At 40.2% G+C, this 57,671-nt stretch carries 36 protein-coding genes (1 of these 36 running past the window's edge); 15 read left to right on the plus strand and 21 right to left on the minus strand.

Features of this window, described 5'->3' with window-relative positions; all coding sequences use genetic code 11:
- From FNH22_RS21475 to FNH22_RS21500, 6 genes are all read right to left on the minus strand, one after another.
- The coding region (locus FNH22_RS21475) for a Calx-beta domain-containing protein (protein ID WP_221420323.1) at window positions 1–1,043 on the minus strand (1,043 nt) is incomplete at its 3' end.
- A 25-nt stretch (window positions 1,044–1,068) separates the two neighbouring features.
- Window positions 1,069–2,298, minus strand: a complete 1,230-nt coding sequence (locus FNH22_RS21480; protein ID WP_143400507.1) for a hypothetical protein — start codon at window positions 2,296–2,298, stop codon at window positions 1,069–1,071.
- 11 nt (window positions 2,299–2,309) lie between these two features.
- Window positions 2,310–3,371 (minus strand): porin family protein, encoded by a 1,062-nt coding sequence (locus tag FNH22_RS21485; protein ID WP_185154339.1) that lies wholly within the window; start codon window positions 3,369–3,371, stop codon window positions 2,310–2,312.
- Window positions 3,346–6,495 carry a High-affnity carbon uptake protein Hat/HatR gene (locus tag FNH22_RS21490; RefSeq protein WP_143400509.1) on the minus strand — a complete coding sequence of 1,050 codons (3,150 nt, stop codon included), beginning with the start codon at window positions 6,493–6,495 and terminating at the stop codon, window positions 3,346–3,348. The genes FNH22_RS21485 and FNH22_RS21490 overlap by 26 nt, the downstream gene beginning before the upstream one ends.
- Window positions 6,492–7,958 (minus strand): DUF4062 domain-containing protein, encoded by a 1,467-nt coding sequence (locus FNH22_RS21495; RefSeq protein ID WP_143400510.1) that lies wholly within the window; start codon window positions 7,956–7,958, stop codon window positions 6,492–6,494. Before FNH22_RS21495 ends, FNH22_RS21490 begins: the two co-directional genes overlap by 4 nt.
- A 15-nt stretch (window positions 7,959–7,973) precedes the next feature.
- The gene (locus FNH22_RS21500) at window positions 7,974–11,138 is read right to left on the minus strand and encodes a cyclic nucleotide-binding domain-containing protein (RefSeq protein ID WP_143400511.1); all 3,165 of its coding nucleotides are present in this window, start codon (window positions 11,136–11,138) and stop codon (window positions 7,974–7,976) included.
- Between the two features lie 524 nt (window positions 11,139–11,662).
- On the opposite strand from FNH22_RS21500, the gene FNH22_RS21505 reads away from it, so the two are divergent.
- Window positions 11,663–14,002 carry an OmpA family protein gene (locus tag FNH22_RS21505; protein WP_143400512.1) on the plus strand — a complete coding sequence of 780 codons (2,340 nt, stop codon included), beginning with the start codon at window positions 11,663–11,665 and terminating at the stop codon, window positions 14,000–14,002.
- Here FNH22_RS21505 and FNH22_RS21510 read toward each other — a convergent pair.
- Window positions 13,994–15,238 carry an S-adenosylmethionine:tRNA ribosyltransferase-isomerase gene (locus tag FNH22_RS21510; protein ID WP_143400513.1) on the minus strand — a complete coding sequence of 415 codons (1,245 nt, stop codon included), beginning with the start codon at window positions 15,236–15,238 and terminating at the stop codon, window positions 13,994–13,996. The two genes, FNH22_RS21505 and FNH22_RS21510, sit on opposite strands and share 9 nt — an antisense overlap.
- A 97-nt stretch (window positions 15,239–15,335) precedes the next feature.
- On the opposite strand from FNH22_RS21510, the gene FNH22_RS21515 reads away from it, so the two are divergent.
- The 3 genes from FNH22_RS21515 (at window position 15,336) to FNH22_RS21525 (ending at window position 19,682) form a co-directional block, all read left to right on the plus strand.
- Window positions 15,336–16,418, plus strand: a complete 1,083-nt coding sequence (locus FNH22_RS21515; protein WP_143400514.1) for an o-succinylbenzoate synthase — start codon at window positions 15,336–15,338, stop codon at window positions 16,416–16,418.
- Window positions 16,415–17,149, plus strand: coding sequence for a VIT1/CCC1 transporter family protein (locus FNH22_RS21520; RefSeq protein WP_143400515.1), 735 nt, complete (start codon window positions 16,415–16,417; stop codon window positions 17,147–17,149). Before FNH22_RS21515 ends, FNH22_RS21520 begins: the two co-directional genes overlap by 4 nt.
- Before the next feature lie 67 nt (window positions 17,150–17,216).
- Window positions 17,217–19,682 (plus strand): ABC transporter permease, encoded by a 2,466-nt coding sequence (locus FNH22_RS21525; protein WP_143400516.1) that lies wholly within the window; start codon window positions 17,217–17,219, stop codon window positions 19,680–19,682.
- 219 nt (window positions 19,683–19,901) lie between these two features.
- Here FNH22_RS21525 and FNH22_RS21530 read toward each other — a convergent pair whose 3' ends face one another.
- The 3 genes from FNH22_RS21530 to FNH22_RS21540 all read right to left on the minus strand — a co-directional run bounded on the left by FNH22_RS21530 (window position 19,902) and on the right by FNH22_RS21540 (window position 25,252).
- Window positions 19,902–22,418, minus strand: a complete 2,517-nt coding sequence (locus tag FNH22_RS21530; protein ID WP_143400517.1) for a CHAT domain-containing protein — start codon at window positions 22,416–22,418, stop codon at window positions 19,902–19,904.
- Window positions 22,415–23,377, minus strand: a complete 963-nt coding sequence (locus FNH22_RS21535) for a hypothetical protein (protein ID WP_143400518.1) — start codon at window positions 23,375–23,377, stop codon at window positions 22,415–22,417. Before FNH22_RS21535 ends, FNH22_RS21530 begins: the two co-directional genes overlap by 4 nt.
- Window positions 23,378–23,563: 186 nt before the next feature.
- Window positions 23,564–25,252, minus strand: a complete 1,689-nt coding sequence (locus tag FNH22_RS21540) for a sodium:alanine symporter family protein (RefSeq protein WP_143400519.1) — start codon at window positions 25,250–25,252, stop codon at window positions 23,564–23,566.
- 57 nt (window positions 25,253–25,309) lie between these two features.
- On the opposite strand from FNH22_RS21540, the gene FNH22_RS21545 reads away from it, so the two are divergent.
- On the plus strand, window positions 25,310–27,280 hold the full coding sequence (locus FNH22_RS21545; protein ID WP_143400520.1) for an adenylate/guanylate cyclase domain-containing protein: 1,971 nt from the start codon (window positions 25,310–25,312) through the stop codon (window positions 27,278–27,280).
- Between the two features lie 19 nt (window positions 27,281–27,299).
- Here FNH22_RS21545 and FNH22_RS21550 read toward each other — a convergent pair whose 3' ends face one another.
- On the minus strand, window positions 27,300–27,800 hold the full coding sequence (locus FNH22_RS21550) for a histidine phosphatase family protein (protein WP_143400521.1): 501 nt from the start codon (window positions 27,798–27,800) through the stop codon (window positions 27,300–27,302).
- 137 nt (window positions 27,801–27,937) lie between these two features.
- On the opposite strand from FNH22_RS21550, the gene topA reads away from it, so the two are divergent.
- From topA to FNH22_RS21565, 3 genes are all read left to right on the plus strand, one after another.
- Window positions 27,938–30,250: a type I DNA topoisomerase gene (gene topA, locus FNH22_RS21555; protein ID WP_143400522.1), complete on the plus strand. Its 2,313-nt coding sequence runs from the start codon at window positions 27,938–27,940 to the stop codon at window positions 30,248–30,250.
- A 120-nt stretch (window positions 30,251–30,370) separates the two neighbouring features.
- Window positions 30,371–31,849, plus strand: a complete 1,479-nt coding sequence (locus FNH22_RS21560) for a hypothetical protein (protein WP_143400523.1) — start codon at window positions 30,371–30,373, stop codon at window positions 31,847–31,849.
- Between the two features lie 61 nt (window positions 31,850–31,910).
- Window positions 31,911–32,600: an NAD-dependent deacylase gene (locus FNH22_RS21565; protein WP_143400524.1), complete on the plus strand. Its 690-nt coding sequence runs from the start codon at window positions 31,911–31,913 to the stop codon at window positions 32,598–32,600.
- 24 nt (window positions 32,601–32,624) lie between these two features.
- Here the strand turns inward: FNH22_RS21565 and FNH22_RS21570 are convergent, their stop codons facing one another.
- Window positions 32,625–33,215, minus strand: coding sequence for a TlpA disulfide reductase family protein (locus tag FNH22_RS21570; RefSeq protein ID WP_185154340.1), 591 nt, complete (start codon window positions 33,213–33,215; stop codon window positions 32,625–32,627).
- A gap of 202 nt (window positions 33,216–33,417) precedes the next feature.
- Between FNH22_RS21570 and FNH22_RS21575 the strand changes: the two genes are divergently transcribed.
- Together FNH22_RS21575 and FNH22_RS21580 are read left to right on the plus strand one after the other, a co-directional pair.
- A complete protein-coding gene (locus FNH22_RS21575; protein WP_143400525.1) occupies window positions 33,418–35,658 on the plus strand; it encodes a Tex family protein in 2,241 nt (746 codons plus the stop codon).
- Window positions 35,659–35,697: 39 nt separating this feature from the next.
- On the plus strand, window positions 35,698–37,515 hold the full coding sequence (locus FNH22_RS21580; RefSeq protein ID WP_143400526.1) for a hypothetical protein: 1,818 nt from the start codon (window positions 35,698–35,700) through the stop codon (window positions 37,513–37,515).
- 97 nt (window positions 37,516–37,612) lie between these two features.
- Here FNH22_RS21580 and FNH22_RS21585 read toward each other — a convergent pair whose 3' ends face one another.
- Both FNH22_RS21585 and FNH22_RS21590 read right to left on the minus strand, forming a co-directional pair.
- On the minus strand, window positions 37,613–38,065 hold the full coding sequence (locus FNH22_RS21585) for a hypothetical protein (RefSeq protein WP_143400527.1): 453 nt from the start codon (window positions 38,063–38,065) through the stop codon (window positions 37,613–37,615).
- A gap of 39 nt (window positions 38,066–38,104) precedes the next feature.
- Window positions 38,105–39,337, minus strand: a complete 1,233-nt coding sequence (locus FNH22_RS21590; RefSeq protein ID WP_143400528.1) for a nucleoside recognition domain-containing protein — start codon at window positions 39,335–39,337, stop codon at window positions 38,105–38,107.
- 314 nt (window positions 39,338–39,651) lie between these two features.
- On the opposite strand from FNH22_RS21590, the gene FNH22_RS21595 reads away from it, so the two are divergent.
- Window positions 39,652–48,738 (plus strand): T9SS type A sorting domain-containing protein, encoded by a 9,087-nt coding sequence (locus FNH22_RS21595; RefSeq protein WP_185154341.1) that lies wholly within the window; start codon window positions 39,652–39,654, stop codon window positions 48,736–48,738.
- Between the two features lie 5 nt (window positions 48,739–48,743).
- Here the strand turns inward: FNH22_RS21595 and FNH22_RS21600 are convergent, their stop codons facing one another.
- From FNH22_RS21600 to FNH22_RS21620, 5 genes are all read right to left on the minus strand, one after another.
- Window positions 48,744–49,445: a 16S rRNA (uracil(1498)-N(3))-methyltransferase gene (locus FNH22_RS21600; protein WP_143400530.1), complete on the minus strand. Its 702-nt coding sequence runs from the start codon at window positions 49,443–49,445 to the stop codon at window positions 48,744–48,746.
- The gene (locus FNH22_RS21605) at window positions 49,446–49,703 is read right to left on the minus strand and encodes an acyl-CoA-binding protein (RefSeq protein WP_143400531.1); all 258 of its coding nucleotides are present in this window, start codon (window positions 49,701–49,703) and stop codon (window positions 49,446–49,448) included.
- A gap of 72 nt (window positions 49,704–49,775) precedes the next feature.
- Window positions 49,776–51,062, minus strand: a complete 1,287-nt coding sequence (locus FNH22_RS21610) for a citrate synthase (RefSeq protein WP_143400532.1) — start codon at window positions 51,060–51,062, stop codon at window positions 49,776–49,778.
- A gap of 84 nt (window positions 51,063–51,146) precedes the next feature.
- Window positions 51,147–51,965, minus strand: coding sequence for a prohibitin family protein (locus FNH22_RS21615; protein WP_143400533.1), 819 nt, complete (start codon window positions 51,963–51,965; stop codon window positions 51,147–51,149).
- Window positions 51,966–52,006: 41 nt separating this feature from the next.
- Window positions 52,007–52,981: a tetratricopeptide repeat protein gene (locus tag FNH22_RS21620; RefSeq protein WP_143400534.1), complete on the minus strand. Its 975-nt coding sequence runs from the start codon at window positions 52,979–52,981 to the stop codon at window positions 52,007–52,009.
- A 235-nt stretch (window positions 52,982–53,216) separates the two neighbouring features.
- Here FNH22_RS21620 and FNH22_RS21625 point away from each other — a divergent pair, with 235 nt between their 5' ends.
- Window positions 53,217–54,086, plus strand: a complete 870-nt coding sequence (locus FNH22_RS21625; protein ID WP_143400535.1) for an RNA polymerase sigma factor RpoD/SigA — start codon at window positions 53,217–53,219, stop codon at window positions 54,084–54,086.
- A gap of 14 nt (window positions 54,087–54,100) precedes the next feature.
- On the opposite strand, the gene FNH22_RS21630 is transcribed toward FNH22_RS21625, so the two are convergent.
- Window positions 54,101–54,670, minus strand: a complete 570-nt coding sequence (locus tag FNH22_RS21630) for a hypothetical protein (RefSeq protein ID WP_143400536.1) — start codon at window positions 54,668–54,670, stop codon at window positions 54,101–54,103.
- Between the two features lie 166 nt (window positions 54,671–54,836).
- Between FNH22_RS21630 and FNH22_RS21635 the strand changes: the two genes are divergently transcribed.
- A complete protein-coding gene (locus FNH22_RS21635; RefSeq protein ID WP_143400537.1) occupies window positions 54,837–55,466 on the plus strand; it encodes an inorganic pyrophosphatase in 630 nt (209 codons plus the stop codon).
- A gap of 84 nt (window positions 55,467–55,550) precedes the next feature.
- Here the strand turns inward: FNH22_RS21635 and FNH22_RS32100 are convergent, their stop codons facing one another.
- On the minus strand, window positions 55,551–55,697 hold the full coding sequence (locus tag FNH22_RS32100) for a hypothetical protein (protein ID WP_185154342.1): 147 nt from the start codon (window positions 55,695–55,697) through the stop codon (window positions 55,551–55,553).
- Window positions 55,698–55,906: 209 nt separating this feature from the next.
- Between FNH22_RS32100 and FNH22_RS21640 the strand changes: the two genes are divergently transcribed.
- Together FNH22_RS21640 and FNH22_RS21645 are read left to right on the plus strand one after the other, a co-directional pair.
- The gene (locus tag FNH22_RS21640; protein WP_143400538.1) at window positions 55,907–56,743 is read left to right on the plus strand and encodes a universal stress protein; all 837 of its coding nucleotides are present in this window, start codon (window positions 55,907–55,909) and stop codon (window positions 56,741–56,743) included.
- Window positions 56,744–56,752: 9 nt separating this feature from the next.
- Window positions 56,753–57,671, plus strand: the 5' end (the start) of a protein-coding gene (locus tag FNH22_RS21645; RefSeq protein WP_143400539.1) for a heavy metal translocating P-type ATPase metal-binding domain-containing protein. The gene runs 1,463 nt beyond the window's last position; 919 of the gene's 2,382 nt are visible here — the first part of the coding sequence; the start codon lies at window positions 56,753–56,755; the stop codon falls past the right edge of the window.

Below are 57,671 nucleotides of genomic sequence, written 5' to 3' on the forward strand. Positions count from 1 at the left end.
GACATTACGGTGCCTGGCGTAATGTCGGGACCAGGATTTGATATCTGAATAGAAGCCGTTTCATCAAATTCATCTATAGCATCATCTTCTATGGTAAATGTCACCGTACCCATGTTTGTCCCATTAGCAATGGTGATTGTGGTGTTGCTTAGTATATAATCGTCTGTGGTAATACCTGTCCCTGAAACAGTAACGTCCACAGTCTGTGGTCCGATTACATTTGAAGATGTGGTGGCTATAACATCAATGACGGGTCCTGTTCCCTCTGTACCGGCATTTGCCGAAAGTGAGAGTTCCACTGTGGTGGGGGCAGGGATGTCGTCATCTGTGATGGTAATTGTTTCCTCTTGTGGCGTACTGTCTTCCACACCGTTGGTGACAGAAGCTATTTCTACCGTGAAGCTTTCATCTCCTTCTACGTCGCTATCATCCTGGCCTGTAATAGCTGTAGTAGCGTTCATATCACCGGCTGGAATAACAATGCTGGTTGCTCCCGAGTAGTCGGCCGCTGTGGTGCTGATATTTATGTAGGATAAATTAACGGTAACGTCTTTTCCGGAAATAGCAGATAATTCGGCCGTTAACGTTGTGCTACCGCCATTTTCGGCTATGGTATTTGATGAAGCACTAAGGGTTACTGTGGGTTCCGGATCGTTGTCTGTGATGGTCACATCTAAGGACATTACGGTGCCTGGCGTAATGTCGGGACCAGGATTTGATATCTGAATAGAAGCCGTTTCATCAAATTCATCTATAACATCATCTTCTATGGTAAATGTCACCGTACCCATGTTTGTCCCATCAGCAATGGTGATTGTGGTGTTGCTTAGTATATAATCGTCTGTGGTAATACCTGTTCCTGAAACAGTAACGTCCACAGTCTGTGATCCGATTACATTTGAAGATGTGGTGGCTATAACATCAATGACGGGTCCTGTTCCCTCTGTACCGGCATTTGCCGAAAGTGAGAGTTCCACTGTCTGCCCCAACGACAGCGCACAGATCAATGAAAATAGGGGGATATAAAATAAAGCCTTCATCATGACAAGGGTAGTTGTAGTGTTTTAATCAGAGGTTTCCATCCTGATCTGTTTTAATCAGGATCATGGTTCCTACATCATTGAAATCTTCAGTGCCTAAGAGCAGATAACCGTTATCAGCAGTTTCCAGCACACGTGAGCCTGCTTCATCGTTGACCCCTCCGAATGTTCGTCCTTCACCAGGTGTATCTGTCCAGATGGCGTTACCGGACAGGTCTGTTTTCACCAGATACATGTCCCGTTCACCATTTCCAAAACTTTCCGTAGTACCCAGGGCTACTATTTCATTACGTGAAGTTACCATTACGGACTCTCCTGTGTCATTACCGCTGCCTCCAAATGTTTCAGACCATAATACGTTTCCGGCTGTGCTGATAGAAATAAGAAACATATCATTGTCTCCATTCTCTGTATCGTTTGTAGTACCTACAATGACATAACCGGTAGGACATCGCTTAATATCTGCACCTATATCGTTCCTGCCGTTATTTAATCCTACGGATTCGTCAAAAAAGGTGTTTTTTGAATCAAATGGGGTGGATATAAAACGGATGTCTTGTTCGCCAGGGTTTCTTATAGTGGTACCTGCCCAGGTGATCTCCTGCTCACCCACATGGAAGGACCTCGATACATTGGCTTCGTCTCCAATACCGTATTGCTGTTCCCAGATGACATCAAGATTGGCATTTAGCATGGCCAAATACATATTTTCAGGGGCAGCGCTATTTTCGATCTGTCCAAGTACTATAAATCCACCCTCTTGAGTTAGCTCTATTACACGACCTTTCAAGTTGCCTCCCGGAATAGAGAGTGAGGCTTCATTCAAAAGATTACCGTCCAAAGCTGTTCTCATGATGTATAAATTGGATGATTCTTCGTCATAGATACTATCACCTACCACTATGTAACCGTCTTCCAATGCCAACAGGGACCTGCCCGTGAGGTTGATGCTTTCTTCCTCTGATGCGGGAATGCCTTCCTCCTCAGGGTACAGCCTTTCCCATTCTATATTTCCAAATGCGTCTGTTTTTACCAGATGTATTTTGTCAATTTCTATTTCGGTCAGTTCTGTACGATTACTGGATAGAAATATAAAACCTCCGTCTGTGGTTGTCTTCATATCTTCGGCAACGTCAGAGTTGATATTCCCAAAGAACTTGACAAATGTCCCTGACTCGCCCGGGGCTACATCTGCCTCCGTATTACAGCCAGCCAGGTATACGTTGAAAAAAATCAAAATATAGATAAACTTCTTCATAGGAGCGTATGTCACAGTTTTTTTGGCTTATACAAGGGCAGCAGGTAGCCTACGGAAAGGGCGATACTGTGCAATTTAATATCGTCATGTATATAGCCATAATTAAAGAGCAGTTCCTGATTAGCGTATCGCTTGTCTTCATCCAATTGATTTAAAATGCCGTAGTTAAACCGGGCCTCTATTAAAAGTTGATTTTTTCCCACCTTTAGTTTGATACCACCTCCCAGGATAGCGTTAAAATTCAGTGCGAATCGTTGTTCCATCAAGTCTTCTGTAGGCCCTTCAAAACTTTCATTGCTGGAATTAGTCTGTCCGTTGAGTGTAGAGGATAATGCGTAATTAGCAGAAGCGCCTGCAAATACGTATGGGTTTAATTTGCTGTTATCGATAAGTCTGTACTGAAGTGTAACCGGTAAAGAGGCCGTGAGATGGCTGAAGGTAAATTCTTGCTTTCTAATAAAACGATTCAGCGAATCTATGTTTCCGAAATTATTAACGTAAGTATTAAAATTACCCATCAAATACAACTCAGGGTTTAATGTGAGTTTTTTGGTTAATGGTATTTCAACGCTAAAACCCACCTGGAACCCCGGATCTTTCTGGTATTCTCCATCCGTGCCCTCCAGGTTATGTACACCAAAACTATTTAAGACCTCTACTAACGTGATATTTCCACCTCCCTTAATCCCATAACTGAGGATAGGTGTTGTTCGGAATGTTCCGTACAAGTTGATAAGTTCAGCCGGATCAGCTCCTTCATTGATTTCAAACTGAGGATTGAATTTTAACAATGCCAACATGGCTTCATCCGCTTTTTGAGGCTCGTCCATAAAAATATGCGCCAATGTAAGCAAACGATACGCCAGCGTTTTTTCCTCATCGGTAAAACCGTCCCTCGAATTCAGGCAGCTTTCCAGCAGTACGGGTATTCGCTGCAACTGGCCCTCATCATAGGCAGTTTGTGCACTTCGTAACGATTGTGTACACGTGTTTTGAGCGTAACCGGAGAGTACCATACCAAGTACTAAAAGAGATGCCGATAGTAACTTATTCACCATTGGGGTTGTTTTCACAGGTTTTTTCATAGTCGATGTCCTCGCTAACGAAAAGGGACCATTCGTCTTTGGATAAATTTCTTTCAATTCGGGGACATATTTTGTCAGACATGGCCTCAATGGTAGTAGGCCAGGCCCGGACAAGCGCCTCCCGTGTACCCGCCAGTATCTGATTATTGTCCGGGCTAAAAGCGATAGTCCAAACCCAGGTGGGGTGGTCTTTCAGATTGATAGGTTGTGTGTTTACCTCTTTGCGGTTCCAAAGTTTAACGGTCCGGTCTTTGGATGCCGTGGCAATGAACCTGCCATCTGTACTAAATTCAATTTGATCAATTTCAGAAGTATGACCGATCAACTCGGCAGGACTATCATTACCAAATGGTTCTATCACTTTAATCAATCCATTTACATCTCCTACAGCAATAAAATTATCCTGACTTATGGCGATTGCCTGCAGGTTTTTTCCATGTTGATGAATAACGGATGCTTTGAAGTTGTTCTCAGCATCGAACATCAGCACTTCACCTTTTTTTGATACAGCCAATAGCCATTTGCCATCAGGACTTACCGTTATGTCATTGATCCTGGTTTCATAACTGACTATTTCTTTTACACTCGAAAGATCAGATCGTTTGATACTATGCCCTTCATTGTCCAATGCATAGAATATTTGCTGTTTAGGAACGAATGCTAATTTCCATACCTGTTTTTCAAACCCGTATAATTTCCTGCGATTTGCCTTGTTTTGCAGATCATAGATTTCTGCAAAGGTTTTACCCTGGTCATTTATTGGCAGGTTGCCGGCAGCTACCAGTGTTTTATCATCAGAACTAACCGCCAGTGCCCGGAATAAATAGGATTCGCCCCTTTCCTGTACCAGGGTATCCGCTTCACGGTGTGTGCCATTGACGGACCATCTCAGAATTTTGCCATACGTTCCTGCTGAGTAAACATGGTTTCCACTGGCGCTGGAAGCCAGCGCTCTGATGGCTTTACTATGTCCTTCCAGGCTCTTTGCCATTGGGTCTTCCAGATCGCGCAGCGCTTCATACAGGCCGTAATACACGTCATTATCGTATTTGTTGCCTTCATATTGGGTATTATAATTGTAAGCCTGCTGAGCGAGTAAGCCTTTCAGTATCACCTGTTCTTCCCCTTGTGCTTTCCTAAACTGCGTGGCCTTCACAGCCAGCGCTTTGGCGATAGCCTGGTACCTGAGTTTATCGGCACGTTCTTTTTCTATAATGGCAAGCCGTTCGTTCTCACGGGCCCTTTCTGCATTATTTTCTGCCCTTACTGTAGCCTCCTGAGCACGCTGTTCTTGTTTTTTTGCTTCAGCCTCCTCAAATTCAGCCCGCTCACGCTGTACTTCTGCCAGTTTGAAGTTGGCCTCGGCTTTTTCTTTGGCGCGGTTGGCATCTTCACGGGCAGCTATTGCAGCTAATTTCTCTCTTTCTGCTTCCTCTGCATTTCTTTTAGCTTCATCCGCATTTTTTTTGGCTTGAATGGCATTGGCATCAGCTTCTTCTTTTGCTTCGATAGCTCTGGCCTCATTTCTATCGGCCTGTGTTTTTTGGATAAAAGCATACACAAGGAATAGTAAAGCTATGATGGTAATTCCACCCATTACCAATGCAGTGATCCTTGCAATACGTAGCCTTCGTTTAGCCTGGAGTTCTTTGATGCGTTGCTCCGTCTCAAACTCTTTCCTTGAATATTCAAGGAAGATCATGGTCCGTTCAAAAGCAGGATGGTAACGTTGCCCCCAGACGAGTGTGGGTTTGTGTTTTGCCTGCCAATTGAGTGCCAGCTGTAGATCAGGGGGCCTCCATAGTCCTGCTTTACCAACCTGGTACATGGCAGAGGCCTCTGACAATCGCATGTACATCTGTACAGCGTCAGCCTCATCATCCACCCAGTTTTTCAACCTTACCCATATCCGCATCAGGCTTTCATGAGATATATCTATGATAGACTTGGCATCCAGAGGTACATTGTATGCTGGTGTGAGTAGTGATCTGGAAGGATCTCTGAAACGGTCGATAACTTCAATTACCTCCTGTTCGGAGACATCAGCTATGGCTGCAATCTCGCTTAACCTTGTAGGGCGCCTTATCCCGAAGTTTTCGCCCCGTTTTTCGGTAATCGCCTTGAAAAGTAACTCACAAATGTGCTTTTGGTCTTCATTTAGCTCGTCGTAAGCTTCATTGGCGTGCATGGACAGGGCTTCGGCCATTGTGCCAATAGCCTCATAGTGCTTTATATCAACTTCTTCCTGCAGGTCTCTCGTTCGTGCCCAGTAACTCCATGTACGCATAAGGGCATGCTGTAATATCGGTAGCTGGTCCGGATTATCGCCCAGGTCATTGAGCAACTGTTGTGTCAGACGTTGGGTGATGGCAGCTCCTCCTACAGCCACGGGCCCTTCTATGGCCCTGCGTTTTTGTTCGCGGGTCATTTGCGGGATCAGGTAATGACTATCGTTAAGCTTTTTGGTGAGTTCGGGAAACTGAGCACAGTCTCCGATAAAGTCGGAGCGCATGGTGATTGCCACATAAATGGGGACGTCCATGTGGTTTATGGCCTCCATCAGAAGGTTTACAAACGCCAGTGTTTCATTTACAGTGCCGGTATCTGTATTGTTTTTAAAACGAAAAAGTTCTTCAAATTGATCAACAAGTATCAGGTAGTTCTTATCTTCTGATTTCCTAGATTGCATGACAGCTTCTACCAGTCCCATAGAGCTACTTCGTAGCAGCGTAGTGATGATCGTTTTCTTTATTTTCTGCTCATCTGCGTCTGCTATAAGATACTCTTCATCTTTTTGAAGGAGCGCATCTGCCATGTTCTCGATAGGGCCGCCGCCGGGCCTTGTCACCACAACGTCCCAGTTAGGGCTGGCATCTGTAAGGAAACCACCATAAACAATGGGCAGAACACCACAATATACAAAGGATGACTTACCACTTCCTGACGGACCAATAACACCAACAAATCGGTTTTTAGATAATTTGAGGAGTACTTCATCACTTTGACCTTCCCGGCCGAAGAAGAGATGGCTTTCCTCTATTCTAAAAGGCCGTAATCCAGGGAAAGGATTATCGGCAGTCTTGGTATCCTGACTGACCAACTGAGAACTCATTTGGAAGTTTCGTTAAGTTCTTCTAAAAAAACTTTTAATTCCTTTTCCAGGGCTTTTGTTTCTTGCCTGTCGATAAGGGTAATTTCCTGATTTCCGAAAGTTTTCAAGTCAATCTGTTGTTTTTTCTCACTTATAATGGCCTTTCCTTTTATGGGTTTGTTACGTCCAAAACCAGGGGCTTTCAACAAATCTAATAATTTCATTCTAACCCATTGATCGTTAACACCTCCTTGATAGATTATGGCAGCATCCAGTTCCCGCAGGTTATTAATATGATGCTGCCTTAAATCAAGTAGCTGACCTTCAAATGTAGGGGTTAAGACGTTGTATCCTGCTTTTTCGAGATAGGTTTTTAACTTATTTACGGGTTTACTGTCCATTTTGTCATGGACGATGTAAACGTTTTGTCCCGCCTGGTCATCCATTACTTCTCTCTTCACTAATTGAATATCCAACCGTTTTTCAATGAGTTGCTCTCTGATAATATTTTTAAAATCTTCGAGCGGGGTCTGTAGAATTTCTGCGCCTTCTGTTGAAGAAATATCCCTTTTAATGCCTTCAATAAAAGCCAATTGTCTTTCATTGGCATAGTCTAATCTTGGCGCTATCCATATAAGTCGTGCAAATTTGGTCTTGTCTTTAACTCGTGCACTTTTTTCTGCGGAGAATTGATTTTGTAAGTCTACAATAGATTTATCAGAGCCTTCCGGAATGCCTCCATAAGAGTTGCCTATCAAGTGTATGGAGTAATTGCATTCTTCCAATTGATCTATCACCACCTTTTTGAGTCGCTGAACTTCAGAAGGAAGAATATGGTCAGGCAATACACGATATCCATGACGCTGCAACTCACGCTTAATGATGTTTCGTTGTATCACCAGATCATGACCGGTTTCAGCCAGGTAAACTGATTTATTTGAATAAATGGACTTAATTTCTGATTTGACACTCTTCGTGTTTAGATCTAACAATCCTTTTTGAATGTCATAGGCAAGATCTACCATTTTCATCCAAAAACCTCTTTCGGCCTCGAAAGTGAAGAAGTTGGTGTAATCTTCTGTTTCACCGGTGCCTACATTAATATTAAATAGTTCATAACCGATCTGGTTACTAAGCACAGGTGGTTGTTCATCCACAAGTAAAGGCCTTTTTAATACTTTAAAAATACGACTGTTTGCTTCCTTACCAGCACTTTGAACGAAATCTTCCAGGTATCCCATGCATTTAGGCGAAGCCAGGTAGGAGTGAGACAGTACGGGCATGAAAGTTGCTACCTTGCTCATATCAGCACCGGCTAACTCATCATGTTCAGATTTTAACAGAATATTAGGTTTGTTACCAACGACCTGGATCAATACCAGTTCAAGGAATTTTTTAAAATCTTCTACCCATCCCTGTTGAAACTCCGTGGGGTGATTATCTGCTTCTGCATAGGCAATTAATACATCAATTTCGTAAGCCATCTATACTATATTAAATTATTTAGCCACTTTCACAAGTTTTTTTTCCATGTTCTTGAGAAACACCTGTGCCAATTCATAATGATTTGACATGGCATTGTAAAAGTCATGGACGGATAACTCAAATATCACGGCGTCACTTAAGCATTGTAATTCATCAGCCAGTACTTGTTCTCCGGTTTTCATTAAATTACCAAACACGTCCCCTTTCATTAAATGTATGATCTCTTTTCCGTCATGTCTTACAGATACTTCCCCTTCTGAAATAATAAAGAGCTGTTCTTCCTGGGCTTGTTGTTTAATTTTTATCGAATGACCTTCAGACAGGTTCCTGTTGGACATCTTATCGGCCATTTCTGATAAAATAACCCCTTTTATATTCTTAAATTCAGGTACGTTTTTCACAAACATTACCATTTCTACATAAAGATAGAAGCCGTCCATGAGCCCTTCATGTAATTGGTTTCTTTCTATTGAGAGTTGGAGGTTTTTTCTTACTTCAGGCTTTAATCGTTGAGAAATACTAAGGTAAGCCTCAGCATCTTTATGATAGATGACCCAGGCAGCTACTTCCTGAAGCATTTCATCTCTGTTAAACAATTGGGCCACAAGTCCGCGGCTAATGCGGAAATCCGGCATAAAAGCGGTAGCATGAATAGCACAAGCTTTGGTCCATCTGTTCGTTTGGTTGTAATTCCTGTTCAGCAGGTAGTTGAGGGTTTGAATAGGGGTATAGTTTTCTCTTGGAAAATGGATTTGTAGCTGACGGATCTTATTCTCTACAGGAATGTCATCAATGAGCGGGAACAACTTGGGTTTAAGATCCGGGGCCAGGAACAGGTCCATCAATTCTATGGCAAAAGCAGCGCCATCTGAGGTTTCACTTTCAGCATTTTGTCTTACCAACTGCACCGACTGCGGGTCATATAGTATGGACAAAAGCATGTATATCATATCGAAGTTGTCTTTTACTTCTTCTCCCAGTGCATCTCTCAGTGGATTGAAATGCTTCTCGTCAGAAAGCTCTGAAATAGCAGCAATATTCCAGATGGCCTTACCGATCTCATTTTCGAGTAGATTAGTAATGCTGGTGGCTTCTCTGCCAATCGCCTGGTAGTTATAATACCTTAATGATTGTAGAATTTGTGTTACTATACGCCTGTCCGGGAATTCAATTTTTTTCCATAAGAGTTGCATAGCTTCCAGACCTCCGATTCTGCCTATGATCTGTACGATCTTCAACATTACCATATCACTCTGTCCGGATTTATGGAAAGCGTTTTCCAGGTGAAATAAGCTGGACTTACCGGCTTCCGTTAAAGCTGCTGCAGCCGCACTGCAATAGGTGGATGAATCCAGCAGGTCTATCAACAGGCCCCAGGTCTCCTTGAGCTTAAGTTTTCTGGCCGTGACAAGTGCTTCGGCCTTGACGTTAGGGTCAATATCCCGAAGTAATTCAAGAAGGATAAAAATGTTTTTCTCTCCTGTTACCCTTCTCAGCAGTTTGACGGCCAGTAAACGATCCTGACTCTTTATGGATTTACTCAGTTTTTCGAGTTTATCTGCATCAATCGAAATATGATCACTCACTTCAACATGGTCTGCTGCCTGCCTGGCCAGTAAGCCTATTTCTGAAGACTTATCAAATTCAAGGTCCAGTTTCAATGCCTGTTCTTTTGCAAAACCCTTTAATTCTGGTGAGTCACTCTTAAGTAGTTTTAAAACCGAAGATTCGAATAACGATGGTTCCAGCTTTTCCATAAGCTTCAAGCTGTAAAGTACTTTTTCATGTGCTTTACTTTTTAATTCATTTTCCAGTATCCGGTCTACGCCATATTCCCGGGCCGCATCATCTTTATTACTTTGATTCCGGTTCTGTACAAGTGAATCCTGTAGTGTATGCCTGTAATTATTGTGCATTTTTTGTGTTACAACATACCAAATGGCAATAACCGGTAAGGTGAATACCGATATATATATTAAGTCAAGACCACGGATGTTTTCTATGACGATCAACAGCGCACCTGCTACAAGACCTGAAAATGCAGTTACCACACCTTCAATCTTTGTTTGTACATCAAATCGGATAGTGCTGTTGATAGGGAGGAAGTACAGCTTAAATGCCGGACCATCCAATGCATCTTTTAGCGAGGCATTAAATAGTTTGCTCATCGAAATAATGATGAAGAAGAAAATCAGTGATCCGCTGTCTGCGGTGTACCCAAATACAGATCCGATAAACACGGCGGCAATCGTAAATAAACCTATCAGTATCGGATTGATAAGTAAGGATACTTTGAGTCCATAGATGGCAATGATCCTATCTGTAACGAAAGTTTGAAAGAGAAAGCTAAAAATGACTATTGTCGCTTCAAAATAACTCAGAAAGTTTGGCAGGCTATTCTCATCGAATTGCATCTTGGTTACATTCAGAAAAGAATAGTCCACGAAATTTACCGCTATCATTGAAACACTAACGAAAAGCGCCATTAAAGCGATGTATTTGTTTTTAAAGATCGCCGAATAGCGAACACGGCTGGCCTGACTTTTGATAGATTCTATGAACAGGTTTTTGTTCAGTATCAAAAGCACATTCAATAGTAAACCTCCTATACTCGCAATGCTGATCAATAATAGGTCCGCCGTAGTGATGTAGTTAAGCAAGAGGGGTATGGAGAAAAGGGCGATGATCGAAGCGATGAGTTGACCGGTATCAATACTACCTATAATCCTTTTTGACTGCCTTAAGTTGAACATTCTGCCAAAAACACCCCAAAAAACAAGGAGTACAATAAAGTTGGAAGGTACAATGAAGGTGAAGGCAAAGAAATAAACCGGGCTCAGGTTTTCGAAGGTTTCCAGGCTCCATTCTATCCCTATTAAAACAACGGCAATGATCAGCAATGCACTTATGGTCAAGAAACCAAAGGAAATACGACCTTGAAAAAAATTATATATGGCAGTGAAAAGAATTCCTAATAGCCCGGAAGTGATAATGGCAAGAGGAAGTTGCTTTTCAAGATCAGCTTCATCTATGTTGGTCAAAAACAAACTGGAGGCACCCACATCAAGTGTAGCAAGGAATATACCCATGAAAAAGCCCATTCCCAGAAGTGAAAATACCCGGGACGCCTCTGCTTCTTCTACATCAAGAAGCTTGTATACCGTATGCTTAAAACCCATAGAAAATTAAAGCCAACTAAATTACATCATATATATTTAAAAAAGTTGAGTAGTACGTAATAGCTTACTCAATTCTCTTCTTATCTACACCATTTCTTACATATGCCATTGTCATTGCATAATATAATCTTTGACTTAAGTTTGAATAGAAATGCTCTTATAAACATACAATAAACATAAAGTAGTCGATTTCTAAAAACTTTATCAGTGTATTATTTTTTATAGTTATACTATAAGTAAGAATATGTTTGAAAAGGTAACCCACTTATGATATGGGGGGTTATGAGTTTAATTATGAGTATTGCACAAGGAGAATTAATGTTTGGTTTTCTCGCAAACTATTTGAAATGTAAGTGGCTTTATTTTAATTGAAAAGTCTAACTATCTGTTTAACAGGATTCTTAAATAGTTCTATGATGAATATCATAGGAGTCCTGGTAAGTATCAGGAGGTGTCAGAGTATTGAATAAATTCATTATTTTTGTTCAATAGTATTAATATTAAAAGGTTTAATTCTTAGTCTTATGGCTTTCATTTTTTTAACTAAAGGATACAAAGTCTTTATTCTTTGCCTGTTTCTGGCTTTATCAATTAATGTCCTGGGGCAGAGTATTGATAAAAAGGTTTACAGTGCGGATAAGTACTTTAAGATCAGAAATTACGAAGCTGCTTTAACACTTTATCTTGAGGTATTAGAAAAAGGTGTGGAAGACCCCATTATCTTATACCGTACTGCTTTGTGTTATGAAAAAGCTGATGAAATTGATGAACAGGTAAAGTCCATACCTTATTTCGAAAGAGCAATAAAGACAGGTATGGATGAGTTACCAGCCAGTGTATATTTTGATCTGGGTAGCGCGTACCATAAAAATGAACAAATAGAAAAGGCATTAGAATACTATGGTAAGTTCAAAAGTACCATAAAAAATGATCCTCAGATGGTTCAGAAGGCAGAGAAGGCGCTACAAGAAGCAACAAATGCTTTGGCACTAATGGGGAACCCTCGCAGTGTGGAAATATTTAGTCAGGGACCGGTCATAAACTCGGAATACACAGAATATAATCCAATAGTATCCGCAGATGAGAGTGTATTGGCATTTACTGCGCTACGCCCCAACACGGGCCGGACCAGATCCAGTGAAAAATTTATTGAAGATGTATACATAGCCTATAATATTTCAGGAGCATGGTCTCAGCCTGAAAAGATTGAAATTGTTTCTAATTATAATGTAGGAACGGCAGGGTTATCTGTTGATGGACAAAGAATGTTGGTTTTTATAGGTGGAGCTGAAGGAACGGGAAATTTGTATTCTATAGATAAATCAGGCAAGGAATGGTCAAAACCCGTGACTCTTGGTAATCAGATCAACTCAAGAAATCTTGAGACTACAGCCAGCCTTACCCCGGACGGTAAAACGATTTATTTTGCGAGCAATCGTCCAGGAGGATACGGTGGTCTGGATTTATATAAATCAGAGAAGCTTGAATCCGGGGAGTGGGGTGAGCCGGTTAACCTTGGGGGAGAAGTAAACTCCAAATATGATGAAGACGCACCTTTCATTCATCCTGACCAATGGACGCTGTTCTTTACTTCCGATGGACATAATACCATGGGGGGAAGGGATATTTTTGTTACCCGTTTGTTTAACGGGGCCTGGACAACACCTGAGAATATGGGGTATCCTATCAATACTACAGCAAATGACGACTACTTTACACTGACGGCTGATGGTCGCAGGGCATATTTTTCTTCTGACAGAAAGGGAGGCAAAGGGGGGCAGGATATTTACAGCTTGAATATGCCGGAAGAGGAAGCTAATATACCTCTTACCATGGTTAAAGGTCAAATATTAAATGGAGAGGATAACAAGCCATTGCACACTAAGATCTATGTAATTGATTTGGAGTCTGGTAAAAAGTTGGATTTTGTTTATCAACCCGACCCTAAAACAGGTAACTACCTCATTATATTGCCACCGGCGAAGAATTACGATATGATTATCGAATCCGAAGGCTTTCTACCATACACATTAAACATCAATGTACCTGGTCAAACTTACTTTTATGAGCTTTATCAGCGTATTTACCTTAAAACGATCAAACAGTTTGATGTTGTGGTAGGACAATCGGTAGAAGTGAAAAACGCTTTTTATGATACACATGAGGATGCTGTAACAGATATAAGAGAAACACATGAAGCAGCCCTGGTACAGAGCGATAGTATTGATATATACGATCTGATGAACGATTTAATAGCTGCTAACGACCAAAAAGGCATAGATTATCTGACCAGTTTGATCTATCGGACGAATCCTATTGATGATGTCAGTTTTATAGAGATCGGTAGTCTTGAAGAGGCCACCCGTGTATATTACTATGATGAAAGTGACGAGAGTAAATTTGAGAAAAAAGAGGTTGACGGAAGAACGATCTTTTCACTTCCCACTATGTTTGTTACCGAAGAGGCTGCCAGGCAGAAGAACAAAGCACCAACCCCTAAAGTGGATATGACCTTGTTACAGGAAGAAGTAAAAATATATTTTGAGGCGGGTAAAAGTGATTTGAAACTCACTTATTATAATAAGCTGGATGCACTTTTAGAGAAGTTAAAGACCAATGACCAACTTGGAGTACAGATATCGGGTTATGCCTCTTCGGAAGGTTCAGAAGATTCTAACCGGAATCTGTCCAATCGGCGGGCGATTTCTGTGCTGGATTATATCAATCAGAAAGGAATAGTGCGACGAAGAATTATCGCCAGGGGATATGGGGCAACCAAAGACGAAAAGTCCAGTGCTGAAGAGAGCAGAAGAGTTGAGATCAAACTAGTGGACCTTAATGATCAGAAACTTACCTTAAAATAGTGAAAGCTTTTTTTCATTTCCTTGACCGGAGGAAGATGAAGGTATAAGCAATGAACTGTCACCATAACTGAGAAAACGATAGTTATTTTGTAATGCTTCTTCATACACTTTTCGCCAATCTTCACCTATAAAGGCCGCGATGAGCAAGATTAATGTTGAACCTGGTAAATGGTAATTGGTGACTAAGCCATTACAAATTTTGAACGAATAGCCTGGAAAAATAAAGATTTCAGTGCTGCCACTTATTTCATCCAATTCAGTATCCGTCATATGGTCTAATACTGCTTTTATAGCCGTTTTTGCATTCGGAAGCGATTCGTTGAGAACGTATGGACGAAGTTTTTCGATGTGAAAATCCTGTTTGTTTTTTAATAATAGATCTACACCATACCAATACAGACTCTCCAGTGTTCTCAGCGATGTAGTACCCACGGCGATGATGTCATCACTTGCCATAATACTTTCCAGATTAGCCTTCGTTACAGTAACCTGTTCATGGTGCATGGGGTGTTTCATGATGTTGTCAGATTTGATAGGCTGAAATGTGCCTGCACTGACGTGCAATGTCAGGTAATCTGTTTTAATACCTTTCAGGTGAAGGTTAGCAAGTACTTTATTATCAAAGTGTAGCCCCGCAGTGGGTGCCGCAACAGCTCCTTCTTGTGCTGAGTAAACGGTCTGGTATCGTTCTTTGTCCGTTTCACTAACTTCTCTTCGGATATAAGGGGGCAGGGGTATTTTACCTGCTAACTGCAGTAAATCGACAAAGGAATGATCACTTTTCCAGTTGAATTCAACAATTTGTTCATCACGGTCTACTATTGAAGCGGAGATAGTAAGTACTTCATCTAAATACAGGCTCAGGGGTATGTTATCTTTCCATTTTTTTAAGTTGCCAATCATACATTTCCATTGGCATTGCCCTTTTATCAGCATGGCTGAAGCAACATCCGGCGTTGGGGATACAGGTTCTAATAAAAATACTTCAATTAATGCACCTGTTTCTTTAAAGAAATGAAGGCGCGCAGGTATTACACGTGTATTGTTGAAAAAAAGAGTGGCATTTTCAGGAAGAAGTTCACTAATGTCTTTGAATTGATGATGCTCTATAGTCCCTTTTTGATAACAGAGCAATTTTGAATCACTTCTTTCTTTTAGAGGAAACTTGGCGATTTTTTCTTCCGGTAAGTTATACTGAAACTTTTTGAGGTCAATATTGGGCAAATCCTGTGTCATCGTGGCACAAATATAGTGTTAACTCATGGTACCACGGCATCCTTTGTTTCAATCAAACTGAACTTGATTATATTTGACATTTATCAGATCACATAATATGCTCAAGGCTTCTTATAAGAAATATACTCTTGGCTTTAAATTCAATGCAGGCACTTCCAGAGGCATACTTAAAGAAAAAGATACCTGGTTGATCAAAGTGTGGGATGAAAAACGGCCCGATCATTTTGGACTTGGTGAAGCAGGGCCCTTGAAAAAACTGAGTATCGATGATTATGAGGGTTTTGAAGACAAATTAGAAGAAATACTCCATCATTTAGAAGGTTACTCCTTACCGGATAACGCTGATGATATTTACCAGCTTTCGGCACAGTTGGCGAGTTCAATGCCTTCCATCCGATTCAGTTTAGAAACAGCTCTGCTTGACCTGAATCATGGCGGGGTCAGACGTTTGTTTGACAATGGTTTTTACAGGGATGAGGAACCTATCGCTATTAACGGTTTGATCTGGATGGGACATGTGGAATCGATGCTTTCACAGATAGCAAATAAGATAGCTGAAGGTTTTGATTGCATCAAAATGAAAATAGGTTCTCTTGATTTTGAGAGGGAATGTGATGTTCTGGAATATGTACGAAGGAGATATTTTCAAAAAGAGCTCACGCTAAGAGTAGATGCTAATGGTGCTTTCAAGCCTGACGAAGCGATGGGTAAACTTTCAATGCTCTCTAAATTTAGTTTGCATTCTATCGAACAGCCCATTGCGCCCGGGCAGCATGCTTTGATGGCACAATTATGCCGATCTTCACCGGTACCCATTGCGTTGGACGAAGAATTGATCGGGATTAACGGAATGGGTGATAAACGAGCATTGCTGGAGAAGATACGACCACAGTTCATCATTTTAAAACCCACGTTGATTGGTGGTATAAAGTCAAGCCTTGAATGGATATCGGTGGCGAATGACCTGGACATCCGCTGGTGGATCACATCTGCACTGGAATCTAACATAGGACTGAATGCTATTTCGCAATTTACAGCTCAGGTGAATGCGGAGGGCCATCAAGGTCTTGGTACAGGAAATTTGTACCATAATAATATACCATCTCCACTTACGGTTAACGAGGGATTTATACGATATCGGTCTGCCGCTTCCTGGGATTTATCTTCCATATACCCATGACTGAGGTTCATTCAGAAACATCTCTTCACTCAGGCAATAGAGTTTGGGGTTTTAACAAAGATTATATTTCTGAATTCGTATATGGAGGAATAGATGGTGCGATCACCACCTTTGCTGTGGTGGCAGGGGCTACCGGTGCTGAAGCAGGGATTTATTGGGTGTTGATATTTGGCTTTGCTAATCTTATTGCCGATGGCTTTTCGATGTCCGTAGGTAACTTTTTTTCAGTGAAAGCAGAACGTGACAATTTTGAGAAGCATAAAAAAATTGAATATTGGGAAGTGGAGCATTTACCGGATAAAGAGATTCAGGAGATACGTGATATCTATAGAAATAAAGGTTTTAAAGGAGAATTGCTGGAACGAGTGGTAGATGTGATAACAACGGATAGGGATGTTTGGGTAGATACCATGATGAAAGAAGAACTTGAAATGACAAAAGATACCAAATCACCTTTTAAAACGGCATTAGCTACTTTTTTGTCGTTCAATATTATTGGTATTATTCCGCTGTTATCTTACGTTACATCTGCTTTATTTGAATTTAAAGGGCATTTGTTTTTAATTTCCTGCGTAGCTACCGGTATTGCCCTAATGCTTGTAGGATACCTTAAAAGTGAGGTGACTGCTACTTCTCATTGGAAAGGTATGCTCGAAACTTTTCTGTTGGGAGGGCTGGCTGCTTTACTTGCTTATTTTGCAGGAGATTTGTTAGGCAGTTACTTTTTATGAAAAAAAATGTAACTTTTTGCCTAAGATCGAGTCTCTGTTTAATAACAACACGTTAAAACTCAATTACATGCTCACCAATTATTTCAAGACTGCTTTGAGAAGCATTCTTAAAACCAGGATATTTTCATTGATTAACATTTCAGGACTGGCGATAGGTACGGCTGCTTTTCTCCTGATTACGCTCTATGTTCAGTTCGAACTGAGCTATGATAAGATGCACCGTAACTCCGAAAATATCTATCGCGTGCAGCTGGACCAGTACTTGAATAATGAACTGGCAATCTCGAGTGCCGAGTGTTATCCCGGAGTAGGGCCGGCTTTACTCGAAGAGCTTCCGGAAGTGACCAGTTATTCCCGCCTTTATAACATGGGATACAAAAATAATGTGGTGATCACTTATGAAGGCGCACCAAACGGACCTATTCAATATAAGCATCGTAAGTTTTTGTATGCAGATTCATCATTCCTACCCCTATTTGGTCATTCTTTGAAATATGGTTCAGTGGAAAAGGCATTATCAGACCCTTTTACAGCTGTTATATCCGAAGAATATGCTAAAATGTATTTCGGGGAAGAGAATCCCATCGGCAAAATGTTACGTCTCCGTGATGATGATTATAATGATGAGTTATGCACCATCACTGGTGTTTTTCAAAAATTACCCCAAAATACACACTTGAAATTTGATATTCTCTTTTCTTACAAGACTTTGATCGCTCGTGGTGACTGGGCTCCGGCACGTTATGATGCTAGTTGGCAAAGGGAGGATATGTATGTCTATGTAGAATTACGTCCCGGGACGGATGCGGATAAGGTGGAAAGCAAACTGCCGGCACTGGTAGATAAGTACTCTCCAGGGTTGGCAGATCAAAACAGAGAAGATATTCTCAGGCTACAGCCACTTGAAAGTATCCACTTACACTCCCGGCTTGCCGAAGAGGCTGAACCCAATGCGAAAGCTGATAACGTTTATATCCTAGGTGTTATAGCTGTATTTATACTGATCATTGCCTGGATCAATTACATCAATCTTTCTACGGCAAAGGCTATGGAAAGAGCCAATGAGGTAGGTGTGCGCAAAGCTATGGGTGCATTGCGAAACCAACTCATGTGGCAGTTCCTTATGGAGTCTGCGATAATAAATTTGATTGCTTTACTATTATCTTTGATAATTATTGTTCTTGTCCTCCCTATGTTCAACGGACTTTCAGGCATGGGCTTAACCATGTTGGACCTTTTAGCTCCCTGGTTTCTCTTGACATCAGTCTCTCTCTGGTTTATGGGTACTTTGCTCTCCGGATTATACCCGGCATTCATTCTTTCTTCATTCAAACCGGTAAGCGTTTTGAAAAACAAACTGAAGAAATCCAGCGGAGGTGCGATTTTAAGAAAATCATTGGTAGTGTTCCAATTCACCGCATCGGTAGCACTTATAGCAGGTACCATTATCGTGTACAATCAACTGAACTTCATGATGAACAAAAGCATAGGCATGGATATAGACAGAGTGTTGGTAGTAGAGCGTCCGGGAGTAGTGTCAAGGGATCGTGACGTTATTCAAAGTAATATTGATGTTTTTAGAAACAGTACTTTGGAAAATCCGGAAATAAAGGCATTGGCTACTTCCCTGACCATACCAGGGAAGAAAAGAGAATACAAAATGGGGGTTAAAAAGTATGGAGATAGTGACGAAAATGAAATTGTTGTTCGGATCAATAGCATGGATTATGATTTTGTAGACGTATTTGACATGGAAGTACTGGCAGGTAGAACGTTTTCAAAAGATTATCCAAATGATCCTGACACAGCCATGGTCATTACGGCCTCTGTGGCTCATTTACTAGGGTATGAGAATTTGGAGGATGCGGTAGGACAGACTTTATATAGCAATCAGTTCCAGTGGTCAGGTATAATTATTGGTGTGGTTAATGACTACCATCAGGAAGCCCTTCAGAAAGCGTTAGATCCCGTATTGTTTTATTGCACACCTTACAACGGTGAATTTTATTCTATGAAAATATCCGGCGCGCATACCGATGATGTGATCAAACATGTCAATGAAAGTTGGAATAAGGCATTTCCCGGGAATCCATTCGAGTATTTCTTCCTGGATGATTATTTTAACCAGCAGTATATGAGTGAAAAGAAGTTTGGGGGCTTGTTTACCACTTTTGCCGTTATTGCGGTTTTTGTGGGTTGCCTGGGGCTGTTGGGCTTGTCTTCTTTTACGGCACGACAAAAAACCAAAGAGATTGGTGTAAGAAAAGTTTTAGGTTCTTCTGTTGCGGCTATCGTTTATCTTTTATCTCTGGATTTTGTTAAGCTTATTTTGCTGTCTACCGCTATTGCCGTACCCATCACTTATTACTTGATGGACCAATGGCTGGATACGTTTGCTTATCAAACTACCATGCCGATTATGGCTTATATTCTTGCCGGGAGTGCTGTTTTATTCGTTGCCTTTGTTACCGTTAGTTTTCAGACTGTAAAAGCTGCTCGTGCAAATCCTGTAGATTCGTTACGCTATGAGTAGCTAGTGTCGTCAATGATTAAATGATGTGTCCGATGTAGATCAGATCATGCATGGTGTTTGTAAGTGCCAGCATTATTCGATGGGTTAGCAGTAAGCAATAATATGTTGTGAATTTTTGCCGATTGCTTGTTGCTGACTTCCGATCTTATTATTGGTTAACCGTTATGTTCATTGCAAATGATGATTGAAAAATAAAGGCAATGCAGCAGTGACTTGATACTAGTTTCCTATAAGAATAAAAGGGGCCCAGTAAAAAGGGTGTGCATATTCCGGGTTTTTGATCATATCCATCTTAGCCTGTTTGAGGGCCTTTCCAAAATGCCGGGAATCAATGTGATCATAAAAGTCTACCATAAGTTCAGCGGTTGAGTCATCCGAAACAGTCCATAAAGATACTACAAGGTTGTGTGCGCCTGCATAGATCAGAGCACGGCTCAAGCCTATAATACCTTCACCTTTAGAAATTTTACCCAAACCTGTTTCGCATGCAGACAGCGTGACCAGAGAGGCATTAAGTTGAAGGTTATAGATTTCGGCGGAATATAATTTCCCATCATCCTCACCGCCTGTACTTAAAAAAATCCTTGACTCTTCCGGACTGGATTCATCTACCACCCCGTGTGTAGCCATGTGCAGGAAATTATACTGATCAAGTGTGGTGCTTTTCACGTTTTTCTCGCTGGCTTCCGGGCCTACCAAAACATCTGGCTTGAAATCCTTTTTCTCGAGTACTTGTACTAACTCTTTGATTTCACGATCCGTGCCGGGGAGGTCCGGGAGTTCCTCGAAATTGACCGGCGCACACAATAGGGCACTGTTACCTTTAGGAGTAAAAGAAGTTGTACCGTTCTGATAGTATAACGCCAGTGCATATTGATAACTGATCGAATATCGGTTGATCAGGAAAGGGTAAGAGGAATAATCAACATTTTTAGGAGGTGTACTCAATAATGCTTCAAAAGGTACCACACCTAATTGACCGGAAGGCACTATTACGACATTTTGAGTGCCTTTTGGGAGTTTTTTAGGTATTAACGTTTTATAGAGCTGTGTGGCCGTAAGTTCATAGACACTTTCTTCCTTGAAATAAATGCTGTTACGCAGTCCATTGATGTATCTTTTGAAGTTTTCGTCTTGTGCCACATTAAACACTTCAAAATCATTTTTGCTTATCATAAAAGTGTAAATGCGTTTTGTTTCTTCGGCCAGGTAATAGCTTAATATTAATGTGTTATCGTCAAGCGTAGTTTGTAATTCACTTACCGTGGGCATACTTACATTGTATTTCAGATTGTAATAGTCCGGGTAATTGGTTTCCAGACGTTTTACAAAGCTTTCATAAGTACGGTTCAGTTCGAAAAGTTTTTTTTGCACACTTTCCATATCTTCATTCTGTTCGGAAAGCTTTCGTTCATAAAAAGTGATGTCAGACTTTAACTGGCTTTCCTTTTCAATTTCGCTTGTTGGTATGTTGGCATACGACTTGGCTGAAGCATCTGAAATAGCCTCTAATAATACAGCTGATTTGCTTTTTTCGGCAAAGTATAATGCCTGCTCAAAATACTGTCGCTTTTTAGCTGCTTCTTCTGTCATGGCTATGCATAACCCCACACCCATTTCATATACCAAGGCAGCGGACCGTCCTAATTCCAGTTTATCAGCTTCACTTGTCCTAAGCTGCCGGATATTATCGATCAGACTGTCACAAGTGTAAAGCGTTTGAAGACTCAGTTTTAAGTCCCCGAATTTCCTTGTTTTAACATAAAACTTATCCATCAAAGCCCTGGCCTTAAAGTAGAGTGTACTTAGCATATTATTGGCACTGAAAAAGTTCTTTGATGCCGGATTTTGATCAATATCAGGATCGTTGAAGCTGGGGGCGTTGGAGATCAACCCCTTTTGATAAAAGTCCAGGGATTTCTTAAAATCACCTGCTGCATTGTGATAGTTACCTATTTTTGTGTAGATATAGGCAGTTTCAGGGTGCTTCTCTCCATAATGCTTAATATATGTTTGCAGTGCTTTTTCAAAATAAGCCAGTGCATCATTTTGCTGTCCCATGGTAAGACTCGTTTCAGCCAGATAGTTATATATGATCCCTTCATTAGGATGACCTTCTGCATAAAGAGACTTCCATATAGCCAGTGCTTCATTCAAATTATTGACAGCATCCCCAAAAAACTCGATCTCAGCATAGATCAACGCTGTATTCAACAATGATTGAGCAACTTTCTGGTGCTGATCACCGTAAAGGCGACGATACACTTTAAGCGCCTTTTCATAATAATCAAGTGCTTCATCTGCATTAACAGAAGTGATTATTAAGCCAAGATCATTGAGTGAAGCGGCTGTGCGTTCGTCGTTCTCTCCGAAGGTTTCGAGACGAATGGCTAGCGCCCTTTCCAGAAAAGCCCTTGCTTTTTCTTTATTTCCTGTACTATTATAGGCGAGCCCCAGGTTATTAAGGCTGGCCGCAGCTTCCTCGGTGTCAGGTGCAGCATTTTTTAATGCTTTGTCGAAATATTTTTCGGCCAGGTCATAACGCCCCTTGCGCAAGTAGACCCTGCCTATTAGATTGTTGCAAGCAGACAGCGATGAAGGTGGGAGTGATTCAGTGAGCTTAAAAGCTTTTTCAATTTTACCTGACTGTAGCAGAGCGCTTAATTCCGAGCAATCCTGGCCTGGCAACTGACCAATTGTTATAAGACATAAAGTGGCGATATAAAAGAACCTCATTGGAACCGGACAGCGTAAGCAATTGAAATTACATCATCTCTTGTTAGCCCGTCAGGGTTAACGTCCCGGTCAGTTATCTTGAGTCCGTACATTAGTTTAACACTGTGCTGTGTATTAAAATGATAGGCTACATTCCCTATGGCTGTCAGCGCCATCCCGGTTGTTTTGTCTAATTTAATTCTTTCCCCCGCTGCATTGTCAATTTCATCTTTGGAAATTCTGAAAATAGGTAATACACCTAACCTAATATCCCATTTAGCGAAATGAAAAGCTCTTTCAGCACGTACCATAAAGTCCGTTCCTCGTTTCAAGTTAGTGGCTATGTCGTATTCTCTGATATACTCAGGGAAAGGATAATTAGGCCAGTGTGTAGGATCAAAAGAGTTTTCATTTTCAGTCAAAGCAAATTGAAAACCAGTAGCAAACATCCATTTTTTGCTGATGTAGGAGGCCCCTAAAACGAGATCGTAACTGCCTAAACTTGTTTGATAATACATGGGTAATGAACGTTCATCTACTCCATTGGTAAATTCTACATTAGATCCATCCTTTATATCAGATTGATTTGTAGGAATCTTACCTCCGATAGTCGCATTGATATGGTAGTTTTCCGTACTGTACATATTTCGTGTAAGACTGAAAGAAACATCTCCAAGGTCGGATGTTTTTCCCAGGCTACCATCTACCCACATGTAGGGTAACTTTAATTGTGCGGTCATTTTATCTGTAATGCCGAAATTAAAATCGAGTGTTGCGGCGTTAATGGTAGGCGTGAGCTTGGTGCTCCCTTGATAATAACTGACTTCGAGTTCTCTTAATTTGAAGTTGATGGCTTTGCTGTAGATTTGGCTGGGTCTCATGGCACCCATACTGCAAAAACCGGCATCACTACATCCCTGGCAAAAAACATAACTCGAACTCAGGCAGAGTAAAATGACCAGTAGTGTAAATCTTTTCATTGTGTTGGTTGACTAATAATTTTGGAAAAAAGTTCAATGACCGTTCATTCATCAACACTTAGGAACAGGGCAAAGACTTTAAACTCTATGGATACATCATTTAAACTTGCATGGTATATCGCGGGTAAAAGTAACCAGATAGTTAAAATATAATGCTTTATTTATTAAAAATCGGATGTTTTATGCCTAACTACTCAAATTACTTTTATTCGAAAAGTATTTAACAGTAGCTGTTCTGACTTTCGGCGAGAGCAATAATGTGGATATAATTGTCGGAATTGACATAACGGCAAATGCCCCGTCTATTAAGCTTATGATCGACGCAAGTGACGATGTTGCCCCTATCACTATGGTAGCGATATAAAAGTAATTATAGTAATGTGCCTTTTCTTCTCCGATCATATACCCCAGGCACCTGCTACCATACCAAGAATAGCTAAAAAGGGAGGTTACGGCAAAAAATAAAATACATACCAATAGAATGTAGCTGCCAAACCCGGGAAAAGAGCTTTCAAAGGCTTTAGCTGTTACAGTCACCCCCTGGCTCTGGTTTTCTTTGATGACAACATCAATAGTACCTTCGGTTATACTATGAGAAAGCTTTATGGGTAATGTACTTATAAGGTTTAGTGTACTGATAGAAATGCTGTCACCTGCATCAATACCAGCTACGTTAAGCAAAATACTATCTTTTTGCTGGACCAATGTTACAGGCACGGGAACACCTGAGATTTTACTGCTTAACTTTTGTCCTTCCTCCTGCTCCAGCGCCTGGATGGTGATACTGTGAATATTTTCGTTGATTTTATGATCTAACAGGATGAGGGGTTCTTTACCAATATCTATCTTTTTCTCCCATTGCCCGGTAGAGATGATGGTCAGGGCCGTTAACGTACATACAATAATGGTATCTATAAAAGGTCCTAGCATACCTACCAAACCTTCTCTGACAGGCTCGTCAGTTTTTGCCGCACCATGAGCTATAGGCGCGGTGCCAATACCGGCTTCATTTGAAAAAGCTGCTCTTCTTGAGCCTGCTATTATTATGGCACCCATGGAACCTCCCAGTACCGCATCTCCTGTAAAGGCGTCAGTGACAATCAGCCGTAACATTGTCGGCACTTCAGACAGGTTGAATATAAGGATGGTGATAACTATGAAAAAATAGAATACGACCATAATGGGTACGGTCTGGCTGGCTACAGCTGCAATTCTTTTCAAGCCTCCAAAGATCACTGCGGTTACTAATACCGTCAATGCCAGGCCAGTGTATAAGTCGGACATACGTGCAGTAGACCCTAAGAATTGAAAATAACCGCTTTCAATATGATTTGGTATGATTAGCACGTCCCGTATCACCTGGGTCAACTGGTTGGCTTGAAATATAGGTAAACAACCTATTGTACCGGCAATGCAAAAAAGGTAGGCTAATGGTTTCCAGTTCTTGTTCAATCCCTTATGAATGACATACATCGGTCCTCCATAGACCTTGTTATTATCGCTGGTGTGCCGGTACATAACAGCCAGCGTACAGGTAAAATATTTAGTAGCAATGCCTACAAGAGCACTTACCCACATCCAAAAAATAGCGCCAGGGCCTCCGGTAACCATGGCTACTGCCACACCACTGATGTTACCCATTCCAACCGTAGAGGCTAATTGTGTGGACAGGGCTTGATAATGATTGATCTGCCCTTTTTCATTGGGGTTATCATGCTTTCCTCTGAGTACATTAATAGCATGGAAAAAATATTGATATGGGATAAATCTGGAATAAAAGACGAAAAAGAGACCGCCGCCCATTAGAAGTATTAATAGTGGAATACCCCATATCCAATTAGCAAAACCTACAATAAGACTTTCTATATAGTTCAAAGTTTTTTTAATTTATCAAACCTTGCGAAGATATAAAGAATTAGAACTCAGAAAAAAATGAGTGATAGCTATTGGATGGATGGTCGTTTCCTTTACTTTTTCCTTTTGTTAGTTGTATTAGTAATGGTCGGCCCATATGTATGGTGTCAGACGCCTACGGAAATTGAGCGACTTGAGAAGGAGGTAAGTAAGACTTATGGCATAAATAAACTGGAAGGACTTACGCGCCTTGCCGCATACCATTTGGATTTAGATGATAAGAAGGCAGCAAAATATGCACGACAAGCCGTCAGTTTGTCAGAGACTGTTTTTTCGGAGGAAAATGTGCTTGTGCCTGAAAATGAAAGACCACTGAAGACCAACGCCTTGTTTTACCTTGGTAAAGCCTTATATAATCAGGAAAAGTATAGCCAGGCTAGAAGTAGTGCAAAGGCGGCCTATGAGGATGCGCAACTGCTCGAAAATGTTGAGTTGATGGATCAGTCACTTACACTCTTAGATAAAATCGACGCTATCGAACCTCCCAAAAGTGGTTTTATTCAGCGAACGTTAAAACCACTGAATATTGGATCGAAAATCAATGCGGCATCCTCTGATCTCAGGATATCAACCATATTAAAAATGGGTAGGATGTATGAGAAAAAGGGAAATTATTCAAAGGCGGTAGAGCAGTACACAAAAGCAATTAATTTTTTACGGAACAAAGGGGATGCAACTGAAATTGCCCGGCTACAAACAAAAATAGCTGAACTTAATAAAGCTGATGGAAAATATAGCGAGGCACTGGCATTTTACCAGATCTCAACTGAAAACTATGAAAAACTCGGTGATACGCTTTCTGCCAGGGAGTCCAAACAGGGATTGGAAGAGATTTTTGAGGAAATACAAACGCTTCAGCCGCAAGCGACAGAACAGTCAACAAGTATGACTACTGTACAAGAAATGCCATCGGTCAAAGACCAACCGGAAGTAGAAAGAAATGATATCATAGAGACGGCAGACCGTTACAGAACGCTTGCGATGGAATTTGAGCAAAAGGAAGATTATGATCAGTCATTGAAATACTATAAGCTTTATGCGGACCTGAATACACGTTTGGTAGAAGAGGAGAGGCGTCAGGCTATGGACTCCATTGAATTACAAAACAAAGCACAACAAATCAGGTTGTTGGTCCAGGAGAACGATCTTGGTGAAATGGAACTGTATCAGAAAAATGCTGAACTGGATCGTCAAGAGTCTTTTAAGCAAAGCCTGTTGCTGGGCTTAATAGTGTTATCGATTCTGGCAGCCATGTTTTACTGGCTTTTTTTGTCTAAACGTCGTGCTCATAAACGACTGAAGATGACTTATCTAAATCTGGAAACCACTAAAACCCAATTAGCATCTGCAGAGAAGAAGATAAAAAAATTACTTGGGCAACAGGTATCTGATGAAATTGCCAACGCTTTACTATCAGAAGACCAGGAGGTAAAAAATATTAGCAAATTCGTATGTGTCATGTTTCTTGATATTCGTGACTTTACACCGTTTGCCGAAAAGAAAAAACCAGAAGAGATCATCGCTTATCAAAATGATGTATTTGGCTTTATGATCGAAATAGTTTCAAAGTATCATGGTGTGATCAACCAATTTATGGGAGATGGTTTTATGGCTACTTTCGGGGCTCCGGTTTCTCATGGGAATGACATTCAAAATGCTTTTTCAGCCGCAGCCGAGATTTTAAAGGAGGTAAACGAGCGCAGCAACTCAGGCAGGATAGCCAAAACAAAGGTAGGAATAGGTCTGCATGCCGGCCAGGTAGTAGCGGGTAATGTGGGTACGGAAATAAGGAAACAGTATTCTATTACCGGTAATACGGTGATTACAGCTGCCAGGATAGAGCAACTCAATAAAACATACAAGTCACAGTTATTAATTTCTGAAACTGTGGCAAAAGGTATAGAAAATAGCAATTTGCAATATGAAGAATGCATAGAAACCACTGTGAAAGGTCGGGAGAAGCCGATTAAAATATATAAAGTAGCCTGAAACGTTATTCACTTCAATATTAAAAATTGAGTGAATCAGGGAATTCGTAGCTCACTAATTTTCCTGTACCCTCTGAAACCTGTTTCCAGGAATCCATATCAAATGCTATTTTCACCACACCACAGGTGGTTATATTGCCGATTTCATCATTGGTCAGATATTCTGATACATAAGTAATGGAAGGGTTATGTCCTACGATCAACACCGTGCTCCATTCATCTTTCAGTTGGTTGACGACCTGTAACAATGTTCTGGGTGATGCTTCATACACTTCCTCATTCACATGTATTTTATTGGTATCATAACGAATTTGTTCAGCCACCAATGATGCCGTAGTCTTAGCTCTAACCGCCGGGCTGGTAATAATGATGTCAAAATGAACATTATTCTTTTCGAAATTTATGCCCATCCGGGTTGAATTCTGCAATCCTACAGAGTTTAGCTCTCTTTGAAGGTCTTGCTGTTCAGCCGTTTTTTCTGCTGCTCGGGCGTGTCTTAGAAGAAAGAGTGTTTTTTCCATAGTAAAAATTGTCAGTGCAAGTAGTCGGGTATTCGTCAGAATAACAAATGTCAGTTGATTATTTAAGCAGTCCGCATAATTTTATTCTTAAATTTTTTCTTGATATTTGAATTTTTCATACGATCAGCACAAAGCGAATGGCAAAGAATTTAGTGATAGTAGAATCACCCGCAAAGGCTAAGACCATAGAAGGGTATTTGGGAAAGGATTATAAAGTGACCTCCAGTTATGGCCATGTTCGGGACTTGCCGAAGGGTGATAAGGCCATTGATAAAGAGAATGGATTTAAACCGACGTATGAAATAACGGCTGATAAAAAAACGGTTATTAAGGAACTCAAAAAATTGTCCAAAGACGCGGAGGTTATTTACCTTGCGAGTGATGATGACCGTGAAGGAGAAGCTATTTCATGGCATTTAAAGGAGGCTTTGGATCTTGAGGATACTAAAACCCGGCGCATCGTTTTTAGAGAGATCACTAAAAATGCAATTGACAATGCTATCAAAAGTCCAAGGGGCATAGATTTAGACCTCGTAAATGCTCAGCAAGCAAGAAGAGTGCTGGACAGATTAGTAGGCTTTGAGCTTTCACCTATTTTGTGGAAAAAGATTAAAACGGGCCTGTCAGCCGGAAGGGTTCAGTCTGTAGCTGTACGGTTAGTGGTAGAGAGAGAAAGAGCAATTGATAAATTCGAGGCTAAATCGTCCTACAAAATAACAGCTTTGTTCAACTTGGGGGATGGTAAAGAGCTGAATGCAGAGCTCAGTAGTAAGTTTGCAACGGAAGAAGAAGCCATAGCTTTTTTGGAAGCATGTAAAGGCGCTGAATTTTCGATAGAAGACTTACAGAAAAAGCCAACAAAAAAATCTCCTGCAGCACCTTTTACTACTTCTACATTGCAGCAGGAGGCAAGTAGAAAACTTGGTTTTTCCGTAGCCCAGACCATGTCAATCGCTCAAAAATTATATGAGGGTGGTATAATTTCATACATGAGGACAGATTCGGTAAACCTGTCTGATGAAGCTGTCAATGGCGCTGTTAAGCAGATAAAATCAGGTTACGGAGAAGAATATGTAAACGTTAGGCATTACAAAACCAAGTCTTCCTCTGCGCAGGAAGCTCACGAAGCTATTCGACCTACCAACTTTGGAGTTACAGAGCCTTCTGCCGACAGAAATGGCGTCAGGCTTTATGAATTGATATGGAAAAGAGCCATTGCCAGTCAGATGGCTGATGCTCAAATAGAAAAAACTACAGCGCAAATAGGTATATCTACAGTAGACAAAAAACTTACTGCTACGGGTGAGGTGATCAAGTTTGATGGGTTTTTGTCAGTATACCTTGAATCAACAGACGATGAGGATGAGGAGGAACAGAAAGGCATGCTACCACCTTTACAGATAGGACAGGTGTTGGATTTAAACTTTATGAAGGCCCGTCAAGGGTTTTCAAGGCCTCCTGCGCGTTTTACTGAGGCAAGCCTGGTAAAACAGTTGGAAGAAATGGGAATTGGCCGTCCTTCTACTTATGCACCTACCATATCTACTATCCAGAAAAGGAATTACGTAGAGAAAGAATTCCGGGAAGGTAAGGAACGACAATATGCTTCCATTACACTGCGTAAAGGTGAGATAAAAAAAGAAGTGCTTACCGAAATTACTGGTACTGAGAAAAATAAACTGTTTCCTACCAATATTGCAATGGTAGTTAATGACTTCTTGGTAGATCACTTTCCCAATGTGACTAACTTTGGCTTTACTGCTGAAGTGGAGAAAGAGTTTGATGAAATTGCGCAGGGCTCCAAGCCATGGGATAAGATGATTGAAGATTTCTATGGTGATTTTCACACCAAAGTAGAAACCACGGAGAATATTGAGCGATCAGAAGTGCCAAGTTCACGGGAACTTGGCATAGACCCTAAAACAGGCAAAAAAGTAGTGGCACGGCTAGGCAGGTTCGGGCCGCTGGTGCAGTTAGGAGAAGAAGAAGAGGGAGAAGAAAAACCGAAATATGCCAGTTTGAGAACAGGGCAGTTTATCGAAAACATCACGCTGGAAGATGCGTTGGAGTTATTCAAATTACCGAGAGAAATAGGAGAGTTTGAAGATAAAGTCATGCAGGCGGCTATTGGACGTTTTGGACCATATGTCAAGCACGACGGTAAGTTTGTCTCCATTCCAAAAACAGATGATCCTTACACTATCACCGCTGAAAGGGCTACAGAACTGATTCTGGCCAAACGTGAAGCCGATGCCAATAAATATATAAAAGTGTTTGAGGAAAACCCGGACATTCAGGTGCTTAATGGTCGTTATGGTCCCTATATAAAAGCAGGGAAAAAGAATGTCAAGATACCTAAAGATAAAGAAGCCGCTGAACTGACCCTTGAAGAATGCCTGGAATTAGCAGAAAAGGCTCCGGAAAAAAAAGGTAGAGGTAGAAAGAGTTAGTGCTCTATTCGATAGGTTGGATAGCAGGTCATCCTGTTTCAATTACTCAAGTGAATTTTTTTCAGTGTCACTGATAAAAGTGACAAATGTATTTCATTAAGCGTTATATTTATACTCTTAATGAAATACCTCCTATATATTACACTATTCCTGGTTGCAGTCAACGCTGCAGGCGCTCAATCTTTTGACAAACTCCCTGAAGAGTATCGTCAAAAAATAGAGAAGATCAAGAGCAAAAAAAGGCAGCTAAGAAAGTACGAAAAATACCTTAGAAAGACTTACGGGGAAAAACAAAGCTCCTCCCTTGATTCACTGAAAAACAAACCTGGAAATCATTCTATAGATAGTTCACAAAAGGTGATTACTGTGCCTGGTAAAGTGAGTGATGAGGTTGTCTCAGGCCAGGACATATCTTTGCCGGAAAGCACACAAAGGAGATTGCTTGACACCGTTTCTGACTCATTAAACAGGCAGGTAGGACTACCACCAGGTTTCAAAGCTGATTCATTAACAGTAAAACGAGCCAAGGATCAATTAAAGGCTAATTCAAAGACGGAATTGGATAAACATGCCGGAATCAATCTTCCCGGTGTCTCACTGGATTCTACGCTTACAGAAACACTGGGTACAGAGACTAAAGTCAGGTCAAAAGCGCTGTTAGAGGATGAACTTGAAACAGACCTACCTGATGTCTCCTTAGATTCCACGTTAACTGATACAATAGCTAAAGAGGTTAAAATCAAATCAAAAGAAGTTTTGGAAGACCAAACCGGTGTGCAAATACCCGATATCTCATTGGACTCAGCCGGAAGAGCAAATATGACCCGACAAATCGAGAGTGAGGCTGGTGAAATATTGAAGAATACAGCAGGGTTTGACGAGTTAGGTGACCAGGGTGAATTGGGCAAGCTGGAGGACTATAAAAGCCAGCTGGAGAATACGCAACAAGAGTTGAAGCAAGCCATGGCTAAAAGGCAGCTTAAAGAAAAAATGACTTCACATGCCAAAGAGTATATCTCAAAGCATGCAGATAAAATACAGCAAGTTCAATCTAAAATGAGTGACCTGAAGAAAAAATATAGTTATGTGCCCAACAGCAATGACCTGAGTACAGCGAAAAAAAGAACTTCTCTGAAGGATGAACCATTGGGAAAAAGACTGGTATTAGGAGGTAACTTTAACGTTAGCAGAACAAATCCAATACATATTGACCTTTCACCAGTAGTCGGGTATAAAATTAATAAGCTATTTGAGGTGGGTGTTACAGGTGTTTATCGCGCACGGGTTGAAGGTAGCAAAAGTGGAGTAGGGGCAAGTGAGAAAAGTGTTTATGGATATAGTCTTTTCGTTAATCATATGGTATTTAGAAATTTCTTTGGATACCTGGAGGGTGAGAATCTAAGCAGAGTGATACAGGAGCAAGATCAGGAGAAACGTGTGTGGGACCAAACTTTATTGTTGGGTATCGGACGTAAATTTAATGTGGCCAAGTGGTTAGAGATGCAGGCTATCATTACATACAACTTTTTACATGACAACCAGAACGGTGTTTATGATAACCCTATTGTGTTCAAAACAGGTATAAGGATCAAGAAATAACAGGTAGGTATGCCAGAACCTGTGGAGCTTAAGGGGCATATTACGTTTACATTTAGCAGAAATGAAAAAAATAGCAGTTTTGACAGGTGCCGGAGTGAGTGCTGAAAGTGGAATAGCCACTTTTAGGGATGCAGATGGGTTATGGGAAGGACACGATGTAATGGAGGTGGCATCTCCCGAAGGCTGGCGCAGAAATCCGGAGTTAGTGTTAGAGTTTTACAATCAACGTAGAAAAGCGGCACTGAATGCGAAACCGAATAAAGCACATATAGGACTCGCTGAACTGGAAGACCATTTTGACGTCACTATCATTACCCAAAACGTAGATGAATTGCATGAACAAGCAGGGTCTTCTAATGTAATCCACCTTCATGGAAAGTTATTCGAATCACGTAGTACGGCAGACCCTTCTTTAATCTACTCCATGGATTCCTGGCAGTTAAATATTGGAGACCTTTGTGAGAAAGGATCACAACTTCGGCCTAACATTGTCTGGTTTGGTGAGATGGTACCAATGATTGAAGTTGCGGCTCAGTTAGTTTCCGGGTGTGATTTTTTTGTGGTAGCGGGCACATCACTTTTAGTTTATCCTGCGGCTAGTTTGATTGATTACGTGGCGCCTGAAATATCCAAATACCTTATCGATCCAAAAATACCTGATATGGGTCATTACACCAATCTCACGCTAATAGAAGATAAGGCTACTTCAGGGGTAGAGAAGTTGAAAACGGCTCTTATACAACAGAAATAGAATACAAGGAAAGATTCTCTTTGATCAATCAGTAGAAGCAGTTTGCTTGTTTAAGAATTTCAAAAAAGACTTCTTGTCATAGTTAGCCATGCCTACCTTTTTTGAAACAATTTTGCCTTCTTTTGAAATGACGTAAGTGGTAGGTATAGAAGGTGCTCTGAAGACATCGGGAACCTTGCTTGCAGCTGTGTAGACCGGGAATGTATATTTTTTTCGATCTATAAATTTTTTGGCTTTTGCAGATTTTTTATCCATTGAAAGCATGATGAAAATAATGTCGTCATTATCAATTTTATCATAAAGGCTTTGTATGCTGGGCATTTCAGCAATACAAGGGGGGCACCAACTGGCCCAAACATTCAGAAAAATCACTTTATTTTTAAACTCTGATAGACTCACCACATTTCCTTCCAGGTCCTGAAGTTTGAAGTTGTAGTCTACGTCTTCTTTTTCTTCTATGCTAAGTTCAGTATCAGGTGCTATTAGTCCGGTAGAAAGTATGATACGCTGAGCAAAAGCAGCCACTTCCGTATGTAATCCCGATAAGTAAAGGGTGAGGAAAAGAACGACTATGATCCCCCAGCTCTTTAATTCTTTGATTATTTTTTGCTTCATAGTATAACAAAGGTAAAGCTTAACAAGCGAAATGAATGTCTAAAGGTGGACATTTCATTGGATTTCAGTGCGTTTATGGTCATTTCAAAAAACAACTTTCCTTTTGCTTCTTTGCTTACAATTTGTCCGGCAATCTATGGATTCATAGATGAAGGATAGTAAGTTTGCGGTTATTTCAAAAAAGCATAATCAGGTTAATTGAATGAAAGATAACATTAATAGAATTGCGTCAGAATTTGGTTTGAAAACCTCTCATGTGGTATCGGTGGTAAAGCTTTTAGATGAAGGGGCTACCGTTCCTTTTATTTCCAGATACCGGAAAGAAATTACCGGTAGTATGGATGAAGTGGCTGTAGCTTCTGTACGTGACCGGATCATTCAGTTAAGAGACCTTGATAAAAGAAGAGAAGCTATTCTCAAGTCTATTGAAAAGCAGGAAAAGCTAACCCCGGAATTGGAAGCGCAGATTGAGAAGGCAGAAACATTAGCGGAGTTAGAAGATATTTACCTGCCATATAAACCTAAAAGAAAGACCAGGGCGTCTATGGCGAGAGAAAAGGGGCTGGAACCTCTTGCCAAGCTTGTTTATGAACAAAAGATTATTGATTTGAATGCAGAGGCAGCACGTTTCATCAATACTGAAAAAGAAGTCACTTCGATAGACGATGCATTAAACGGTGCCAGAGACATTATTGCAGAGTGGATCAATGAAAACCAGGAGAGTCGTAAGGTGATGCGTAAACTTTTTGAGTCAGAAGCATCAATTGCGTCGAAAGTAATTAAAGGGAAGGAGCAGGAAGGTCAGAAGTTCAAGGACTACTTCGATTGGGCAGAGCCGATCCGCAAAACACCATCACACCGCTTACTTGCTATGCGAAGAGGCGAGAAGGAAATGTTTCTGACGTTGGATATTGCGCCGGATGAAGATCATGCCATCAGTATGCTTGAAAGACGATTTGTGCACGGAGTTGGTAGTGCAGCTGATCAGGTTAAGTTAGCTGTGTCAGATGCTTATAAGCGTTTGCTCAAACCTTCAATGGAAACAGAAATCAGATTGCTTTCTAAAGCAAATGCCGATGAAGAGGCTATAAAAGTATTTTCTGAAAACTTAAGGCAATTACTATTGACAGCGCCACTGGGGCAAAAAAGAGTACTTGCGATCGACCCTGGTTTTCGTACAGGGTGTAAGGTCGTAGTACTTGATGAACAAGGTAAATTATTGGTGAATGATACTATTTACCCCAATGAACCTCAAAAAAAAGTGGCGGCCTCTGCTCAAAGTATAAAACACCTTTGTGAAGCATATGATGTGGAAGCTATTGCTATTGGCAATGGTACAGCAAGTCGGGAAACAGAGAGTTTCGTAAAAGGGATTGGTCTTTCTAAGGCTGTACAGCTATTGATGGTTAATGAAAGCGGTGCGTCTGTTTATTCGGCTTCTGAGGTGGCGCGGGAAGAGTTTCCTGATTACGATGTTACCGTACGCGGAGCAGTGTCAATTGGGCGAAGGTTAATGGACCCTTTGGCTGAACTGGTTAAAATTGACCCTAAATCCATAGGAGTAGGCCAGTACCAACATGATGTTGACCAGAGTTCTTTGAAAAAGGGGTTGGACGATATTGTTATGAGTTGTGTGAATTCGGTAGGAGTGGAGCTTAACACCGCCAGTAAAGAATTACTGTCTTATGTATCCGGCCTCGGGCCTCAGCTTGCTAAAGGTATTGTAGATTATAGAAATGAAAACGGACCCTTCAAAGACCGGAAATCTATTACCAACGTAGCCCGACTGGGAGAGAAGGCTTTTGAACAGGCTGCTGGTTTTTTACGTATTCGGGATGCTGAGAACCCCCTGGATAGATCTGCAGTCCATCCGGAAAGCTATGCTATTGTAGCAAAAATGGCCAGGGATCTAAACTGTTCTATTCAGGACCTGGTTCGTGACTCCTCGCTCAGATCAAGAGTGAATTTGAAAGAATATGTGAGTGAAACGGTAGGGTTACCTACACTAAACGATATTATGAAAGAACTGGACAAGCCTGGCAGGGACCCCCGGCAGGCCTTTGAAGTCTTCCAATTTCAAGAAGGTGTGAATACCATGAGCGATTTACAGATAGGAATGAAACTCCCTGGACTAGTTACAAATGTAACAAACTTTGGTGCGTTTGTTGACATTGGAGTACATCAGGACGGTTTGGTACACATAAGCCACTTGTCTGACAGCTTTGTAAAAGACCCGGCAGCATTAGTAAGTGTTCAGCAAAAAGTACAGGTGACTGTAGTTGAAGTAGATATCAATAGAAAGAGGATTGCATTATCTATGAAAAGCGACCCTTTTGGAAAACAGCCGACCAGACCAACCCGATCAAAGAAAAGTGATAATTCCAATCAAGGTGGTGACCTCCAGGAGAAGCTCCAAATTCTTAAGGGACGTTTTAACAACTAACTTAAAATTAGTACATTGCAATTTGAGTAAATGGTCTATATGAAAAAAAGGCTTCTTCTTTTCCTGGTATTTATAAGTTCGTTCAGTTCAGAATTAATGGCACAAAAAGTCAAGTATAAGGACTTATATCCTCTACTTGAATCCAGCCAGTATGAGCTGGCTATACCGCTGTTGAGAAATTACCTTACAGATGCAAAAGGTGCTCTTAATACAAATGCCAATGTACAACTGGCAGTTTATATGGAGCAGCAGGCGATGAAAAGTGACGTATTGAAAGAACCTCAGACCGTAATACATTTTACAGACACAGCCATCACCTATTATCGGAAATCGCGTGGTTTGCTTACGGAAAAAGAGTTGAAAAAAAACGATACATATTATGCTCAATATGAAAGGAGAGATGTAAGGACAGGTAAGGTAGGCGTGAAGCTTTCTGATATACAATACCAATGGGATAAAAAGATTGAGTCACTCACTCGTAGAAACACCTTGATTGTAGAGCTTCAAGGTTACCTTGAAAGAGCAGTAAGCGCTTATGCAAGGGCTCAGGAAGACTTTCAAAAAATTAAAAACGATTTTCCTACGGAAAAGGCGCTCTATTTAAAGGCGAGTGAAATATTGGAAGTAAAACTGGATAGCATTAATAAAAACGCAAACAAAGCTATTATCAATGCGGGTAAGGTTAAGACTGTTCTGGACGATATTGAAAAAGCCGGATATGACCCGATAATCAATCTGATGCCACTGGAAAGTTATGAAAAAGATGGTATCACTGCGGCTGATTTTACCTCTGATAAGATAGATCTTTGGGATTATGAGAAATGGATAGATTTAGTAGAAAAGGAAATCACAGAAAAAATATATCCACTGCGTGCAGAGCTTGTGACCTATGATGAAGCTTTAGTGAAGTTAAAAGATAGATTGATCAGTAGCTTTGTTGCCACTGCAGATTTGATAAAAGGTCATGAAGATCTGGCGAAACGTTTAATGAAAATAGATCCTGATCCGCTTCCCATCCGTATTTTTGATGTTAAAGAAAGTGAAATAACTTACCTGTCCGAATTGATGATCCACAGCGATTATGAGGATAGTGTGGACCTGGACTACAGGGTAGCAGTATTGCAGAAAAAACTTGAGAAATTAAGTGCTTACGATAGTTTGGTTAAAAGCCTGGCCAATTTTAATTGGAAAGGAGAGTCGGAGTATTATCAACAATTCGTGTCAAATTCATTTGATGGGAAAGACGGGTTGGCACAGTTTGTTAGTGTTCAGGAAAGTTATACAAATGATGAGCTTAAGAAACAAAAAAATGAATTGGAAAGTATCACCGAACGGTCTAAATGGTTGATTGATGAAGTAGACTCCATCCCGTTATTTGAAATTGATTCAATTATGCCAAATCTTACTACCCAATACTTGCCTATGGTTATAGAGCAAAATTTTACCACCGGATTGCGTTTAGTTTCTCCGGATTCTGTAAAAGGATATTTTTCACTGATCACAAAGTCTAAGGAGCCTAAGAGTAAGGTGTATTTTCAAGTTAGAAAAGAATATATGCAGGAAACTTACTTTACCGATTTAAAGGGTATTGTAACCAAGGATGACTCCGAGCAGGTTTTCCATTTGATGTTTTATGCACCTATGCCTGAACAGGAAACTTACCTGGCTGACTTGTGTAAAGTCTACGCCTCAGACGGTCTGGCCTGGGAGACGAGCTTTGTTTTAGATACTTCACCTAAATCACTTGAAGTAGGCAGCGACGGGAATGTGGTCATTGATTATGACCTTGAAAACTATCAAGGAGATAAAGCGTTACCCGATCAAATAGTATTTGATAAAAAGGGCAAGGTGCAGTAGTGGGATAGAGGGATTGTATTCAATAAAAAAGGCTGGATTAATGATCAGGTAATGATTAATCCAACCTTTTTTACTCAAAGGTGTTTAAGAAAAAGTTCTAACCTATAAGTTTTTTCCAATCTTTAAATCTGAGATTAATACGGTTTTTCATGTATTCGTAATTATCCCATGTGTCTTTTACATGATAAATGGAAGGTAGTTTCTTGACCAACTCTTCATCGTAATCAGTTCGGTATAATCCACCACCGTAATAGTAATATGTGAACATATTACCCTGTTTGTTGAATAATTCATAACCCAGATAACCATCCCAAATCTCACTCAGAATAGTACATGAGATCTCTCTTCTTTTAAATCTGAAAATCTGTACCTCAGCCTCATCTTCAAAATACTCCGAATATAGATTGTTGTCTATAATCCAGCCTAAGTACATTCCTATATGGACGTAAGCCTGTTCTATTGGCAAGTTATCTGGAAAATTGCCAAGAAAGTGTGTCTTGGCATTGTCATAAATGGTTTTTTGGATTTCTGTTTTTTTGTCTACACTCATCAAAAGTTGTCTTTAGCTGCGAAATATAGGAATTCGGTCTTAATGAAAAAACATATAACCAAAAAATATTGCTGCAATTATGCCTGCCAGATCTGCTATCAAACCTGCTTTTACGGCGTATCGGATCTTTTTAATATTGACTGATCCAAAATATACAGTAAGTATGTAGAAGGTAGTCTCTGTAGCTCCTCTGAACATACTTGACAAGCGCCCTGTAAAAGAGTCAGCACCATAGGTTTTCATTGTTTCCACCATCATACCCTTGGCAGCGCCTCCACTCAATGGTTTCATAATAGCCGTGGGAAGCGCATCAATAAAATCAGTGTTAAAGCCGGTGGCGCCAACAATCATTTTAATGCCTTCTATAAGAAAGTCCATGGCACCGGATGCCCTGAATACTCCAATACCCACAAGTATAGCAATAAGGAAAGGAATGATCTTCACCGCAATTTGAAAGCCTTCTTTTGCTCCGTCAATAAAAGTGTCGTAAAGGTTGATCTTATTCCGCAGGCCAAGCAGCAAAAAAGATATGATCAAAGAAAAAATAATAAGTGTACTGGCTACTGAAGAGACATGCTGTAATTCGGTTTGTGACAGTGTCGAAAAATAGTAAACTACGGCCGATATAAACAAGGTAAATCCACCCAAATAGCTTAAAATAATTTTATCGAACAGATTGATCTTTTGATAAATGGCGACTGTAATCAGGCCCACAAAACTGGAGCAGAAAGTAGCTAATAATAAAGGGACGAATACATCTGTCGGGTTGGCTGCTCCAAGTAGGGAACGATCCAGCATGATGGATATAGGTATGATGGTGAGTCCTGATGTGTTCAATACCAGGAACATGATCATACCGTTGGAAGCTGTGTCCTTGTCTGAGTTAAGTTCCTGCATTTCTTTCATGGCTTTTAGCCCTAACGGTGTGGCGGCATTGTCAAGGCCTAATATGTTCGCCGAGAAGTTCATGATGATGGCCCCGTTGGCAGGATGGTCTTTTGGTATTTCGGGAAACAAGCGACTGAAAAAAGGTCCGATCAGTTTTGAAAGTATACGCACCATGCCACCTTCTTCCCCTATCTTCATTAGCCCTAACCATAATGACATAACTCCTGTCAAATAGAGCGATATTTCAAAGCCTGTTTTTGACATGTCAAAAGTGGAGGTAACAATGTCCGGAAATACATTTAAGTCCTTGAAAACTATTAATTTGATCAATGCAGTGACAAAAGCAATAAGGAAAAACGCCAGCCATATATAATTCAGTACCATATTCTTTAATTTCTACTTGTAAGTTGAGTAATTATGTCAGATTATTACAGTATTGTATTGATTATGAGTAACTAATGTGGTAAAAGTAGGTTGTTATACGTAGAGAGAAATACGTTATTTTTCTTATAACCCAACAAAGATTTAATATAATTATTCATTTTTTTTAGAAGTATTGCGGTGGTTACGTTAATACAGTGCAGCAGATAAACTAAGGAGTTTAAACGACATAGCGAACCTAATTAAACAATTTTTGACATATCATGATTATTTAATTGATGAATATTATGTCATCTAGCATAAACAGTAGAACGAGTATGGAGATTTTTTTGAGTAAGAACCTGACAGCCATGTTAGGTACTTTTTTGATAATGACGTCGTATATGAGTGGTTGGGCCCAGACCGGTCCTGCTGGTGTGGGTAACTTTGATGGCTCCAATGGGCAAAAGGAAAATATCATTTGGTTAGATGCAAGTACACTGGGGCTAGCCGATGGGGCGGCTATTGCTACCTGGCCTGATTTAAGTGGTAATGGCAACGATTTAGTTCAACAAGGTGCTGATAATACACCCCTTTTTGAAACCAATGGCTTGTTCGGTGCTAATCATAATGTTGCCCTGTTTGATGGTACGGAACGTTATCTGACTTTACCAGACAATGCTGACTTGGATAACGCTTTGGGTGGAATAACGGTCATAGGTGTTATTTATAATCCGATACTTGATGGTGTGGCAAGAGCAATATATTCCAAACGAAATAGTTCTGGTTCTCAACAGACCTACAGTGCGTTTACGTTTTCATCGTCTCGTTTGAATTTCGATGTACATAATGGTGGTAACAGGCGTCTGGCTTCTACTATTGGTTTAAACACGGCTACAGACTATATATTTAGTAATAGATATTCAGGCACATTACAAGAAATTTATTTACAATCAGACGCTTCGGGGTCCAATAGCACTTCGGGAAATATAAGTAACACTAATTCAAATTTAATTTTAGGAGCTTTAAACAATGATGATGGTAGATATTACAATGGCCACATAGCGGAGTTGATTTTTTACAGGGAAGCCCTTAATGATGGTGAGCGTTTGATTGTAGAAAATTACTTGAGCCAGAAATATGGTATCACTATAACCAATGACTTTTTTGGTACTGCTGCCGGATTTGATGCTGCTTTTGTGAACGATTTTATGGGAATAGGTACCGGAGATGGAACTAACAAGTTGGGCAGTTCAGGTTTTAGTGATGCTTTGCAGGTATCCGAAGCGAACGGGTCGCTCAATAGTGCGAATGAGTTTATCATGTTAGCCCATGATAACACAGTCCATGCAGATAATGTAACAGCGAATATAACTGACCCTGACATCACCGATCGTTGGGCACGTAGTTGGTTTTTGGAAGCGACGGGAGATGTTTCTGTGGAAATGCGGTTCGATTTTGGTACGGCAGGTCTGGCACCGATAGGAAGTGCTTCTGATTATGTGTTATTATATCGGGCAACTACTGCTGATGATTATACCAGGGTCCTGGCAAGTACCTATGTGATCGAAAATGGAGACCAATTAGTGGTTGATCTGGGTAATTTGAGTATGCCATCAGGATATTATACAGTAGGAAGAGGTACGCAATTAGTTACGGATAATTGGTATTCTTTTCAATCCGGAAATTGGAATGATCCTCTTACCTGGACCACCATTTCCAATGGTTCGCTTAGAGAACCAACTGGCGGAGGAGTGCCTCAACCAGGTGATAATGTGACGATTTTATCGGGACGGACAGTCACAATGACCGATAACAACCGTGATGCCGTTACACTTACTGTCAATGGGAGACTGGATATCGAAAATACATCTGATCATAATTATTTTGCCATTTCCGGCAATGGTGTAATATCGATAAAAGGGGATGGGTCTTCTAATGATAACTTTCCAACAGGTAATACAACATTGTTCGCGGACTCTATAGTAGGAGGTACAGTAGAAATCCTAGGTGCAGGCCTGAATTTGGATAACAACCGGTCATTTAATAATGTAGAGATAAGTCTTGATAATGCGGCAAGTGTAGCCACTTTACTGGCTGATTACAGTTTAAACGGTGACTTGACGGTATCCAATGGCATTTTACAGATCAATGATAATAGTGCGACTACGTCCTTGTCTATGACAACTTACGGCACTGTTCAAATTGATGCTGCCGGAGAATTAAATGTTGGTACGGCTAATGTAAGGCATGAATTTAATTTTTATGGTGATTTTACGAATAACGGGCGTGCAGAATTTACAAATAGGAGTGTGCCAAACTATGGCGCTGAGGCTACAGATGGTATTATTGATGCCAATTTTTTGAGTGGTTCGAGTGATCAAACCATAAATTGTAACGGTGTTACCAACTTTTATCGAATAGAAATTGATAAGGGGCTTGATCAGACTTACATTTTAGATATCAATGCGACTGTTGCAGCTAATTTCAACCTGTTTGGTCCGGCAGATTATGGACATTCCTCAGTGGCACAGTTGACTACAAATGAAAATAATTTAGGATTGTTAAGGGGAACTGTTCGTCTTAATACGAATGTTGATGTTCCTGTGCTTAATAATACGGGTAACTACAATATTCCGGAATCGGCGCGACTATGGGTTAATGGGGGTTCGGCCGAAAAGCCAGGAGGTACAGCCATCGTGCCTTATGGTACAGTACAACTAAGTGCGGGAATTCTTAATGCGCCTGTGAACAGTGGGATTACTACGAGAGATAACGGCAATATCATAGTAGAAGGAGGTACGATGACGGTTAACCAGATCAGAACATCAGTTCTTGGTGTAGAGAATATTGGTGGTTACACGCAAAGTGGTGGTACCGTCAATGTAACCGGCAATAACATTTCTACCAGCTATTATGTATTTAGTCTGACCTATCCCGGAAATACATTCAATATGTCGGGGGGTACGTTGAATGTTTCCGGTGCACGTACGGGATCAAATACAGGAGGAATATTTATAGCCAGTAGCGAGAGCAATCAGAGTATAACAGGAGGTACGGTAGTCATGGAGATCAATAGGAACGACGATTTCAAAGTGACCTCATTGTCTCCTTTTTGGAATGTGATCATGCGATATACATCAGGCACCGGAAACGAGGTAGATCTGATAAATGGTTCCTCAGGAACAGGTGGAAACGTGACTACAATTAACACTCCTGATTTAAGAGTTCTTAACGACCTGATGATTGAAGATGGTATCACCTTTGATCATAATGGTTTTGATGTGGAAATAGCGAGTGACTTTATTATACAGTCCACGGGTGATTATGTATATGATGTGGCCAAACCGAATACAACGACAATCAACGGTACGGATAATTCGTTGTTATCATTTCAAAACAGGACGGGTGGCTCAGGTGATGAACAAGTGTTTTGGAACCTTATCATAAACAAGCCAACGAATAGAACCGTTTCACTTGCTTCAGGCAAAGGTTCACCCACTGGTTCAACTAATAATTTGATAAATATTGGTGGCGATGCATTCAAAGTTCTGAGTGGAACAGTTGACAACGGCCAACATAGTATAAGAGTATTCTCAGACTCGTTAGTGAACTATGATGTTCTTGGAGTGTATGATCCCGCTAATAACCAATCAAATGGTAACGATGATTTCATTAAGCTGACAGATCAACCTATTACATTGGTAACCGCTGATACTAGTAGGTTCGGCAATGTTCGATTTAATAATAATAATGATATAGTAGAGTTGACAAGTGATGTATACATAGAACGATTTCAATATCGCTTTGGAAGAATGAGATTGGGTGAGCATAATTTAAAAATTGATGCTCTAGACATAAACTTAAGGGCCGATAGGGCAGATTGGAATTCCTGTGGTGGATGTTTCTCTGTTGAAGACATGTTCATCACTAATGGACAAACTTCTGATGGAGGGTTAAGCCTGTATATTCCAGCTACTGGACTAGACCCTGAGGATGGAGATGCTATTTTCAATTTTCCTTTTGGTACAGGTACAGATGGTTTAGATGCCGCATTAAGTGGTGGGAATTCAAAATACACACCTGCCCAGGTTACTATTAGTAGTGCAACTGATGACGGATATATCACTATCCGGCCAGCAGATAATACATTGGCTACAACCGCAGCTTCAGGAGGTGATATTTTGTCCTATTACTGGAGAGTGGACTTTGAAGGTTTTGCTACACTGCCTACAGTAGAATATCAATTTACCTATTATGATAATGATCTTGATGGATCTACTAATGAAGCTTCCTTCGTAGCCGGGAAGGTCTTAGAGGTTGACCCTTTCACACGGAACTTCGAAGATGATGGTATACCCGAAAATGAAGGAGTAGATGACGTAAATAATATCTTAACTTTCAACGGGCCTGCAGACACAGGGTTCACATTGGAAGCAGCGAGCTATACCGCCGGGCAGTCAGGGAGGTTTGTAGGAGCGCCTACCATTTATTATTCTACCACCGTTAATAATGGTAATGATACCAATTTTGGCAATCAGGATCGATGGAATCAGTCATCGCGATGGTCTACTGTAGGTCATTTCTCCGGTACTAATACAGGTACTTTCCCTCAAGCCGGTGATATCGCTATTATGGCTTTTGGATTATCGAACCCTACATCGACTGTAGATAATGTACAGCGGGCGCATTGGTTTTTTGTGAATGCCGATACTGAAGCGGCTAAGTTGATATTTTCAGAGACGGTTGAAAATTCAAATGGTGTCCTTGTTACTAATGATGAATCCTTTCAGCCTCAATTAATTATTCAAGCCAATAACGCTCATGATGTGACTTTTGGTACGGTAGAAGGTAATGGGTCTTTTAATGTTCAGCTAGATTGCAGTCCATGCAACATTAATCCTGCATCCTCAACAGTAATAAACGCCAATATCAATGGTGATTTCGGTCTTTTTGCCGATGAGACTTTCGCCAGGTTTGATTTTGACCTATACTCCAATAATAATACCTCTGTATTTATGCCCTCTTCCTTTCCGGTTGTATTTCCTAATGTAAATATTAAAGGGCAGGGTGGCAATGGTAGAAGGTTGGTATTTCAAGATGATATTACAATCAAAAGAAATCTCACTATAAGGCAAGGAGCATTTTTAAGGTTAAGCAATACGGCTGCCGGAGACATTACAGTGGGTGGTGATTTGAATATGACGGTTAACGATGATGGTGATGAAGTGGAATTTCCACAGGATGGCCCCGGTCGCACGTTGACCATTGAGGGTGACATTAATATGGATAATAATAACGATGAAATATCTGTACTTGATAATAATAGTGCAGCTGACATTACCATAAGCAGATTACGAGTAGGGGGGAATATAAATCAAAATACTGGACGGATTAATTTATATTCTGATGCCGGTGCAAACAGAGACCAGGTAGAATTAGAATTGTTTGGAACCACAAACGGTGTTTATACCAGGACCAACAATCCTGAGATGAGTTTGTATCGTTTGATAGTTAATAAAGGGTCTGACAAAACCACCACCTTTACCATCTCTGAGTCCTTTTCATTGAATGGAGAAACAGATGGTGCAAACAAAGCATTGGTATTGCAGAATGGTAGTTTAATTCTTAACGATGCCGGTATTAATATAGATCTTACAACAGGTGGAGATGATTTTACCATACCTGCTTCAAGTGGTCTTCAAGTTACCCAAGGGACGGTTAATGTTTCCGGAAATGATTCAGGAATAGCGTTGGATGGTTGTTTGATTATTGATGGTGGTACGGTTAACATGGACGATGCTGTGGGCAATGGTAATAATTATATTGAGTATTCAGCGTCAGGTAATGCCATATTAGAAATATCTTCGGGCACATTGAATGTAGGGTCTCAAATAAGACCGATTACCTCAGCCAACACCGGTATCCTAAAGTATAGACAAACAGGTGGAGATGTAAGAATAGGAACTCAGGCAGGACCTGAAAGTACCAGGGGAATGCTACAGATCTATAATGTAGGCAGCGAATTTACCTATACAGGGGGAACACTAACCATTGAAAGACATCAAACTACACCTTCCATTGCGGCATTGTTTCTTGATCCGGACATATCTGATGTGACAGGGTCTAACATCACGATTTTTAACGGAAATACACCTGCCGGGCAGACAGATTTTAGAATTAACTCGACCATAGCGCTGGAGAACCTGACCATAAACGGCACAAACTCTCCTTCTGCAAATTTGAATATCAATACACTTACGATAAACAACCAATTATCGATAGCCGCAAATGCTACGTTAAACGGTAGTGGCTTAACACTGACGGTGGGTGGTGATTTCGTAAATAACGGTGCCTACGATGCTCAAGGCAATGAAACTATCTTTAATACGAGTACTAATCAGAGCATTAGCGGAAGTGGTACCAATACGTTCTTCAGGTTTACAAAACAGGGTTCAGGTACCTTGAGTTTGACAAATTCAATTGATGTAGCAGACCTATTTACTATTTCGGAAGGCGTCCTCGATGACAATGGTTCCAGTATAAATCTGGCTGCTGATGCCGTAATAGATGGCACTCATATAAGTGTTGGTGGATTGGGGTTAGTATTTGCAGGGGCTTCAAATCAAGAGTTGAGAAGAAGTGCTTCAGGTACAGGTACAGTTGGTGTTATATCTGTTAACAACTCTAATGGAGTGACTGTGCCGGATGGCAATGGCTACAATTTTAATATTAATGGTGGGCTGAGACTGGAAAGTGGTGTATTTAGTGTAGGAGGTGCTTCTATATTGTTCGGAATAAATGCAGGCATCACACCGGTAAATCCCTTTTCAGTTACTAATATGATCCAAACGAATAGTTCGTTTGTAGATAGTGGTATTGGTAAGCAATTTGCAGCAGGTTTTAGCACAGATTTTACCTTTCCTGTTGGTCAATCATTTTATACACCGGTTTCTTTTGACTTTGGTACGCCTGGCAACACATTCGGCAGTTCAAACGGTACTATTACTGTCCGTCCGGCCAATGAATTTCATCCTACAATAAATGATGGTATCAATACATTAACGACTGGTGATGTCAACAACGTTTTGCAATATTATTGGACTGTTATGGCGAGCGGAGTGACCGGCTTAACGGCAGATATGAGTTTTGGTTATGATAATTCTCAAGCCTTGGCAAATCAGCCAGGAATCAACTTTGAAGAGAATGATTACATCGCCGCACGGATCCTTTCTTTTAACAATCCTACTGATGAGATCAATAAATTTGATGTTACATCTGTTGATGAGGTGAATGATATAATCACCTTTAATTTTGGGATGGCCACTGACAATGGCATCACCGGTGACTATTTTGCCGGGCTCGATGATGCTATTCCTGATAATGTAGTTACTTATACAGCTGTTAGCGGTGGTGGAGATGTGGATCAGCAGGTTTATGATATACCACTGCCTAATGGAGCCGGATCACCCCCCAGTGGTGCGGTGGTCATTGTACCATCAGGTAATACCCTACGATTGAATGTAGATAACATTCGTTTTTATCGGACTGAAATTCAGTCAGGTGGTATATTGGAAGTGGATAATACAACTAATCATCGATTGGGTGAATTATCAGGTACGGGAACGCTTCGTATTACGAGCGATGGTATCAATGCTAATTTACCTGCCTTTTCAGGTAATTTTTTAAGTTGTTCAGGAGGTTCTTTGGAATATGCAGGTACCGGTAGCTACAGCGTTATGTCAGGCATTACCACCCTTAGAAGTCTTAGTATAACGGGGAGTGGCAACCGTAGTTTAGCTAATAACAACATTACAATCTGTGAAGATTTTACATTAGACGGCCCTACATTTGAAAATGTGAATAACAGGATCATCATTGTATCTAATGACCTTAATGTGTCTAATGGTACTTTCAACAGTAACAATGGAATCATTGTGGTTCGTAATGATTTGAATGTGAATGGAGGGGTCTATAATGGTAACACGGGAGGAATAACTTCTGTGACCAATAATTTAAACCTGACCTCAGGTAATTTTAATGTCGGTACTTCAACCATTAATCTTTTAGGAAACATGTCTCGTACCTCAGCTGTTTTTGATGGAGGTTCCGGAATAGGTAGGGTGAATTTCCTCGGTTCAACTTCACAACAACTGACAGGTGATTTCACTAGTTCAAATTCTTTTCATAGGCTCTTAATTAACAACCCTGCGGGTATGGCTGTTAGTGGTGGAAATGTTGAAGTGGAGAATCTGGTTTTCCTTACTTCAGGGGTGATTACCATGGGAGGTGGTAGCTACATACAAATGGGGGCTTCAGCTAATTTTAGTCCACCAACCGGTCAGGTTAATTCTTATGTTAATGGACAAATAAGAAAGGTTATTTCAGGTTCGAGTTTCAACTTTCCAACAGGAAGCACTACCTTTTGGCGACCATCCAGTGTTAGTGCTGTTTCTACGGGAGGCCTTACATGGGAGGCTCAATACTTTGAAACAGCTGCTACTACCAAAGCAGTGGTGGACAATTTAACCCCAACAGATGTGGCAAACATTGCTACCCTTTCCAGTGGCGAACATTGGGTGATCTCCGATGGAAATGTTGCACCCTCCGGTGTTACTGCAAGGGTAGGACTGAGCTGGGGGATGGCTAGTGATGTATCAGCTACCTCTTCAGAGAGAGAAGAACTTGAAGTTATGGTTTGGAACGATGGGTTAACTTCCTGGGATAACCTTGGCGGTACAAGCTTCAGCGGAGGTCATACACAGTCCGCAGGTACTTTTTCGGCTATATCTACAGTAGGTTTTAGCGAGCAAATATTTACCCTTGGTTCCGGAGATGCAGCCAACCCTCTTCCTATTACTTTGACTTCCTTTACGGGCAAAACTGTAAGTAATGATAATCATCTCGAATGGGAAACAGCTTCTGAAATAAATAACGATTATTTTGAAGTTCAACGCTCACCGGATGGTATTACTTATTCTACCTTAAAAGTGATCGATGGACAGGGGACAACTGAACAGGCCACCAGGTATAAGTTCATAGATATTAACCCATTGCCTGGATTGAGTTATTACCGTTTGAAGCAAGTGGATATTGATGGTGCTGAGACTGTTTTTAATGAAACACGTTTTATAGTGAAACTTTCTATTTCTTCTGGTAGTAAAAAGCTTTCCTTTAGCACTTACCCTAATCCTACAACCGAGGACAACATAAATATTAAGTTGGAGGCAGATCAAAACAGTTCTTTACTAATACAAATGTATGATCTGAACGGAAGGGTTCTCTATAAAAACCTGTTAGAACCAGGTGAAATAGACGCTGAAATTAAAATAATGCCTAACGAACGTGTGAGAAAAGGGATTTACATCCTCACGATGGAACAGGGAGGAAAGAAGATCAATAGAAAGCTAGTGATTAAAGAGTAGTAATGTCATTGGTAATTCACCAAATTCAAGATATGGCAGGCCGCAAGGCCTGCCGTTTCTGTTCTTAGTCGATGCTGGCCGAGGCTTACCATTTGCCAACCCAGGCTTTTGGATGATTCTATTTCTTCCTGAGAGAAATCACCTTCAGGACCAATAAGAACACAATTATTCATACCAGGCCGACTCATTGAAAAAAGATCTTTCGTATTTTCGAAATCTACACAAGCAATATACTTCGATTGACAATGAACGGAATGGATGAAGTGCTTGAATGTTACCGCTTCATTAATTTTGGGTAATGTGGCTTTTATAGATTGTTTTATAGCAGAGACGGCTTTCCTGAAGAGGCGTTCGTTTTTTATCACAGTACGTTCTGAGTTTTGACATATTACTAATGAAATCTCATCTATACCTATTTCAGTGGCTTTTTCTACAAACCATTCCAGCCGCTCCATATTTTTGGTAGGAGCGATAGCAATGTGTATAAAATGAGCTTTGTTAGTTTCCTGACGTGTGGACAGTGTTTCAAACTTACATTTTCTGGCGTCTTCTTCAGTAATACGACAAGTGTAAAAGTTGCCAATACCATCAATGATGGTGACCTCATCACCCACTTTTTTTCTAAGCACTTTAATGCAGTGTCTTGATTCTTCTGAGTTTAAATAGTCAGCACCTTTGGCAATATCAGGCTGATAGAACAACTGCACCTATGCGTATTTACGGATAAGTTCTTTCACCAAAGAAACATAACTTTCCATGGCTTCTTCACGTGTTTTACCTTTTAACGTTTCCCAGGCATCATATTTTGCAATCGCCTTGAAATCAAAGCCTCCAGGCCTGTTTTCAGTAGTATCTCCTTCTGTACTTTGCTTATACAAAGCATACAACTGTAGAAGTTCTTCATTTGATGGACGCTTTGTTAATGTCTTGGAGTCTTCGATTGCCTGTTTAAATTCTTCCGTCATTCTTTATTATTTATTGACATAAAAAAAGGCTAAGTAAATCTACCCAGCCTTTTCATTGTATTTTAAACGATATTATCTTTTATCAACCGGGGTATAAGGCCTTACATTCTCACCCACATATATTTGACGGGGTCGCCCTATAGGTTCACGATTTTCACGCATTTCTTTCCATTGAGCGATCCATCCCGGTAGCCTTCCGAGTGCGAACATAACCGTAAACATGTCTACAGGGATACCTAGTGCACGATATATTATTCCTGAATAAAAGTCCACGTTGGGATAGAGTTTTCTTTCTACGAAGTATTCATCATTTAAAGCTTCGTATTCCAGACCTTTGGCTATGTCAAGTACAGGATCTTTTACACCTAGCTTATCCAGCACTTCATCAGCAGCTTTTTTGATAATCTTGGCTCTTGGGTCAAAGTTCTTATAAACCCTGTGACCGAATCCCATTAATCGGAATGGATCTTCTTTATCTTTCGCCTTAGCCATCCATTTTTTAGTGTCTCCACCATCCTTTTTGATGTTTTCAAGCATCTCTATTACAGCGGAGTTTGCACCACCATGTAAAGGCCCCCACAGGGCGTTGATACCGGCAGAAATAGATGCATATAGACTGGCCTGACTTGAGCCCACGATACGTACTGTGGAAGTAGAGCAGTTTTGCTCATGGTCCGCATGTAAGATCAATAATTTATCTAAAGCATTTGCAATAACCGGATCAGCATCATAATCAGCAGCCGGCAGGGCAAACATCATTTTCAGGAAGTTAGAGCAATAATCAAGCTTGTTATCAGGGTAGTTTACTGGGTGACCTACTTCATTTTTATATGCCCAGGCTGCAAATGTGGGCATTTTTGCTATTATCCTTATGATACTCATGTTCACCGCCTCACTTGATCTGTTTGGATCAAGTGATTCAGGATAAAATGCCGTAAGAGAGGTGACTAAAGAAGATAAAACCCCCATAGGGTGTGCGTTAGAAGGAAAACCTTCCAAAATCTTTTTTATATCTTCATGAACAAGTGTATGATACTTGATGTCATTTTGAAAAGCCTGTAACTCTTCAGGGTTGGGGAGGTTCCCATATATAAGCAAATAAGCGACTTCGATGAAACTGGACTTTTCTGCTAACTCTTCAATAGAATAGCCCCTATAACGTAGGATTCCCTTCTCACCATCCAGGAAAGTAATAGCGCTTTTTGTTGATCCCGTATTTTTGAAACCAGGGTCTAAAGTGATTACACTTGTATCTCCTCTGAGCTTTGATACATCAAAAGCTTGCTCATTTTCAGAACCTTCTATTATTGGAAGCGTATAGGTTTTGCCGTCTATTTTTAGTTCAGCGGTTTTAGACATATGACATTTGGATTTTCAATTTTGACCTTAAAATTGGATTGTGAAATTAGTTAAAAATTGCTACAATAAAAACCAGTATAATCTCTAATTGTTCCCTAGTATGAGTGGCATACCATCCTTTCCACTTCCTACTATCACTACTTTACTATTAGGTGATTTTGATAGTTCTAACGTAGCTTCTATCCCTCTCATTTTTAGCAAATTTTCAGTTAAACTGCTGTTTACTATGTCGTTAGCTGCAGCTTCTCCCGAGGCTGCTATTCTTTTTCTTTCTGCTTCACTTTTTTCTCTGTCTAACCTGAACTCATAGGCCAATGCCTCCTGCTCTTGTTTTAACTTGTTTTCAATAGCCGATTTGATTTGATCTGGTAAGTTAATGGATCGTATAAGCAATGCTTTCATTTGAATATTATTCATATCCAGCGTCTTTTCTGTTTCCATTTTGATACCGGATTCTACCTCTGCTCTTTTAGTAGAATAGATCTCTTCTGCTGTAAAACGTCCCATCACTTGCCTTACTGCTGATCGTACTTCAGGTATTACGAGCTTATTTATGTAGTTGGTTCCAAAGTTTTCATGTAAGAAGCCAATCTGATCATAAATTGGATGAAAACGAACCGTTACATCTACACTGATGGATAGTCCGTTTTTATCCAATACGTCCATTTTTTCCTCAGCAGTATTTTCTTTTACATCGTATACATAGAGACTATTCCAGGGGGCTTTGAAATTAAAGCCCTGACCTATTACATTTTCTTTGTCCAGACCTCCTCCGAATTTTTTAAAGATAACCGCTCGTTCACCTGACTCTACGGTATAAAATATACTGGAGGAAAGACCAAATACGACCATCAAAGCTACTGCTGCAATGATTATTAACGGTAAGTATTTTCTATTATCCATGGTTACTAGTGTTTTATAATTTGTTTAGTTGTTTCAAGAATTCATTGAGAATCACAAATTCGCTTTACTTTATCAAAATCTTCATAATATCCTAATCCTCCGGCTATGTCCCAGTCATCACACGCCCCTTTTTTGTCATTCATATCGAACTTGCAATTTCCCCGTGCTGAAAAATAAGACCCATCACTGTCTTTTAATATGATGGCAGTATTATAATCTTCTAACGCCTTTTTTAGTTCTTTTTTGGCCTGGTAAGACTGACCGCGATAGAAGTAACTATCTGCATTCTGATAATTCTTTATAATTGCTATGTTGTACATATAGATAGCCGAATCATAAAACTGGAGATCGTGATAAACATTTCCCTTATAGAAGTAATATCCGTAAAAGTCAGGTGTGATTTCGATCAGGCTTGAGGCTGCTTGCAATGCCTCATCATATTTTTTTGCTTCATAAAGTGCTATGAAACGATAATAATGATACTTTTCCTGGAAAGGCCTCAACTTTACAGCCATATCATAATCTTCTACCGCCCCGTCAAAGTCACCCAGTTCATATTTCATTTTACCTCGGAGAATGTAAGAGTACGCCGTAGTATCGGTAGGGTTATGAATAATGTAGTTGGAAAAATTAGTAAGTGCTTTGTCGAGTAGACCCAAATTACGGTTTGCAAACCCTTTGTACATCCATATAATGTGAAGTTCCGGGTCCAGTGCCTGAGCTTTGTTGAAGTCGGTCAGAGACTTTTCGTACTCTGCTAATTTGAAGTAGGCTATCCCTCGATGGAAGTAGGCATCTTTAAAGGTAGAATCTTGTTGTATACATTGATCAAGCAGGTCAATGGCTTTATTTGTGTCTATTGATAAAAAGTAGTAGGCTCTGTGAAATAACAGATCAGCGCTTTTCTTTGTATCCTGGGCCAAAGAACTAAAGTAAGATGGAAAAATGATCGAAAATGCAAGAACGCGTTGAAAATGCCGGACCGGACTTGCGGGTTTTAAACTAATTTTAGACAAGGTTTGATTAAATTATGAAAATAATCCTTAAGGTATTCAATTATTTTTTGTATCATGCGAGATTCTGTAGAAATAGGGTTTTTTTAAGAATAAAGCCTTAAAACGAGGCCTAAAAGTTCCACAGATTTCAAAAACATTTCAAATATATATAATAAGGGAACGAATTGACGTTTTATTTGTTAATAAGAATTGGAAGACGTTTAACAGCAAATAAATATAGAGGTAAATAAGTAGAATGAGACAACTGAAGATTACGCAGTCTATTACTAACAGGGACAGTAGGACCCTGGAAAAGTATTTCAATGAAATTTCGAAGGACGAACTTTTAACGCCGGAAGAAGAAGTGGACCTCGCGCAGAGGATCAGGGAAGGGGATGATGCAGCATTGGAAAAGCTGGTAAAGGCTAACCTGAGATTTGTGGTATCTGTGGCTAAGCAATATCACTACTCTAATAAAATACCCTTGAATGATTTAATTAACGAAGGTAATCTCGGTTTGGTTAAAGCAGCGAAGCGATTTGATGAAAAAAGAGGTTTTAAATTCATATCGTATGCAGTATGGTGGATCAGACAATCTATTATCCAGGCATTAGCTGAGCATTCCAGAATAGTCAGGATTCCATCTAATAAAATCGGAGCGCTATCAAAGATTGATCAGGCATCATCTGTACTCGAGCAGCAATATGAAAGAGAACCAACCGATGAAGAGTTGGCCGAGTTATTAGATATGTCAGTGGATGAGGTTCGAACCACAGTCAGGTCTCAGACCAAACAGGTATCTATTGATAAGCCTTTTTCAGAAGATGAAGGGAGCTCATTACTGGACGTGATGGAAGATGAAGACAGCAATCGCGTAAATGATATTGTTTACAAAGATTCTCTTAAAAGAGAAGTGAGTAGATTACTTTCTACACTTACAGAACGAGAAAGAACGGTTATTAATCAATACTTTGGATTAAGCGAGAGCACAAGCTTATCTTTAGAAGATATTGGAGAAAACCTGGGATTGACCAGGGAACGAGTTCGTCAGATTAAAGAGAAGGCATTGAGAAAGCTTTCCAAAAATCCTAAGAACGAATTATTGATACCTTATTTGGCGAATTAAAGAGAATCCGAAGTCTATGTACTTCGGATTTCTTCTAATTTATTGATTTGTGTTTGAAGCTCCCTACGGAGCTTCATTTGTTTTTCAAGGGCTTCTTTTTTGTGCTCCTCGTATTCTGCATTAAGCTTATTGAATTCGTGTATTTTTTTTCTTGAAACCACCGTGCTTGTTTTAAAGCGTCCGTATAGTAGCACCAACATTATTATGATCAGGGTTATTACAGTGAAGCTTATGATGATAAAAGCTTCTTTAAACATGTTAATGCCTAAAACAGAAATATGAGTAGCTGCAAATTCCAGCCCCTCTATTTCCTGGTTTTTTGCTGTAATAACAGCTTCTTTTTCAGTGATATTTCGTTGTTGAACCTCAATGCTATGTCGTGCTTCTGCCAGTTTGTTTTCTATGATATTAATGGAATCAGTGACGGTATTCCAAAAACTGTTTAATTCAGTCTGTTTGATGACCTTGTAAACCTTAAAAGTTTCTGCATTATCCCGGAGTTCTTTAAATTGCTCCTCCAGTCCTTGTCCCTTGGTTATTATAGTGGTAATACCAAGAATAAATAAAAGTGTAACGATTCTCATGATTAATTTTTAAATCTATTTTATTTACTTCGCTCCGTGAATGTAAGTATTAAGCAGAGTTAATCCATATCTTTATTAAGCTCAAAATAAAATTCGATAAAAAGCGTCTGTTTTCGATTGACGGAAATAAAAGTAGAGATAGAGTAAAATACCATAATAAAAAAAGATGACGAAAACTTCAGCAAATAAGTCCATGGCGCATCCCTGGCATGGCATATCATCAGGAAAAGATACTCCGGAAATTGTTAATGCCTTTATAGAAATGACGCCTTCTGATGGTGTTAAATATGAAATAGATAAACATACAGGCTTTCTAAAGGTGGACCGCCCACAGAAGTTTTCAAATATTGTTCCCGCACTTTATGGTTTTATTCCCAGGACATACTGCGATGTAAGAGTGGCAGAGTTGTGCAACGAAAAAACAGGTCGTAAGGATATTGTTGGCGATAAAGACCCAATAGATATATGTGTATTGACCGAACGAAATATAACCTATGGTAATATTTTAGTGCCGGCAGTACCTATAGGGGGATTCAGAATGATAGACGGTGGTGAGGCAGATGACAAGATCGTAGCTATTTTAAAGGGAGATGAAGTATTCGATAAATGGCGTTCTATTGCTGACTGCCCGGATACATTGATCAACCGTTTGAAGCATTATTTTTTAACCTATAAAGAAATGCCAGGTGATGATCCTGTAAAGAAAATAGAGATCACCGATATTTATGATAAAAGCGAAGCCTACGAAGTTATAAAACGAAGTTGCGAGGACTATGCAAATAATTTTGAAGTATAATAGCTGCTGCTTTTTGAAGAACGAGGTATTTTGGTGCAATTAGCGGCATGTTAGATACTGATAAATGAAGCTGCACTTTACCCTTTATTTTTTCAGCGTTGCCATTTCGTTGACTTTTCTTTGCAATTGCAGGTAAGCGGCGACCTTTTTCATTTGTTTCTCTATATCCTCCCTGGAGATACTACTTTCCTCATATATTTTTTTGATATTTTTTCTAATGTCTATGATCATATGAATAGTCTTTAAATTGTTGTATATGTTTAACGTAAGACCGGGGGGCTTTCGTTCTCTTTTTTTACCGTATTTTTTGTTTTATTCTGAGCTGTTCCGAAAAGTGACCTGTGTGTGAAAATATGACAGATATCAGCTAATTTTTTGATAGCTGTCATTCAGCATGATAACTCAATAAAATAGATTTGAGTTTAAACAATGACAACATTATGTTAAAAATATTAGTGCCCACAGACTTTTCCAGCGAAGCTGAAAATGCGTTAAACTTTGCTGTGAAGTTAGCATCAACTACGGATGCGCATATTGAAGTACTTAACGTTGTAGAATATAATGTTGGCATAGCTTCTGATCCGGTAGGAATTGCTGTTCCAACTACATATGAAACGGAGTTTGCAGAATTAATGAAAGCCGGAGCAAAGCAAAAAATGGATTACTTCCTTAAGCAATTTGATGTTGAAATGACTTCTACCATACAAATTGGTAATCCTTATTTTGAGATATCGGAACGTATCATTGAATCCGGGACTCAGTTGGTCATTATGGGTACAAAAGGGGCTTCCGGAATACGAGAGTTCTTAATAGGTTCTAATGCAGAAAAAGTAGTGAGAAAAGCTAAGTGCCCGGTAATTACACTGGCAGAACCCACGGAACCATCAGATATTAAAAATATAGTCTTCGCTACAAATATCACAGATATATGTGATGATCTTGTTGCTCATGTTAAACAGTTACAAGATATTTTTCATGCTACTATTCACTTGTTAAGGATAAACACTCCCAACAATTTTAAGAGAGACGAAGTCACACTCACAGGGCTGGAAAATATGGCTACGAGATTTATGTTGAAAAATTATACCATCAACATATATAACGATATCTACGAAGATCAGGGAATATTGACTTTTGCGGAAAGAATTGGTGCCAATATGATTGCAATGGGAACGCACGGACGTAAAGGGATTGGACATCTTTTATCTGGCAGCCTGGCTGAAGATATTGTAAATCATGCCAAACGGCCTATTTGGACTTACCATATTAACAACTAGAATAATTCTATGTCTCAGGGAGTTCTTCTTGAAAAGCAAATAGATTGCTTTCACTGTGGTGAATTGTGCGAAGAGTTGACAGTTGTTCATGATAGTAAGTCATTTTGCTGTCATGGGTGTCGTGCGGTCTATGAGCTTTTTCAGGAAACTGACCTTCAGGATATATATGATGCCAGAAAAGAATTTAAGACCAAGCAAGGGGCATATGAACATTTGAATAACCCGGATATTTTAAATAAGCTCTTAAGCTTTCAGTCGGATGATTACAATAAAGTAAAGTTGATATTACCTGCCGTGCACTGCAGCTCTTGTGTGTATCTTCTTGAGAACCTTAATCGCTTACACAACGGTGTGATTCGTGTAAACCTGAACTTTACAAAAAAGGAAGCAGATCTTCATTACAATCCAGCGAAAGTGTCTTTGGTGGAGCTATCAGAATTATTAGCTTCTATCGGATACCCTCCCAAGTTTGACGCTGAACCGCAGAAAAAGACCAGTCAGGCTACGAGTCGACTATCCATGAAAATTGGTATAGCAGCCTTTTGCTTTGGTAATATTATGTTACTAAGCTTTCCCGAGTACTTTGGTTTTGATGAGTTAGGTGATAATACCTTCAGCCGTTTTTTCGCATGGATCAACATAGCGCTTACTTTACCCATTATTTTGTATGCTGGAAATGATTACTTCATCTCAGCGTGGAAAGGCTTGAAAAAAGGTTTCATCAATATTGATGTACCTATCGCTCTGGGTATTTTGACCTTATTTCTGCGAAGTTTATATGAGGTGATTACAGCCGTAGGGCCTGGCTATCAAGATTCACTAGCCGGTTTGGTGTTTTTCCTTTTGATCGGGAAATGGTTTCAAAGTAAAACCTATGACAATCTTTCCTTTGAACGAGACTATAAATCTTATTTTCCACTGGCGGTAC

It is taken from the genome of Fulvivirga sp. M361 (assembly GCF_007097395.1).
Classification (GTDB): domain Bacteria; phylum Bacteroidota; class Bacteroidia; order Cytophagales; family Cyclobacteriaceae; genus Fulvivirga.

Excerpts from the sequence above, each read along its gene's own strand:
- FNH22_RS21605 (WP_143400531.1), bottom strand. The coding sequence starts at position 49,703 with ATGACGGAAGAATTTAAACAGGCAATCGAAGACTCCAAGACATTAACA.
- FNH22_RS21550 (WP_143400521.1), bottom strand. The coding sequence starts at position 27,800 with ATGGAAAAAACACTCTTTCTTCTAAGACACGCCCGAGCAGCAGAAAAA.
- FNH22_RS21505 (WP_143400512.1), top strand. The coding sequence starts at position 11,663 with ATGGCTTTCATTTTTTTAACTAAAGGATACAAAGTCTTTATTCTTTGC.
- FNH22_RS21495 (WP_143400510.1), bottom strand. The coding sequence starts at position 7,958 with ATGGCTTACGAAATTGATGTATTAATTGCCTATGCAGAAGCAGATAAT.
- FNH22_RS21630 (WP_143400536.1), bottom strand. The coding sequence starts at position 54,670 with ATGAGAATCGTTACACTTTTATTTATTCTTGGTATTACCACTATAATA.
- FNH22_RS21595 (WP_185154341.1), top strand. The coding sequence starts at position 39,652 with ATGGAGATTTTTTTGAGTAAGAACCTGACAGCCATGTTAGGTACTTTT.
- FNH22_RS21610 (WP_143400532.1), bottom strand. The coding sequence starts at position 51,062 with ATGTCTAAAACCGCTGAACTAAAAATAGACGGCAAAACCTATACGCTT.
- FNH22_RS21510 (WP_143400513.1), bottom strand. The coding sequence starts at position 15,238 with ATGACACAGGATTTGCCCAATATTGACCTCAAAAAGTTTCAGTATAAC.
- FNH22_RS21520 (WP_143400515.1), top strand. The coding sequence starts at position 16,415 with ATGACTGAGGTTCATTCAGAAACATCTCTTCACTCAGGCAATAGAGTT.
- FNH22_RS21580 (WP_143400526.1), top strand. The coding sequence starts at position 35,698 with ATGAAAAAAAGGCTTCTTCTTTTCCTGGTATTTATAAGTTCGTTCAGT.
- FNH22_RS21565 (WP_143400524.1), top strand. The coding sequence starts at position 31,911 with ATGAAAAAAATAGCAGTTTTGACAGGTGCCGGAGTGAGTGCTGAAAGT.
- FNH22_RS21615 (WP_143400533.1), bottom strand. The coding sequence starts at position 51,965 with ATGGATAATAGAAAATACTTACCGTTAATAATCATTGCAGCAGTAGCT.
- FNH22_RS21640 (WP_143400538.1), top strand. The coding sequence starts at position 55,907 with ATGTTAAAAATATTAGTGCCCACAGACTTTTCCAGCGAAGCTGAAAAT.
- FNH22_RS32100 (WP_185154342.1), bottom strand. The coding sequence starts at position 55,697 with ATGATCATAGACATTAGAAAAAATATCAAAAAAATATATGAGGAAAGT.
- FNH22_RS21575 (WP_143400525.1), top strand. The coding sequence starts at position 33,418 with ATGAAAGATAACATTAATAGAATTGCGTCAGAATTTGGTTTGAAAACC.
- FNH22_RS21635 (WP_143400537.1), top strand. The coding sequence starts at position 54,837 with ATGACGAAAACTTCAGCAAATAAGTCCATGGCGCATCCCTGGCATGGC.
- FNH22_RS21545 (WP_143400520.1), top strand. The coding sequence starts at position 25,310 with ATGAGTGATAGCTATTGGATGGATGGTCGTTTCCTTTACTTTTTCCTT.
- FNH22_RS21500 (WP_143400511.1), bottom strand. The coding sequence starts at position 11,138 with ATGGGTTTTAAGCATACGGTATACAAGCTTCTTGATGTAGAAGAAGCA.
- FNH22_RS21585 (WP_143400527.1), bottom strand. The coding sequence starts at position 38,065 with ATGAGTGTAGACAAAAAAACAGAAATCCAAAAAACCATTTATGACAAT.
- FNH22_RS21625 (WP_143400535.1), top strand. The coding sequence starts at position 53,217 with ATGAGACAACTGAAGATTACGCAGTCTATTACTAACAGGGACAGTAGG.
- FNH22_RS21535 (WP_143400518.1), bottom strand. The coding sequence starts at position 23,377 with ATGAAAAGATTTACACTACTGGTCATTTTACTCTGCCTGAGTTCGAGT.
- FNH22_RS21490 (WP_143400509.1), bottom strand. The coding sequence starts at position 6,495 with ATGAGTTCTCAGTTGGTCAGTCAGGATACCAAGACTGCCGATAATCCT.
- FNH22_RS21530 (WP_143400517.1), bottom strand. The coding sequence starts at position 22,418 with ATGAGGTTCTTTTATATCGCCACTTTATGTCTTATAACAATTGGTCAG.
- FNH22_RS21515 (WP_143400514.1), top strand. The coding sequence starts at position 15,336 with ATGCTCAAGGCTTCTTATAAGAAATATACTCTTGGCTTTAAATTCAAT.
- FNH22_RS21480 (WP_143400507.1), bottom strand. The coding sequence starts at position 2,298 with ATGAAGAAGTTTATCTATATTTTGATTTTTTTCAACGTATACCTGGCT.
- FNH22_RS21560 (WP_143400523.1), top strand. The coding sequence starts at position 30,371 with ATGAAATACCTCCTATATATTACACTATTCCTGGTTGCAGTCAACGCT.
- FNH22_RS21570 (WP_185154340.1), bottom strand. The coding sequence starts at position 33,215 with ATGAAGCAAAAAATAATCAAAGAATTAAAGAGCTGGGGGATCATAGTC.
- FNH22_RS21525 (WP_143400516.1), top strand. The coding sequence starts at position 17,217 with ATGCTCACCAATTATTTCAAGACTGCTTTGAGAAGCATTCTTAAAACC.
- topA (WP_143400522.1), top strand. The coding sequence starts at position 27,938 with ATGGCAAAGAATTTAGTGATAGTAGAATCACCCGCAAAGGCTAAGACC.
- FNH22_RS21590 (WP_143400528.1), bottom strand. The coding sequence starts at position 39,337 with ATGGTACTGAATTATATATGGCTGGCGTTTTTCCTTATTGCTTTTGTC.